Here is a 45,553-nt window from a genome sequence, read left to right on the forward strand (position 1 = left end):
GTCGTTCAACCCGCGGAAGTCCTTGATGCGAGGCGTGGCCAGGTGAATCAGACGATCGAGGAAGTGCCACATGCGTTCGCGACGCAGCGTCACCATGGCTGACGATTCGTACCCTTCGCGAACCTTGAAGTTCGAGACCGACTTCTTCGCATGCCGAATCACAGGCTTCTGGCCCGAGATCGCTGTCAGCGTGTCGATCACCGTGCTCTTGACGTTCGGCGGAAGCTTGGTCCCGTCGAGGTGACGCCCCATGTTGATGTTGATGACGACCTTGTCGATCTTCGGCATGGCCATCGCGTTGGCAACGCCGAACTTCTCCGACACTTTCGGCCGAACCGTCTGGTCGAACAGGGTCTTCATGCGCGGCGGACCCGAGACAACAAGCGCTGCCTTGGCTGACTCGCTGTCTGCTCCGCCCTTCTTGGGTTTGCTCTTTTCCTTGGCCATGTGTTCTCTCGATCTCAGATCGTTTCAGTCTTTGACTTGTCGCCCTTGCGCTTGCGGGCGATGGTTGCGATGGGTTGTCCGCTGCGCACCGCGACGCGGACCTTCGAGCCATCCGAACGTTGTTCAAATCGCACACGCGTCGGCTTGCCGTCCACAACGGGGCTGACGTTGGAAATATGAATCGGTGCTTCCACCTGCACCACCGCGCCCTGCGGGCTGCGTTGTGTCGGGCGGATGTGCTTGGTGCGCAGGTTTACGCCCTTGACGATCACTGTCTCAGCCTTCGGGTTGACGCTCGACACTTCGCCCGTCTTGCCCTTTTCGGACCCCGCGGTGACGATGACCATGTCTCCGGCTCGCACGTGTCTTGCCATGTCAGATCACCTCCGTCGCGAGTGAAACAATCTTCATGTAGTTCCGGTCGCGCAGCTCGCGGGCAACAGCACCGAAAATGCGGGTCCCCTTCGGGTTCCCGTCGTCGTTGATCAGAACCACCGCATTCGAGTCAAAACGCACATACGACCCGTCGGCCCGTCGCGTCGCCTTGTTCGTGCGGACGATCACAGCTTTGGACATGTCGCCAGGCTTGATGTCCGCCCCGGGCAGGGCCTTCTTGATGCTCACGAGCACGCGATCACCGACGCCGGCAATCTTGCGCGTAAACCCGCCGCGACGGGTTGACCCGCCATACACACGGATCACGTAAGCGATTTTCGCTCCGGAGTTATCCGCGACATCACATCTCGATTCTTGCTGCAACATGGCTCGACACGCCTCTTTTCAAGCGAGGATTCACGTCCCCGCGATACAACCATTCATCTCGTGATCTCGATCACTCGCCCGATCGCTTCTCTACAATCCGGACCAGTTTCCAGAACTTGGTCTTGCTCATCGGACGGCACGGTGCCACCTCAACCACATCCCCCGTGTGCGACTCGTTGTTCTCGTCGTGCACATGGAGAACGGTCCGGCGGCTGACGTACTTGCCGTACTTCGGGTGCGGGGCACGAAAGTGAATAACAACTTTGCGCGTCTTGTCACGCGCGTCGGTTTCCACCACGCCCTGCCGGATTCCCTTGACTTGCTCGGCTTGTTTGCTCATCACCACTGTTCCTTAGCCGGGGGGCGTCTGCACACCCCGCCGCTTGACTTACTTGCTCTGGCCCGCCAACTCCCGCGAACGAATCTCAGTCAGAAGCCTCGCGACATCGCGACGAACCTTCCCGATCGACGAGACGTCCTCGACCTTTTCCGTCACGCTCTGCGAACGCAAACGGAACAACTTCTCGCGCGACTTCTTGAGTTCAATCGCGATCTCTTCGTCTTTCAATGCTCGAACCTGCTCGCCATTCATCGCACACTCCCAAAATCATCAGACCGTCAGACGACGCTTCACGAACCGGCAACGGATCGGCATCTTCATCGCCACACGCACCAACGCTTCCTTGGCACGTGGCTCCGAGACCCCCGCGATCTCGAAGAGCACCGTCCCGGGCTTGACACGCGCCGCCCAGTAATCCACTTCAGCCTTGCCCTTGCCCATGCGCGTTTCCAGCGGCTTCTTGCTCACGGGCTTGTCCGGGAACACCCGTATGAACAGCTTGCCCTCACGCTTGAGGAAGTGCTGAGCAGCAATACGCCCCGCCTCGATGCAGTTGCTCTTGAGCCAGCACTGATCGAGCGCCTGGAGGCCATAGTCCCCGAACGCAACGTAGTTGCCCTTCGTCGCCTTGCGCTCACGCACGCGGCGAAACTCTTTGCGGTGTTTGACTCGCTTCGGAATCTTATAGGGAGGCATCGTCTAATTCCCTTTGATACTCGCTTGACTCAACGACGACCGCGTGCCCTGGCCTGAGCCCCGGCAGCACGTGACTGTTCTTCTTCAACCTCGGGTGCATACTCACCCTTGTAAATCCACACCTTCACCCCGATCTGCCCGTACGCAGTCGAAGCCTCGGTAAATCCGTAATCGATGTTCGCCTGAAGCGTGCTCAGAGGCAGCGACCCGAGCCGAATATCCAGGTTGCGGCTCATTTCCGCACCGCCCAGTCGGCCACTGATCAGAATACGAACCCCACGCCCGCCCGCCTGCATCACCGCTTCGCCACGACTCTTGACCACGCGGCGGAAACTCATCCGCTTCGACAACTGCTCGGCCACGCTCTCGGCAACCAGCTTCGCGTTCATGTCCGCATTCTTGATCTCGATAATCGAAATCGAAACCTTGCGGCCCGTCATCAGCTGCAGCTCTTCCGTCATCCGATCGACTTCCGCACCCTTGGGCCCGATCACCAGACCAGGACGCGCCGTCTTGAGAATCACCTTGAGCTCTTCGCGCGTGCGCTCGATGAGAATGTCGCTCACCGCGGCGTTTGGCGGCGTGCGGTTCAGGCGATGATCCAGAAATCGACGGATCTTCTCGTCCTCGATCAGAAGTTCGCCATACAACGCCTTGGGCGCGTACCAGCGGCTGCGGTGCGTTTCCGTCACCCCGAGCCTGAACCCAAATGGATGAGTCTTCTGTCCCATCAGGAACGCTCCTCAACACTCACAGTAATGTGACTTGTTCTCTTGAGAATCTGGTGGGCACGCCCACGATCCTTCGGCCTGAACCGCTTGATGTGCGGCCCTTCATCCACGCGACTCTCCGCAACGATCAACGCATTGGGATCGATCCCCGCCATCTCGGCATCCGAGCGGGCCGCGTCCAGTGCCTTGCGAATGTTCACCGCTGCCCGCTTGGAACTGAACATCAGCATGTTCTGGGCATCGACGAAACTCTTGCCACGAATCATGTCGGCCACCAGTTGGGCCTTGCGCGGGCTCCCACGGTGGTGACGAACCTGGCTGGTGAACCGCGTGATATCGCTCAGATCACACCCGAGCATCGCCGCGATCTTCTCGATGTCTGTCTTCGTGCATTTCGGGTGGTCGCTGCCGCGGACCCAGTTGCGAGCCGCTGCCAGAGCGCGCGGTCCGGAAAGCCCCGGTCGCTCGATGGCCTGGGCCAACTGCTCGATGCTCTGCCCGCTTGCGGCCAGACGTTGCTTGAGTTTTTCGTGTCGAATCTTCACCGATCACTCCCGAAGGATCCCCGCACGCCAATCAGCGCCCGGATTTGATCCCTTCCTTCTTGTTCGTGTGTCCGCGGAACGTGCGCGTCAGCGCGAACTCGCCCAACTTGTGCCCAACCATGTCCTCTGTCACAAACACATCCATGAACACCCGCCCGTTGTGCACCTGAAACGTCTGGCCCACAAACTCCGGCACAATCGTGCACGCGCGGGCCCACGTCTTGATCGGCTCGCGACGACCCTGCTGCCGCTGCCGCTCAACCTTCATGTACAACTTCTCGTCGACGTACGGACCTTTTTTCAGACTGCGTCCCATTGATGCGTCCTCATTCCTTCACGAACTTACCGCTTCTGCCCGTACCGCTTGCTCTTGCGACGACGGATGATCAAATCCTGCGAGTGCTGCTTCCGGTTACGCGTGCCGCCGCCCTTGGCCTCGACACCCGACGGACTCACCGGAGGACGGCCGCTCTTGCTCCGACCCTCACCACCACCCAGCGGGTGAGCATGGTGGCTCATTGCAACGCCGCGAACCTTCGGCCGGCGCCCAAGCTTCCGATTCAAACCCGCCTTGCCCAGGCGACGATTCTGATGGTCTGTATTACCGACCTGCCCGATCACCGCTCGGCAATCGATCGGCACACGACGAATTTCGCCCGAAGGCAGCACCAGAGTCGCGTATCGGCCTTCCTTGTTGGTCAACCTGGCCGATGAACCCGCCGAGCGACAGATCTGCCCGCCACGCCCAGGCTCAAGCTCCACACAGTGAACGCTCAGACCCGTCGGGATATAGCGCAGAGGCATGAAGTTTCCAACCTGAGGCTCCGCAGCTTCGGTCGATGACGAAATCACCTTCATGCCGTCCTTGAGCCCGATCGGTGCGATGATATAGCGCTTGATCCCATCGGCATACTCGATCAGCGCAATGTGGCTCGAACGATTGGGATCGTACTCGATTCCAACCACCGTACCCTCGATCCCGTCGCGATCGCCCCGGCGGAAGTCGATCATGCGATACATGCGCTTCACGCCGCCGCCACGACCACGCACGGTGATCTTGCCGTGATGGTTGCGGCCGCCCTTGCTCGGCTTCGGACGCAAAAGACCCTTCTCGGGCGTCTTCTTCGTCACTTCTTCGTGCATGTTCACCGACGCATTGCGACGGCCAGCACTTGTCGGTTTGTATACGCGAATCGACATCTTCGACCTTCCTTAGAACAACTCGATCACGTCGCCCTCACGAAGCTTGACCGTGGCCTTCTTCGTCGGGGACGGCTTGACATATCCGAACTTCGTTCGACGCAGCGCGCTCTTGCGCACCTGTGTCTGTACCGCTTCAACCTTCACGCCATACAGCGACTCGATCGCCGCCTTGATATCCGTCTTGGATGCACGCCGATCCACCTCAAACGTGTAGTGGTTCTGCTCCATCCCTGCCGTGCTCTTCTCGGTCAGCAGCGGACGCTTGATGTAGTACGAGAGTTCCATCACGCGGCCTCCTCGCCACCAGCAGCCTGGCGGCCCATCGGCTCAACCTTGGCCGACTTGTCAATCTGCGACGACGGACCACTCAGCCACGCCTGAAGATCGCCCTTGTCGATCACCAGGAACCGGTGATTGAGCATCTCGAAGCAGTTCAACTCGTCGGCCCGGCACAGCGAAACGGTTTCGACATTTCGCCCGCTCAGCCTCGCGTTGCGGCTCTTGTCCGCATCCGGAGACAACGCCACCAACGCCTTCTTGTCAATCCCCAGGTTCGCAAGCAGCGACACAAAGTCCTTCGTGCGAGGCGTCGCGAACGACAACCCATCGATCACACGCACTTCGTTGTCGAGCAGCTTCGAGAGCAGCGCATTGCGATTCGCCTTACGCCGCATCTTCTTGGGCATGTCAAGCCGGTAGTCGTCGCGCGCCCGCTTCTTGGCAAAGGCATGGCCACCACCACGGAAGTGCGGGACCTTCTTGTTGCCGTGTCGTGCGCGACCCGTGCCCTTCTGGCGGTACATCTTGCGGTTTGAGCCGCTGACTTCCGCCCGGGTCAGGGTTCGTGCAGACCCCTGCCGCAGGTTCGCGTGATATCGAACATATGCCTGCTTGATCAGCGCCGGATTGACCGTGCCGCCAAGGGCTGACTCATCGATCGACATTGTGCCGACCGAAGTGCCGTTCATGTTGTAGACGGGGACATCAATCATGTCTTTCCTCGCCCAGCGCCTTTGTTCACCCGGCCACAATTGACCGGGAGACTATTGCTTCGCCTATTCGTCCTGAACGCTCTTGTCGGTCTCCCGACCCCAGGCGTTTCGCCCGGTGCGCCAGCCCGAAATCGACTCGGCTGCTCCACGCCCCACAAGGGGGCACACACTTGTCTTCGTCCGGCGGTTTCCTTTCGGACCTTCCGGACAACACGGCGAGAAACCGCTTCTCACCGCGTCTCAAATCACTTCCCAGCCGTCTTGCCCTGCTTGCTTGTATTCAGGCGCACGGCATTGCGAACTTGCACAATACTCTTGTTCGGACCCGGCACCGGCCCCTTGACCAGCAGCAAATTCCGATCCTTGTCAATACGAACCACATCGAGGCTGCGAACCGTGACGCGCTCGTCACCCAAGCGCCCCGACATTCTCTTGCCCTTCTTCAACTTGCCCGAAAAACCGCGGTTGGTCGCGTGCCCGCCGATCGACCCCGGCGAACGGTGCTTGCGCTCCACGCCGTGCGATGCCTGCTGACCCTTGAACCCGTACCGCTTCATCACACCCGCGAAGCCTTTACCCTTGCTGTTGGCAATGACGTCGACGTATCCGATCCCTTCAATCGCCTCGATCCCGAGTGTCTGCCCGAGCTCGAACTTCGAAGCCTCTTCCTCGGTGCAGCGGAACTCCGCATGCCGCCGAAGAGGATCTGCACCCGCCTTGGCATCGTGCCCGATCATCGGGATCGTCGAGTTGCGAGCCTTCATCGCTCCATACCCGATCTGCACAGCCGAATAGCCGTCCTTCTCGTTCGTCCGGATCTGCGTGACGACGCACGGACCAAGTTCGATCACGGTCACCGGCACACTCTTGCCGTCCTCCGTGAACACACGGGTCATTCCCAACTTGGTTCCCATCAGCATCACTGACATCGTCGAATCCTTCGCCTCATCCGAGGCCGCTTCATGCTCGCAGTGCGTTCAAACGCAAAGCCGCAGAGGAAGTCTTGCTGTCGGGGTCAGGACCATCCCGCCCCAAAGAAAAGGCCGCTCCCTTCGAGAGGCAAGCGGCCGAAACATCACGCCTTGATACGCACAAACACACCAGCAGGAACGACGAGGCGATTAAGAGCCTCGACCGTGCGTGCGTTGGGCTCGACAATGTCGATCACCCGCTTGTGTGTGCGAATCTCGAACTGTTCGCGACTCTTCTTGTCGATGAAAGGACCGCGCAACACCGTGTAGCGCTCAATCCGCGTCGGAAGCGGAATCGGGCCCTTCACCTTCGCGTTGGTGCGCTTGGCATGATCCACAATCTCCTTCGCCGAAGCGTCGAGAGCGATGTGGTCATACGCCTCCATCCGAATTCGGATCTTGCCACCGGTCATAAGTGCAACGTGCCTTTTCCTAAATCCCGGAACCAAATCCCGGGCCGAAACAATAGCCCTCACACCGCGTGAGGTCTAGCGAACAACAACCATGCCCAACCGATCCATCGTGAATCGGCGGAGACAACTCGCTCAGTGCCGCTGGCGCAATGCCCGACGGAATCCACCACTGACGACCCCCAAGGCCACCCGTGCCTCGACCAGGTCCACGCCCGGATCGCAGAACCGTCCCGGGACAAGCCCCGAAGAGTAGAACATCAGGCTCATTAGTCAACGCATACCCTCGTTTGAACCGAACATTTTTTCATAGCCTTCCCCGCTCTCGCACACACGACTCATTCACCCCGGGCCCGCGAGCACCGCGTACCCCCGGAAGGAGACCTGACCATGAGCCTTCGTTTGGTTGCCAGTGTCCTGCTCACCCTGACCAGCCCGGTCTGTTTCGCACAGCCTAAGGGCAATCCAAATCCACCCCAACCCCCTCAGAAAGGGGTTGCACTCGCCCCGGATCCCCTCCGCGTCGAGGCTGTCGGTGTCACGATTTCCATGCCCATCGGCTCAGTGGCCGAAAACGCAGTCTACGAAAAAATCGCATCCACCCGCATTCAGCTCCCAAACGACCTTGGCATGGTTGTCGTTCAGGAACGACGCTCCAAAAACCTCCAACTCGACGTCACCACCGTCGCCGACGAAATCATCACCCAACTTCTCGCCATTTCTCCCCGACACGGGTTCATCACCGATCCCGACGACCCCAGGGTCGGACGTGATTCCAAGGGTAACCGCGAACTTCAAGTCGTCGGCACCAGCGCGGCTGTCATGTCCCGCAACAAGTCCTTCACCGTTGGAGGTTTCCAATCAGACCACGCCTACGTCGCAATCCCGCGCGAAGGAAACAGCGATGCCACCCTGCGGGGATCCACCCTCCTCATGACGGGACCAGGACGATTCGTGCTTTTTGAGTTATTCACCTCACTTTCAACCTTCGAGCCCGCTCGGGAGATGTACGAAGTCATGCTCGCCTCTGTCGAAATCGAAGATCCGGCCAACCTCGCTGCCCGCCGAGTGGCCGCAATTTCCGCCGGCATCCACGCCCTTGAACGCCTCACCGAATCCGACTACCGCGAGATCTTTGAAAAGCACGGCGAGCGCTGGGAAAGGCTCTATACCTCCGGCGGCACGGGCTCCGTGCTCGATGACTCCGAAATCGGGTACCGCCGGGTCACCGCCCGCGTCGGGCATCGCGGCGATCTGACCGCCAAAAAACCACGCGACAAATGGACCGCCAACGACCTTCAGGAAGGGTACATCGTGCAGATCGATGCCCGCCTGCTCGAACTCGGAGGCGTGATCGACACCCGCTCAACCTACTTCCTCTCCCTCGATCGACGCGAAGAAGCCTGGGTCGTCAACATGGCAATCCGCCGCGAGAAAGACATCAGCCGCTGGCAGGAAATCGGCGCGCGCAGCGATGACGACCTCACGGTACAGATCATTCCCAAGTCGTCAGCCGCCACCACCATTCGCCCGCAAATCGAGGGCGAAGGCTACCTCTCCGTGGTCGAGAGCCTGATTCTCCCCCAGTTGCTCGTCAAGGTCGGCATCCCCACCGACTACGCGTTCTATACCTATCAGACAACATCCGGCACCATCCGCCTCCGCACCGATTCGCTGCACGAATCGCCGGGGCGGAAAGGTCGATGGAAGCTGCAAACACGTCTGAACACAGATGCAGAACGCCAGACCTTCACGCTCGACGAAACCGGCGCGATCATCGGATCAGAGTTTGACGACGGCCGGCGCTGGGAACCCATCTCCCTCGAACAGCTCCTCCGAATCTGGAAGAACAAGGGGCTTCCGCTCGACTGACCCATCGAAGCCCGAACAGACGATACACTGTTGCACATGGCTACCGATCGCATCATCTCCGCCGAAGCGGTCTCCAACCCCGAAGACGAGCGCCTCAACTGGTCGCTGCGCCCCGAGCGCATGAGCGAATACGTCGGTCAGCCGGAGTTGATCGAGCGCCTGAGCATCGCCATCGAAGCCGTGCGCCAGCGCGATGAACCCCTCGACCACGTCCTGCTGCACGGGCCCCCGGGCCTGGGCAAAACTACTTTGGCCCACGTCATCGCCCGAGAGATGGGGTCAAGGCTGCACACAACTTCCGGCCCCGCTCTGGCCCGAGGCACCGACCTGGTCGCCTGCCTCACCCGCCTCGAACGTGGCGATGTCCTGTTCATCGACGAGATCCACCGTCTCCCCGTCGCGGTCGAAGAGTTCATCTACCCCGCGATGGAAGACTTCCGGATCGACATTTGCCTCGACACCGGCCTCAACGCGCGCACGGTACAGATCAACTGTCAGCCGTTCACCCTCATCGGCGCCACCACGCGCGCCGGGCTGCTCAGTGCCCCCCTGCGCTCGCGCTTCGGCATCGTCCATCACCTGCGCTACTACAACGAGCACGAACTGCTGACGATTCTGGAACGAAGCAGCGACCTTCTGGGTGTTGTGCCCGCAGCCGGTTCCCTCGCCCGCATCGCCAACCGCTCCCGAGGCACGCCCCGCATCGCCAATCGCCTCCTGCGCCGCGTCCGCGATTTTTCACAGGTCCGCGCCGATTGCGTGTTTTCCACACCGGTTGTCGACGCCGCCCTCAAACTCGAAGGCGTCGACCACCTCGGACTTGACGAACTTGACCGTGCCTATATGCGCATCATCGGCACAACCTATCAGGGCGGACCCGTCGGGCTCGAAACCGTCGCCGCAACCATGAACGAGGACGCCGGCACCCTCGAAGACGTGGTCGAGCCATACCTCCTTCAGATCGGGTTCCTGTCGCGCACCAAGCGTGGGCGGGCCCTGACGGCTGCGGGAGCATTGCACATCGGTCGCGGGGTTCGTGCCGCACCAGCCGACTATGGCCACGATGCCTTGTTTGAATGAGAGGGCGCACGCAGTACACACCGCAAACGGCTCAGCCGCCCACAAGCACCCCGATCACTTCTTGGCAGCGCTGGCCGACAAGGACTTGGACATTTCTTCAGTCAGGTACAGGATGCACCCGTCATTCGGGCTGAGCGTCAACTTGCCCGCCATCAGCGACATCGCGGTCTCCATGGGGACCGACATCATCGACGAGCCACAGATGTACTCATGCCGTTTGCGGTCGATCACCTCAAGCGGCGCCATGGCCTCGTCGCCACGCTCTTCAACCAGTTTGGTATAGATATTCAGCGCGTCAACCGGCACATCGGCAACCAGTTGCTCGCGCTCGCGCACCAGTTCGGCCAGACGGTCCTTGATCTCGTCGGACCGCTTGGCGCGATCCTGCTCAGCAACATCGCGGAGTTTCAAGCGCTCGACCTTCGCCGCCTCGAGTTCGATCAGTTGCGCCTCAAGTTGTTCAATCTTTTCCATCTGCTCAAGTTGAGATTCTTCCATCGCGGTCTTGCGTTCCTTGAACGTGTTGACCTCGGTGAGCAGGGCCTTGTATTCCTTGTTCGTCTTGGCCAGATTCATACGGTCGCGCAGTTCAGCCACATGGGCATCAATGCGTTCGACCTCACCTCCGGTGTTCGACGTGCTGGCCTTGAGTTGTCTGAGTTGGCCTGTGATGGAGACGAGTTTCGAATCGATATCCGAGAGTTGCTTGACCTGTTCCCCGAGGAATCGCTCGGCAGTCCGAAGTCGGCTCTGGAGCCCGCGAATCTGCTGATCTACCCGGAACACCCTGAGCAACTTGAGCGTGACGTTCATTCAGTTCTCCCGACCGATCCACCGTCTGCTACGCGCCACGGACCAGATCGAACGGGCAACCCGCGATCGTTCTCGATGTGGATGACGCCCCTCGTGACGCATGCCTGACATTCTAGCACACTTTCCTCACTACACAAGGCGCAGCAGCCAGTACGCAGCCGGAGCCGCCAGCAGCACCGAGTCAATCACATCCAAAACACCCCCGAACCCCGGAAGCGATGACCCGGCATCCTTGATCCCCGCGTCCCGCTTGACCAGACTCATCACCAGATCCCCCACAGGCCCGACAACCCCGAAGACAATCCCAAATATCACGCCCGCCATCGGCGGTATCTCCGCTGCCCCCGAACGGCTCAACAGCCACGCCCCCAAAGCCGCCACCCCCGCCGAGGCAATGACCCCGCCAAAGAAGCCTTCCCATGTCTTGCCCGGGCTCAGCCACGGGATCATCTTGTGCCGCCCGATGCTCCGCCCAACGAAATACGCCCCGATGTCGCTCGCCTTGGTCGAGACCAGCACCCACAACACCACCCACGCACTTTCCTCACGCCGGATCAGCACCAGAAAACCGAACATCATGCCAAGATACACAAACGCAAACAACGCCCCCCCCGCAGCCGTCACCATCCCCTCGACCTGCTTGTGCCGGCTGTAGAACGCGAGCGACCCGATGAGCACCAGCGTCACCGCCGAGTTCATGATCGCAGCCGCCGTCGTGCCATCGAGCGACTTGGGAAGAAACGCAATAATCGAAAGGCCCGAAAGCGCCAGTGTGATCACCACACGCCGCGACACAGCGATCTTCTTCTCGCGATAGATCCGCGACAGTTCCAGCCCCCCACCGACCGCCAGCAGACTCACCACCATAAACACGATCGTTCCGGGCGGCCAGGTCGGACGTTGAAGCAGTTCGGCTGCCCACGCAGGGAGGGCGGTCCGATCGATGGCGTCGTCGAGCCATGAGCCGAGAACGATCAGCAGGATCAGCACAGGCCCCAGAAGCAATCGTTGACGCAGCACGGGCACACAATAGCAATCTCGCCGGTCGCACGTTCTGGTGCGCTCACCGACAATCAGTCACGCCTGCGGAGGTTGCGACTCGATCGCGCCAAAACGACGATCGCGCGAGGCATAGTCGCGAATGGCCGCATGGAGTTCCGAGGCACCAAAGTCGGGCCACAGAGCATCAGAAATGTGCAGTTCGGCATAACTGATCTGCCAGAGAAGATAATTGCTCACCCGCATCTGCCCAGCTGTGCGTATCAGCAGATCCGGATCGGGCAGGTCTTTGGTGTACAGGCGCGAGGCCAGCGCCGCCTCGTCGATCGTGTCGGGGTCGAGCGTGCCATCGCGCGCTTCGCGCGCCAAAGCCCGGGCCGCATCGACAATCTCGCCCCGCGAGCCATAGTTGATCGCAAGGCACAGCGTCGGACCGGTGCACGCACCCGTCACACGCTCGAGTTCGGCGATGGCGTTTCGGACTTCTTCAGGAAGTTCCGCCCGCCTGCCAAGCACGCGGACCCGGATATTCTCCTGCCGCAGCGCATCCTGTTCACCCTGGCAGTACGCAATGCACAGCGACATCAGCGCGTCGATTTCGTCCTTAGGCCTGCGCCAGTTTTCGGAACTGAACGAAAACAGCGTAAGAACTTCGACGCCAATCCTGCCGCACTGCTGAACCGTCTCGCGCACCGCAATCGCGCCGTTGCGGTGCCCGAAAATGCGGGGGAATCCCTGCTTGGCTGCCCAGCGCCCGTTGCCATCCATGATGATGGCGATATGCCGCGGAATGCGAGCCGGGTGAACATCGGGCAGGTGCAACAGCGGGTCGGCATGCGGATTGACATTGCGCATCCGGGAGACAACTTCGAGCGCACCAGCATCCGAAGCCCACGGGCTCTGACTTGCGATCTCCTTGCCGCCTGCAATGCTCATCGATGCTCCACTCTGAGTCTCCGTACGCCCCGAGGTGTTATCCGCTGTTCACCGCCCGCGCGCCCAGTATGCCCGCAGCATCCACGATTTGGCTGCGATCGGGCCCGACGCTGACCAGTCCGATCGGAACCCCAACAAACTCTTCGATTCGCGTCAGATAGTTTCGTGCTTCCTTCGGCAGGTCCGACATCTGTCGCGCTCCCGAGATGTCTCCGAAAAACCCGGGCATGGTTTCATACACCGCTTCCACCCGCGCCAGTTCGCGCCCGTCAGGAAGAAATCGATTCGTCACTCCCCCGCCGGTGCGATAACCGACGCACAGGTGCAGTTCGTCCAGCCCTTCGAGAACGTCAAGAAGCGTGACACCGAGATGGGTGATGCCGTTGATCATCGCAGCGTATCGCAGCGCGACGAGATCAATCCATCCAACACGGCGCGGGCGGCCGGTTGTGGTTCCATACTCGCGCCCACGCTCGCGAATGCGATCGCCCAGCGCGTTGACTTGTTCCGTCGGCATTGCGCCCGCACCAACGCGGGTCGAATACGCCTTGGCGACACCAATGATGGTGGAAACGTGTGACATCGGAACGCCGGTACCGGCCGGGATTCCCAAAGCCGATGCGTTGGACGCGGTCACATAGGGATATGTGCCGTGATCGACATCCAGCAGCGTGGCATTGGCCCCCTCAAAGAGCAGCCTTCGACCTTGCGCGAGCAGATCGTGCAGCAGGTACGTTGTGTCGCAGACGTGCGCGCGCAGCCGCTCAATGATCGGCCCAAGTCGGGCGATCAGCATTTTTGGGTCAAGTTCCTCACCACCACCGGGAAACATGGCAGACTTGATGCGGCAGGCTTCTTCGACACGCTCACGCAGACGCTGGGCATCGAGCAGGTCGATCACGCGGATCGCGCCACGACGCTGGGCCTTGTCGGCGTACGCGGGACCGATGCCGCGGCGGGTGGTGCCGATTGCCTTGCCATCAGCCCCGGCACGCTCCTCGCGAGCCGCATCTTCGAGCTTGTGGTAAGGCATGACAATGTGCGCGCGCGACGAGATCCTCAAGCCCGAGGTATCAATCCCACGTGCTTCGAGGCCCTCGAGTTCGCGGACCAGAGTTTCCGGATCGATGACCACGCCATTGCCGATGACCGCGAGGACTCCCGGGAGGAAGACCCCTACTGGAATGAGGTGGACGGCGAATCGCTCTCCTCCGATGACGATCGAGTGCCCTGCGTTGGCGCCGCCGTTGTAGCGGACAACCGCGTCGTGATCGCGCCCGAGAACGTCAACGAGTTTGCCCTTGCCTTCATCACCCCATTGCAACCCGATGACGGCGGTGCTTGCGTGCTCTCTGTCGGACTTCACCGGCATGTACTCCTCGACTGTGGCTTATCGGTCTGTGATGCGGGCCGAACCCTTGCATTGCAGACCGAGAAGACAATAGGGCGTCGCAGGACGGCAAAGCCGCATGATCGGACGTGCTCGAATCTGGTCTGTGACGCAGGTGGATCAAATGTCTCGAACGAGAGACTTGCATGTGAAGCACGATTGCGAATGAGTCGATAGGTCAATTGCGGAGGAGCAAGCGGCTATGTCGTCACAGAACGTGCGCATCATGTGCCCCAATTTGAACTGTCGGAAGGTGCTGGCGGTGCCGGACTCTGCCCGCGGAAAAACCGTGCGCTGCAAGGCGTGCGGGACTGCGGTGCGGGTGCCCGACATTAAACCTGCGCAACCACCGACAAAGTGACGGGCGCGAAAGTCTCAGCTGTTCAAAGCGGTGGCTGATCGTCGTTGTCGTCGCGGAAGTCGAAGTCGAAATCGATGATCGAGCTCTCGTCGTTGCGCACGCCGTTGGAGGTTTCATCGTCGTCCATGACCGAGGGCCTGGGCGCCGATTTGGGCTGCTTGACAGGCTTGGGTGGCGCATCCTCCCCGCGTGGGCGTCCTTGTTCAAAGAGCAGGACGGGATCGATGTGTTCCGGGTCGCCATCGATGCGCACAACGAGCACGAGTGGCCCGATGGCGATCAGGTCGCCCGAACGCAGCGATGCTCGCTCGACGCGGGTCGTGTTGACCCATGTGCCATTGCGTGATCCCAGATCGCGAAGCGAGATTCCGTCGGAACGGACCTCGAACTCGCAATGCTGGCGTGATACCTGCCCGTCGGGAACGCGCAAGGCGCACTGAGTGTCGCGGCCAAGGACGTAACGGCCCGGCTTGAGGGCCTGCATGGCGAGTTTGCCAGTCGCGCTGACCTGTACGAGTTCAACCTGCACGCTTCGCATATCCTTTCAGGCCGATGGTCCGACAGTGGAGTTTGAACCAGTCCTGGCTGGTCTGCCCGGTCGGTTTCGGGCACTCGCTGATGCCGCACAATACCTCATCCATCTCGCTCAGGCAACGTTCCACAGTGTATGCCTCGTACCCATTTCAAGGGGTGCTGCCAGGCCGCGTTCGGTCGTTGTACCTTCATGTGCCATTCTGCTCGCACAAGTGCCACTACTGTGATTTCTACAGCCTGGTCGATCGGCAGGATCGTCAGGTGCAATTTGTCGAACGTCTGGTGCGAGAAATCCGCGCGATTTCGCCCTGGGGGGGAAATCTGGAGACCATCTTCGTCGGGGGAGGCACCCCAACCCTGCTGGCCCCTGAATTATGGCAGATTTTTCTTAAGGAATTGCATGAGCACTTTGTGCTTTCGAGCCAGTGCGAGTTCACAGTTGAGTGCAATCCGGAGACGGCTTCGGCGGAACTGATGGCGGTGCTCAAGGCTGGCGGAGTCAATCGTCTCAGTCTGGGGGTTCAGTCATTCAACCCCGTACACCTCAAGACCCTCGAGCGCGTGCATCGACTCGAAAGCGTGCCACGGGCGATCGGTCTGGCGCGCGAAGCAGCGATCGACAGAATCTCGATTGATCTGATCTACGCCATTCCGGGCCAGACCCTCGCGGACTGGTCGCACGATCTGGATACAGCCATCAGGCTCGGCACCGATCATGTCTCGTGCTACAACCTGACGTATGAACCTCGGACAGCGATGACCGCCCGGCTCGAACGTGGTGAGTTTGAACCCACGCCCGAAGAGACAGAGATCGAAATGTTTGAACTGACGGGACAAAGATTGCGCGAGTCCGGATTCGAGCGGTACGAAGTGAGCAACTACGCCAGACCCGACCAGGCATGCCGGCACAACCTCGCGTACTGGAGGCAGGACGACTGGCTTGCAGCCGGACCGTCAGCATCGGCGCACGTCGGCGGTCATCGTTGGAAAAACACGCCCCATCTTGAGACCTACTTGAGCGATGATTGCAACGGATTCGCGTCCATCACCGATCACGAACCACCAGATGCGGCGCGTGCCCTGCGCGAGCGCATCATGACGGGGCTTCGCCTGGCGGAGGGGCTTGATGCAGACCGATTGCTTCGAGACTGCGCGAGTGATTGTCCGCAGTTCTGCCAAGCACTGGAGCAGGAGATCGGACGTGTGCGCGACGAAGGGCTGATCCAGCGTGAAGATTCAATCATCACCATCACCGAGCGTGGGATCATCCTGGCCGATGGGATCGCTGCTCGCCTCATGAGCGCGCTCCTGTGATTCGGGCGCGAGATCGGGGCGCATCAGGCGAACACGCGTGAGCGTGCGTTTGAGGTCGCCGGGCCAGCGTGATCGGACATCCACGGGCTGGCCGGTCATGGGATGCACAAATCGCAATCGATGGGCGTGCAGTGCGAGTCTGGGAGCAGCGTCTGCAACGGCGCGCGGCCCGTACCACTCGTCGCCGAGAATCGCGCACCCGATGGCATCAAGATGAACGCGCACCTGATGGAGCCGCCCGGTGACGGGGCGGGCTTCGATAAGTGCTGCAAGATCGTTGTTCTGAAGGACGCGGTACGCTGTGAGCGCCGGCTTGCCCGAGCGCGAGATACGGGCCATTTTGCGAGTGGTGTACTTGTCGACTCGCGTGGAGACTTCCTCAATGGCCAGACGGATGACGCCGCGGTCGGTGCGTGGGGGCTTGTGAACGAGGGCCCAATAGAACTTGGCGATGCTTCGTTGTTTGAACTGCTGGAAGATGTGTTCGTAGGCCTGCTGACGCAGCGCGACGATCACGAGGCCACTGGTTTCGCGGTCGAGGCGGTGCAACAGGCCAAAGGACCGATCGCCCCCGAGTTGGGCAAGTCGGCTGCCGTGCGTGGCGAAAAGGCCGTTGAGCAGTGAATCGTGCTCGTGCCCGATGCCGGGCATGGTGACAACGCGCGATGGCTTCTCGACGACAAGCACATCGTCGTCTTCGTACGCGATGCGGACTGAGACGCGGGCGTTGGGCTGAATCTGGGTCATGACTCAGACCCATCGGCCAGGATGTTGCGATCGATATACCAGCACTGAATCCCGTCGATGAGCGACACGCCCGGAGCGTCGTGCGAACTGGCATAGCGCTGGGTGAGGCTGGCGATGCGATCGCGGCACTCGGCACCTCCGGCGAGCAGCGCCACAAAGCGGGCGGCACTGACAAACCACGGCGTCATGGCGGCGTGTTCGAGCCCTTGCGCTGAGCGAAAACGCGAGACCACGGTTCCCTGTTCGATTGAATCGACCGGTTCGAGGCCGCTGTAGAGCGTGTCCTGGTCGAGGCTCAGAGCAATAAAGTCGAGGCGATCGTGCCCGCGCTCGCGCCATTCGAGATGCTCGCAGACTTCGCGCTGGTAGTCTTCGAGGCTCAATGCGCAATCCACAGGAAAGACGTGAGTCTGGCTGCGCGGAATGCCCGCGTGGTCGAGCAGGATCTCTCGAACAATCCGGGTCGCAGTGAGGGCAGGCTCGCCCAGATCAAGCGGATCGGATGCGATCCAGAGTTGAGTGCGCGACCAGGGCATGCTGCGAAACTTGGGATCGACCATGAGGCGCATACAGACCTTCTCGATCATCGAACCGCCAGAGATTGCCAGATGAAAGTCGCCAAATGAGCGGACACAGGTTGAAGCCTGGACAAAAAGGTCAGATGCGACAGCATCGATGAGTTCGTCCTCGCCGGGAAAGACCCCGACCTTGCCCGGCAGACGCGGGGACTCGGGCTGGGGGACGAGGTCGTACGGTTGGGCCATAACCTATTCTGGGCCTGTCAAGCCTTGCGGACCACTACAGATGGGAAACGGATTGTATGTTGCGGATGATTGATGCGAATTTCAATCGAGCCCGAGAGGGGCTGCGGGTTCTGGAAGATCTGGCACGATTCGAAGCCCAGGATGCGGGGCTTGCGCGCGAGGGGAAGGAACTGCGACACGCCTTGACCGCTGCGGTCGAAGGGCTGGGGTTCAGCGGGCTCGAGCGGGTCGCATCGCGCGACACGCCGGGCGATGTCGGAACCACGATCTCGACCGAGGGTGAGCGATCGCGTGCGTCGCTCGATGCGGTGGCTGCGGCGGCTGCAGCACGGGTCAGCGAGGCGCTGCGCGTGATTGAGGAATTGGCCAAGACACGCGAGCAAGGCGGAACATTCGAAGGCTTGCGATATCGCGTGTACACGCTTGAGCGGGAGGTACGACTCTGCCTGGCACGAAAGGGGCGGCAGTGGGCATTGTGCGTGCTGTTGACCGAGTCGCTGTGTGACCATTGGTCGTGGCGCGATATTGTGGCTCAGGCGCTGATTGGCGGGGCCGATTGTGTGCAACTGCGTGAAAAGGGGATGACGGATCGGGCACTTGTCGCGCGGGCGCGCGAGCTTGTCGAACTTATCGCGGGCCGGGCCGATGTGATCATCAATGATCGGGTCGATGTGGCGCTCGCGGCTGGAGCAACGGGCGTGCATGTCGGGCAGACGGATCTTCCGGTTCGAATAGTGCGCGAAGTTTCGCGCGGGCGGCTCATCGTTGGCATCTCGGCAAGCACGCTGAGCGAAGTCGATCAGGAAGCCGACTATGTCGGACTGGGGCCGATGTTTGCAACGACGACCAAGCACAAGCCGACCATCGCGGGTCCGAATCTGATTCGCGAGTTTGTCGCGGCACCCGGGGTGTGTAACCTGCCGCACGTTGCAATCGGTGGGATTTCGCCCGAGAATGTCGGGGAGTTGGTGTCGAGCGGGTGCTGTGGCGTTGCGGTGAGTAGTGCGGTGTGCGGTGCACAAGAACCGGCCGAGGTAAGTCAGGCACTGGTCGCGGCTCTCGAAAGCAATCGGAAGGCAAGAACCGGGCGTGGATGGTCAGCGTAAGGTCATAAATCATGAGAACAGGTGCAATCGTCCTGATGTTGGTGTGTGCAAGTGTCGCGGTACTGGCTGGGCCGCCGTCGCAGTCGGAGTTACCGCGACAGGCGTTGTCGAGGCTTCCGGCCGAAGCGAGGACGGAACTCGAAAGCCGCATCGGCGTCGGGTTTGACGGCTTTGGCGAGCACGGGGTGCTGCTGAGCGGGTCGCGTGACGCGATCGCGTCGTTTGGTGGTCGCGTGGCGGTGATTCAGTACTGGACCCTGCGTGATGCAAATGCTCAGCGTGCCGTCACGCTGATCGGCGAAGCGCTCGATGGCGTCGAGGGCGTAGTCATCGTCGCGCTGCATCCGAAGGAAGAGCAGGAGAGAGTTCAGCGGGTGCTCGATCGACGGGCGATGCCGGGGCATGTGCTCATTGACGATGGTTCGTCGCTGTGCGCTGCCTTCGGGTTCGGGGATCGAGGCGGGAACGTGGTTGTCGATCGGCATGGCGCGATTCGGTATGTGGGGATCGAGCCGGGTGCGATGCGCGATCTGATTGTGCAGTTGAGCGAAGAAGTGCCGGATCCTGCGCTGCAGCCAAAGGTACCACTGGGAGAGTTCGCGACTCGCCGTGCGTCGGCATCGGGGTCGATCGGCGAAATCGAGCGGGCGCTGGCCAATGGGAACGTGCGCGAGGCTGAGCAACTGGTAGATGCGATGTGGGGGCTTCATGAAGGCACGGCTGCGGAGTTCTGCCGAGGTCTGATCGTTTCGGGGAACCCCATGCTCCGGCCGCTCGGGCTCGAATCGATGATGAAAAAAGGCAGCGCCCAGCGTGTACTCGAGACCATCGGCGGGCTTGACGCTCGCGCGAACAGCGCTGAGGTGGCGTTTCTAGTTCGATCACTCGGAACCAAACCATTCGAAAACGCAGAGGCTGTGCTCAAGCCATTTCTGGACTCGCGCACCGCCATGATCCGACAGGCAGCCATCTATGTGCTCGCCGATCGGGGCGAGCCTCAGGCGCTCGGGCTTTTCGTCAAGGAGTTACGCACCGCGCCGGCAGCCAAGGACAACTGGGGCATCAAGGAAGCCGATCGCCTGATGAGCGCGATGTTCGGTGCTGCATACACGCTCAGCGGCATGCGAGCGGATCAGGGCCGTGAGTATGAACAATGGTTGACCGAGTTCTCGCGTGACCCGGCGCGGGCAGCCGAGATTGCGAAGTTGTCGCTGGCCGATGCTGGCGGTGCGCCGCGCTCAATCCGTTTCGGCAGTGACACGTTCTACACCTATCCAATGTTCGATGCCACGGTGCGTGCATCGGACACGTCTGGGACCGGTGCCGAGGTGATCGAGATTCTGTCGCGTGCAGCCGAGCAGGCCAGGGATGGTGCCGCCAGTGTGCTGGGCAAGGTACACATGGCACCGATTCGCCTGTACCTTGCGGATCACCGCGCGTTCTCGTCACTGGCGAGCAACTCGTACATGGGTGGACAGGCCGAGGTCAATCGCATCATTCTGCGCATCGCTCAGACATCGCAGATGCGGCAGGTGATGACCCACGAATACGTCCATATCGTTCACTCAGCGATGTTCGAGCGCCAACCCCGGTGGCTGAGCGAAGGGTTTGCCGAATCGGTCGCGGCTGGGAGCAGACCCGAGCCCTGGAACCATGAACGGGTGCGTGCCTTGGGGGTTGAGAAGGGCGTGTCGGATGGAGTGTTCAGCAGGCTGACGGGGTGGAGCGCGTCGGCCTCAAACGACGCCCGCGAAGGTGAAAACTACCGACTCTCGCATCTGGCCGTGGACTTTCTGCGGCGGGGACCATTCCCAGCTGGCGACACACGCCTCGGGCTTCTCATGGCCAGTTACTCAAGCGGACGCAACGACCGCGACGCTCTGACATCGGCCTACGGAATGGACGCCCGGCAGCTCGATGCTGCACTCCGTGCCTGGCTCGGGCAATAGCACGATTCGCCCCGTACACTGTCCGCATGCCGATCACCTTTCAACAGCACCAACTGGCCAATGGACTGCGGATCATCGCTGAGGTCGACCCCGACGCGCACTCCTCGGCTGTCGGTTTCTTCGTCAACACCGGCGCACGCGATGAGGCGCCCGCAATCATGGGAGTCAGCCACTTTCTCGAACACATGATGTTCAAGGGAAGCGACGATCTCTCGGCCGACGACATCAACCGCCTCTTCGACGAGATCGGCGCTCGCAACAACGCATACACGTCCAATGAACTGACGTGCTTTCACGCCCAGGTCCTTCCGGAGTATCTGCCAAACGCCACGCAGCTGCTCGCTCGCATGCTCCGGCCTGCCCTTCGCACAGAGGATTTCGACCTCGAAAAGAACGTGATTCTCGAAGAAATCGCGATGTACAAGGATAATCCGTTCTGGGTGCTCTATGAAGCCTGCGTTGCAAAGCACTATGCCGACCATCCGCTCGGACACCGTGTGCTTGGCACCACTGAATCGGTCTCGGCACTATCGCGCGATCAGATGATGCAGTACTTCGCGCAGCGCTACTCGGCTGACAATACGGTCTTGAGTCTGGCCGGACGCGTGGACTTTGACGCGACGGTCAAAATGATCGAAGACTTGTGCGGCTCGTGGGTCAGAACCGGCGCGACACGCAACGACGCTCGCCCGCAAACACACTCCGATAGCCTCACCATGCGCGATGAACGAGTCAATCGCGCGTATGTCATTTCGATCATGCCCGCGCCCGCGGTGCAGGATGATCGACGTTATGCCGCGTCACTTCTGATGCAGGTTCTTGGTGGCTCGGACAACAGCCGCCTGCACTGGGCGCTGATCGAAACCGGCATCGCCGAAGAAGCCCAGTCGGCGTACGACGCGCATCAGGGCACGGGTGACTACTTCGTCTACGCCAGTGGCGACCCGGATCGGCTCGACGAAATCGAAGCCATCATCGACCAGCAGTTGCTCTCGCTCGTCGATTCACTTACCCCGGCCGACCTCGAGAAGATGCGCATGAAGATTGCAACGAGTGCGACGCTCAGCGGCGAACGCCCCAACGATCGCATGCAGCGCATCGGCCGCCAGTGGCTGGCGCACGGGCGGCACCGCTCGCTCGAAGAGGAACTCGAACGCATCGAAAGCGTCACCATCGACGACCTGCGCGAAGTGGCGAGCCTGTATCCATTCACGCAGCGCACGACAGGGCGGCTGATTCCGGCTTGATCGGCTTGATCTCGCACGGGGGGCGTACTTCGGCTTGATCGTGTCAAACCTCAACGCTCAGGCTGCTTGCCGCGGCGCATGCACAAGCACACAGTTGCCCCCGGCCGACCGCGCCGCCTTGACCGCGTCCGACGAAGCCTTGATCACCTGATCGCTCGAAGAGAAGATATTCTGCGTTTCCCTGTTCAGAACAGCAATACCGCCCGAGATGGTGATCGGCAGTGGCTCGTTGTTCGAGTCCGGCGTCCAGTGCTTCGAGAATGACAGCAACTGCTCCTGCACTTCTCGCATGGCTCGTTTCGCAGCCGGCTCATCAGTCCCGGGCGCAACAACCCCAAGCACACTCGCCGCAAGCCTGCACACCAGTCCGCCCATAGGTTCGAAAATCTTGTTTACGAGCGTCACGACACCAATCACGGTTTCATCACGCGCAACTTGCCCAAACTGAGTCTCGACGACATCAAGACTCTCGATCGCGATGGTCACGAGCGTGAGTGGCTCGTGACGCTGAATCGCAAGTTCAAATCCGCGCCGGCAGCCTTGAATGAACCCTTCACGCGTCACCGCACCAGTGAGCGGGTCGCGCACCGCGCCCGGTAAAAAACCGTTGGTTTCGGCTCCATGCTGTATCGCGCTGCTCGTTCCGCCTTCACTCCGCGTGATGAAGTGCAGGCGTTCATCGGCAGCGGCAAGAATCCGCTCGGCATCGATCGGTGGCCCGATCCGCACGCCAAAGACGCTCGCAAGATCCTTGGCCTTGGCGCCCACCCGCCGGACCACTGCATCGATCTGCCCGGGCGCAAGGTCCAACCAGTCCGCTGCGCGTTCGTACAGCCTGCGCAGCGCCGGCCTCGGGTCGGTATCGGTCACCACATCATGCGCAATCGAACCGAGATGAACAAGACGCGTCAGCATGGCTTCTTCGGTTGGGGCTGCGGTCGGACGCTCATGAAAGCGAATGGGTATCGAGAGTTGACGCGGCAGACGCCAGCGTTCGGCCAAATGCGCGCCCACATCCGGGTGCCCGATCTCGAAAACGTTGACTTCTGTTTGTGTAAGCAGGCTGTGGTCGCCACCGGTCAGTGCGACAACCTTGTCATAGCGCGTACCGAGTGCCTGATGCATCGCAACCATACCGATGTCCTGCATCAAGGCACCAAGATACGCTTCGTCAGCCAGCCCCGCACACCCGCCTTCCTCGGCCAGTTCACGGGCCGCAATGGCAGAGATCAGCGCTCGCCGCCAATATCGTTCCCAATCGAATCCAGGTGTCTGGCACTTCTCGAGGCTTGCCGCGAGCGAAAACCCCAGCGCGAGCGAACGGACCGGGCCGATGCCCAGCAGCACGAGCGCGCGGTCGATCGTCGGGCAGGGCTGACGCAGGCCGAAGAAGCTGGAATTCACAGTCCGAAGCATCCGGGCCGCCAGACCCTGATCGCGCGAGATCAGCGGCGCAAGGTCGCCGATAACGACGTTGGGGTTGCTCGTGCGGTGGAGGATCTCGACCGCAACGCTCGGCAACGTCGGCAAACTCTGGCACGACAGAATTTCAGCCAGCAGGTCGGGATTCATGCCCTGCACCTTTATCACAAGCGGATTTGCCATGGGGCAGACGAAAAACCCCGGATCGAAAGTTCAACTCCGGGATTCATCGGCCAGAACCGTGCCTGAATTGATTAAAACCCAACCTGTGCCTCAACTCAGGTGGCCAAACAGGGTTGCGGTCGAGGATAATTCTTCACCAATCAGATGATGGATGTATGACGCGAGCAATCGGGCAGCCCGCAGGACTGACTCGCCATCGAACTCGCCATCGCTCCCAGAGCGGATCCGTCCCAGAACCGCGTGAGTCTCGCTTCGAACCTTCCACACCGTGCTTGATGCCGATTGTGCCAGAAACCCCCCTAATCCGGGAGAAAATCCAAAAATGGGAGCCGAAGCGAGGGCTTGCCCACTCTGCACATCACGATCAAGTTCGGGACGAGATCCAATGGCATCGAGAAGCGACCACTGGAACCGAAGCACGCCCAAAGCCCTATCGCCCGGCGAGGCGTGTGGGTTGTCAGACAAGTCATGCAGGTGGCTGGCCAAGGCGTCGAAGAGGTCCGGATGCGGATCGTCGTCAAGCACGAGGTGACCGACGAGATCGGCAACGTGAGTCCCGGAATAATAAGCCCCCAGCGAATCGCGGATGCCACGGAATGGTTCGATCAAGTCCCAACTGGTGATCGTTGCCAGCGTGCTGCGAGGCTTGGCGAGCGCTTGAACCTGTCCAAGCGTGAGCAGTTCGATCCCGCCCGAGAAAGCGCTGTTCTCGCGTCGAGACCCCTTGGCCAATCCGCGCAGCAGCCCGTGCTCGCGCGTGAGAATGGAAACGGTCTGGCTGGTTTCGGACCAGTCCCAATGTCTGACACAGATTCCGTCATCGCGTATGCTGCCCACGGGCACAGGTTATCCGTTTCGGGGTGGTCAAGCATCGGTCGGAGTCATACTCTGGCTCATGCACTTTTCGCTGATTGACAGCGTCCTTGAACAGACATCCGACCGGATCACCGCCATCAAGCACGTTTCGGCAGCTGAGGAATACTTGCAGGATCATTTCCCGGGGTTTCCCGTGCTTCCGGGCGTCCTGATGCTCGAAGCGATGGTGCAGGCTGCAAGGATCCTGGCTCGGAGCGAAGAACGTCTGGTGCTGGGCAAGGTGACCGCCCTTAAGTATGGGTCATTCGTTCAGCCGGGCGATACGTTGGTGGTGTATGCCTCGTTGACGAGTCGTCATCCCGATGGCTCGATCGACGCACGAGTTGAAGCTCGTAAAGTTGGCCCGGGGATGCCCGCCAATGATCCACAGGCCCCGCGAGCAGCCAGTGGCAGGGTGACGCTGCGACCGATCCGTATGGACCCAGAGGGAACCAACTCCCAAGCCGATCGCGCCTAGACTTGCCCCCTCTGGGCGGGGTCGCTCGCCACGTATGGAAGCCGCAATGAACCGAGATGAGATCTTCGAGAAAGTTCAAGGCGTGCTCGTCGAGGCCCTGGCCGTCGACGAGGACGAAGTGACCCCCGACGCAAGCCTGTTCAAGGATCTGGGAGCCGAGTCGATCGACATTCTCGACATCAGTTTCCAGCTCGAACGGACGTTCGGCATCAAGATCGGGCAAGGGGAACTCTTTCCCGAAGGCGTCGCTCAGGATCCTGCCTACGTCGAGGACGGAAAGATCACTGACAAAGGCCTGGCAGCCTTGCGCGAGCGACTGCCTCACTTTGATTTTACCGAACTGGAGCGAAGCCGAAGCGTGGAGCGCGTGCTCGATATCTTCACGGTCGGAACGCTGGTCAACTTCGTCGAGCACAAACTCGGGCATCAGGGCGACTGAGCCTCCGGGACGCGCCCATGCGATGGATGTGGATCGACAGGATCGTCGAACTCGTGCCGCGAGAAAAACTCGTGGCCATCAAGAACGTCTCGCTCGCTGAGGAACATCTGCACGATCACTTTGCCCAGACCGAGCGCCATGCGGCGTTTGCCGTCATGCCGGCATCATTGATCATCGAAGGCATGGCCCAGTCCGCGGGGATTCTGGTCGGGCACGCCGAAGGGTTCCGCGAGAAAGTAATCCTCGCCAAAGTGACTCGGGCCGAACTCGAGTGCGACGCGGTTCCCGGTGATGCGCTGCGCTATTGCGCGCAGATCGAGCAACTGACCACACAGGGCGCATCAACGCGAGGCGTGGTGGAACTGCTCAAGCCGACGACCGTCGGAGAGGAACGCTCCGCACGCACGATCGGGCGCATCGATCTGATGTTCAGTCACATTGACCACAACATGGCCGGGACGAACTTCCCCGAACACAACTTCGTGTTCAGTTCGTCGCTCATGACGCTGCTGCGTACAAGCGGTCTCTCAGACTGATCCCCTCCGGCCGGTCGTAGAAAAGGCCGGGTCAAACACTTACTTGGCAGCGGCCTTCATGTCGCTCATGCGGACACGAGTCAGTTCGGCATCGCTGACCTGCAAGCCCGCCTGGGCAGCGATGCGAGCCAGCGCGACGCGATCGGTCTGACGCAACTTACGCCCGATCGACGCGCGATGGTTGTCGACCGTCTTGAACGAACGATGCAGCTTGGCTGCAATTTCCTTGAGCGAGAGCCCTTGACCGACAAGCGCCATAACCACAAGTTCGCGTGGCGTCAGGACATGAAGCTCGCCCAATTCGATAAACTCGCTCTCGACCAGATCGTGCTCGACGTCTCCGGGATTTTGCGAGGGCGTCAACTGTGACAGTCCGAGCAGCATGTTGATATCGCCATTCTCATCGATGATCGGTCGCAACGTCGTGCGCAGCTGCCGTCCGTTCCAGACTTCGCGAATCGTCAAAGGCTGGCGTGACTCGACTACGCGGCGGTAGTACGACTTGCGTTCCTCTGCCCACCCTTGAGGGAAGATATCCCCGATATTCATGCCAACGACGTTGGGATTGGTCTCCCCGAGGTAGATCCGCTGGCACTCCTCACTGGCAAAGAGCACCCCACCTTCGGGGGTGACCACGCAGACGCCAACGCCGGGAGTCTTGGCGAAGGCATTCCACAGTGCCTGTGCTCCGATTTCTTCTTCGACCTGGAACGTTGTGGAATGATTATTATGCGTCATGATGCATATTCCTTTTGTAACCCGCATTGCCGATCGTGAACGTAGTGTATCGCCTCATTCGCTGAACGCTATTGAGATGATCCACTTTCGGTAAAGTTCCCGATGCAATCTGCTAATTTTGACCTTGCCCACCTGATTTCGGGCATTCTCACCCATACATAAACTTTTGATGGCACTCTATTTATTCCCATTACCCGGTAAAAGACTCAGAACAATCGGCGCGCACAGCAACCGCCAAATCAATCCGCTTTTCAGGGCGAGAATGCCACTTCCTCCGTTATGTATATTCAATCTCGCGAATGAGCAACGGTTTCTTCCATCATCTCACGACCGGTTCCTCCCGCGACGCCACGCCCGGTCCCTTCAAAGTGCGGAACGTGCCGAATGTCGGGTTTGCGACCCATGCCTCGAGATGGTGTGGGGGTCTTTTCAGGAATGATGAACAGGCTGTCGGGAAGGGTCTGGCTGAAGGCAAGAGCCTTGTCGGCAGCAGTACGCATCGAATCGTCCGCGTTCTCGTACTGGGCCCGGAAGGCATTGACTATTCCGAGTTCGGCCAGGTCGAAGAAGTGCAAGGCTGCGGCTTTGTCGCGTTCGAAGGCGGGCCCGTTCTGCCCCTGCCTGATCTGTCGATCGAGTTTCGAGAGCGTGCAGGTCCAGGCATGGATCCACATCGCCGCGTCGGCAAAGCGCGCCTGAACCGCCTGCCTCTCGATGATGGCTGAGTCGTGCATCTTGCTGACCTTCTTGAACTGGTACGTCAGTTCGGAGATGTGGCTGCACAATCGCTTGCCATGCGGGATGAGCGACTGGTGCAGTTTGCTCAGAACGGGCTTTTTCGGGCGCACGCCGAGATAGACCTCCATGCCCACGGGCAGCGCCGCCTTGATGAGCCCCATCGAGAACTGCCGCTTATCGACCGCATCCTTGATGCCCAGGAGTTTCTCGGCGTGCTGCTTGCCGCCATAGGCGAAGATGAATGACTGCATCACTTCATTGGCACCTTCGACGATGGTGTTGATGCGGCTGTCGCGGAAGATGCGCTCAACTTCATTTTCAGTCATCATGCCTTCACCGCCCATGATCTGGACAGCGTCGTTGACGCTGCGCCACCCCATCTCGGAACAGAAGACCTTGCATACAGCCGTTTCGAGCATGATGTCTTCATCGTGCCGGTCGAGCATGCCCGTGGTCATGTAGAGCACCGCGTCCATCGCATAGCACATCGCGCTCATGTGCGCGATCTTCTGGCGCACGAGTTCGAAGTCGGCCAAGGCCCGTCCGAACTGGTAGCGAGTCTGCGCCCAACGAATGGCCTGATCCTTGGCGCGCACGGCTCCCCCGAGCATTCCTGCAGAGAGGGTGCAGCGGCCGTAGTTGAGACACGTCAGGGCAACATTGAGCCCTTTGCCTTCCTTGTGGAGCAGGTGCCAGCGTGGAACCTTGACGTTGTTGAACCTGATTCGTGCCTGCCACGTTCCGCGGATGCCGCACTTGCTGCGGTTCTTCTGGAAGATGTCGATGCCGTCCATGTCGGGCGTGCAGACGACCGCACTGACTTTGACCGAACCATCGGGCATCTTCTGCTTGCCCATGACGGTGAACAGGCCACAAATCGCGCCGCTGGTGGCCCACTTCTTTTCGCCGTTGATGATGTAGTGCTCGCCGTCCTCGCTGACATCGATCGTGGTTTCCTGCCCGCCAGCATCGCAGCCGACGTTGGGCTCACTGAGGCAGAATGCGCTGAGCCAGTCGCGGGCAAGTTTGGGCAACCATGCCCGCTTCTGTTCATCGGTGCCGAAGAGCATGACAGCCTTGCAACCGATCGACTGGTGTGCACTGACAACCACGGCCGTCGAGCCGCAGTACCTGCCGATGAGTTCAAGCACACGGTTGTAACTGGTGATGCCCATGCTCAGGCCGCCGAACTCTTTGGAGATCGTCATGCCCAGCACGCCGAGCTTGAAGAGTCGCTGAATGGCCCACTCGGGGATGAACTGTTCCTGATCGATCTGAATGCTCGGGTGTTCGGTGCGCAGATACTCTTCGAGCCTTGCCAGAAGTTCATCGCATTCGCGTGCTTCATCGGGGTGTGCCTGCGCGACATCTGGGTATGGCAGCACAAGTTCCTCGCGGACGCGGCCCCAGAAGAGATTCTTGACAAAGCCCATCGAGTCCGGTTCGGGCCCCAGCAGCGTCTCGGCTTCGGCGATCATCTTCTTGTCACGCTCCGAAACGCCCTTCATCTCCTTCAGATCGGCCATCGACAATCTCCTGCTGCGGGGCGACCGGCCCCGATCGGTTTCCTGTCCTGCTTGTTCATCTTACTTTCGATTCCGCTCGAAGAACGCTTCGATCGCGGACTTGGCTTCGGGGGTGTGTCGCAGCTGCACAAGGTGCGCCCGTTCGGCTGCGCAGGCCTTGTCCCACCCGCGATCAAGCCCAACACGAACGGCATCGTGCACGGCAGCAGCAGCCTGCGTCGCACAGGTGATGTCGGCCGCCCGTTCGCTGGCCGCACGAACCGCTTCGAGCGTTCCGTGCCTGCCGATCCAGCGACTCGGCGCGCCGTCGCGCATCACAGGGGGCTGCTCGGCGACCAGCGCGACCGCGACTTCGACCACGTTCTCGGCACTTTCGGCCCATGCGTCAAAGAGACCGGCGTCCTTCGCCTGGGTTTCGTTCATGGTTGTACCACTGGCGGTCATTTCGATCGCTCGGGCCGGGTCAATGCGAGCCGGGAGCAAGTTCGTCCCGCCCCAGCCTGGGCAGATCGCCAGCCCCGCTTCGGGCAGTCCGACCGGGTATGGCTTGCCACTGGCCGACGGAGCACCGACGAGGAGATCGCAGTGCATCGCCAGTTCGAGTCCGCCACCAAGCACTGCTCCGGCGATCGCGGCCGCGGTCGGGAAGGGCAACTGCGACAACTGCGCAAACACTGCGGCTGCCTCTTCGAGATAGGCGTGCAGATCGGCGTCGTTCTTCTCGACAATAGTCTTGAGGTCTGCCCCTGCGACAAACGACCGCGGCGAGCCTGAGGCCAGCACCAACCCGGCAAGATTGGCCGGCAAGGCGTCGAGCGTCGCAGCGAGGCGAGCGATGAGGTCGGCGTCGAGCACCACAACCGGTCGCTCGCCCGCATCGAGCGTGACGACGGCGATCGAGGAGCCGGTGGGCGATTCGACCAGATCCAATGGCAGCCTGTCCATCGCGCGTTCCTCCGCTCCCGGCCCCACGCCAGCGCTGCAATGCGCTGCGGCCACCGCATCGAAGCCTTCCGGGTGCGGCTGGCGCGTGCCGTGGCCCGATTCTAGCGTGCAGGGCCGCTGTCGGGCGGGATATGGGGGTCATTGAGGCGCTTGCTCGCCCCTGGTTCCGCCGAAAATGCACTGTTGCTGAGAGATTCCGTCCTCTGCCCCAGAAGGCTTGTGAAGGCGGGCACAGGGCTCGCCGGAAACTAAACCTTGGACCGGCACACACCGGACCACGCCTCGACTCGACGCCCGCAATCGCAAGGAGAATCACAATGAAGACGCTCAGCACAACCAATCGTCGCCCTCGTTACACGTCGCCGTTCATGCTCGCGCTGGCTGCGCTCGCTGTGCCGGCTGTCGCCGACATCACCTTCACGCAGACCGTCGATGACTGGTGGTACAACAAGTACGAGTGGAGCGAGCAGACTGAGACCGTCAGCACCGCCCGCACGCTCGATCCGGTGGGCACCGTCAAGCGCGTGTGCGCCCGCGTCGTGCAGAAGAACGGCTCGCAGGTCGGAACCGAGATCTTTGAAACAACGATGACCAAGGTCGAAGGCGGCGGCGGACTGGTGGACCGGTGGGAAGTCGCCGTCCCGGCTGGTTCCATCGAAGACACTGACTTCTGGGATGCCTCGCGCCTTGGAGTCGAGATCGTTGAATGCCCGCCGAACATGCAATCCCACAGCGCATCACTCCCCTCGCCTTATGGCACGCTCCGCCTTGCGGACTATGTCGCTGGCGATCTCGAAGATGACCCCAACAACCGCCGAGTGACCATCAGCGCCGCCAATTGGGACGATGCACTCGTGCGCTCCCATGGTTTCGATTTCGCTGTGTACGCCTATCAGGTCGGACCGGGCGCGCCGAGGGTGCTCAACCACCTCGATGAACTCGGCCTGACGACATTCGCCTACAACGACGCCGACGCCTTCGGCTCGGGACAGCCCTACGACCTGGCGCGCCTGCGCATCATCGGTATCAACCTCGACCCATCGTGGGATGTGGTCGCGCAATCCTCGAACGGGCTGCACACGTTCCAGTGGAACCTTCAGATAGGCGGCGGGCAACTCTTTACCGATCAGGGTGTGTTTCAGATCCTCCAGGCGCAGCCGCTCATCAATGGCTGGCGAACCTACTGCACCGCCGATCTCAACCACGACGGCGTGCTCGACTTCTTTGATGTTCAACTCTTCCTCAGCCTCTTCTCGGCCCAGAGCATGTTGGCCGACTATAACGCCGACGGCACACTCGACTTCTTCGACGTGCAGGCTTTCCTCGCCGAGTTCTCGGCAGGTTGCCCATGAGCCAGATCGTCGATTTCTCAGGCAACGAGAGCGCGAAGGCCCGGAGTTCTGACCGGTGATTGCCCAGACAGGTTGGGGCTCCCGGTCAACTCCGGGCTTCGCATTTAGAGCCATAAATCATCAGCAAATCGAACGCCAGGCATCGGATCTCCTCATCGACTAGCCACCATGCAATTCTGCTTGATACGGCGAACGGGAAAATTTGCAAAATTGCAATCGGCCCCCGTGTCCCCCACGGCTGTGCCGTTTCGCTTTACACTCATCAGAACCCTACAGGAGATCACATGCCGCGCACGAACCACAGAATCCTCATCGCCTCATTGCTTCTCGCAGCAGGCACCATCGCCGGCTGCAACCGCCCCCACCTCTATGAGGGATTCGGCAACTACCAGCGCCTCGCCACCACCGACTCGGCTGCAGCACAGACCTACTTCAACCAGGGGATGCAGCTTCTCTATGGCTTCAACCACGACGAAGCGATCCGCTCGTTTCAGCGCGCCGCCTCGATCGACCGCGATCTGGCCATTGCGTGGTGGGGCATCGGCTACGCTCGCGGCCTGCACATCAACAACCCCGCGATGAGCGCTGAGCAATCACAACTCGCATACGAAGCGACGCAGGAAGCACTCCGGCGCATCGATTCTGCGTCACTGGTCGAAGCCGCCCTGATCCGCGCGCTGGCTGCGCGGTATGCCATGCCTGTCCCCGAAGATCGCAGCCATCTCGACGAGGCCTACGCCGAGGCGATGGGCCGCGTGTGGGAAGCATTCCCGAACGACCCCGATGTCGGTGCGCTCTACGCCGAATCGCTGATGAATCTTCAGCCTTGGGATCTATGGACCAAATCTGGCGAGCCCAAGGGGCGCACGCTCGAAATCGTCGCGGTGCTCGAACGTGTCATGGAACTCGACCCCCATCACCCCGGTGCCAACCACTTCTACATACACACGGTCGAAGCTTCGAACGATCCCGGCCGCGCCGAAGCAGCTGCCGATCGTCTTCGCACGCTTGTGCCCGGATCGGGGCATCTTGTCCATATGCCAGCACACATCTATGCACGCATCGGTCGCTGGGCGGATGCATCGGATACCAATGTCGATGCCATCGCCGCCGATCGCGCGTATTTCGCCAAGGCGCCCAAGCCCGACTTCTACGCGCTCTATTTCATCCACAACATCCACTTCCTCGCGTGGTCGGCGATGATGGAAGGCCGCTATGAAACCGCCATGGCAGCCGCACGCGAACTCGAACGCGATATACCGCGCGAGTTTCTGCGCAACTGGACCTTCATCGCCGACGGGTTCATGCCCGTGACCTACCACACCATGATCCGCTTCGGCAAATGGAGCGACATTCTCTCGGAGCCGAAGCCAGACGACTGGCGGCACATCAGCCTCGCATCATGGCACTACGCCCGAGGCGTCGCGCTCGCAGCAACCGATCACACCGTCGAGGCACGCTCCGAACTCGAAGCCTTCGAGCGTGAAGCCGCCCGTATTCCTAAGGACTGGGTGGTCGGCAACAGCGCCGCCAGCGATGTGATGGCCGTCGCACGCCACATGCTTCGAGGCGAACTCGCTTTCCGCGAAGCGCGACTCGATGAAGCGTTCGATCTCCTGCGCGAAGGTGCACGCCTCGAAGATGGACTCAACTACGACGAACCGCCAGACTGGATGCAGCCGGTGCGGCACGCGCTTGGCGCGCTCCTGCTCGCTGCTGGACGCCCCGCCGAGGCCGAAGTCGTCTACCGCGAAGACCTGGCAAAGTATCCGAACAACGGCTGGGCCTTGCTCGGCCTGAGTCAGGCGCTCGATGCCCTCGACCGCCCCGTCGAGGCTTCTCTCGTCGAGCAGGATCTGACAATCGCATGGGCCCGCGCCGACGTCGAGCCGGTCGCGTCGTGCTATTGCCATCCTGATGCGCCGTAAAGGCAGGTGCGACAAACAAGACCCGCGCAACAACCGCCGAGTTCGCTCGCGCGGTTGTATCATCTCCCCCATGAACACCGTTCGACTCGACTCGCTCAATCCGGCGACCGGCGAAATCGTCGGCTCCGTCCCGCTCGTGCCACTCGACGCGATCCCTGCCATCGTCGCCCGCGCCCGCGCCGCTTCGCCCGCATGGGCAGCACTGAGCGCCCGCCAGCGTGCCGACATCCTCCGCCCCGCTGCCGATGTCTTTGCTGCCCGCGCTGAAGAACTCGGCACGCTCCTGTCCCGCGAGCAAGGCAAGCCCATCCGCGACGGCATTGGCGAAGTGGCCGCGTGCGGATCACGACTCAGCGAAGAACTCGACGAGATCGCTGCCGCGGTCGAGCCTCAACTGCTCACCGGCGAAGGCGTCGAGACGCGCGTGCACTTCGACCCATTCGGGGTGTGTGCCGCCATCACGCCATGGAACTTCCCGATCCTGATGCCGCACTGGATGGTCCTGCCCGCGCTTATCACCGGCAACGCGGTCATCCTCAAGCCGAGCGAAGAAACGCCGCTCATCGCGCAGGCCTATGCCGACATTCTCAATCAGTTCCTGCCTGAAGGCGTTCTTCAAGTCATCCATGGCCGCGAACAAGGCGCCGCACTTGTCGCTGCCGATGTCGATCTCATCGCCTTCACCGGCTCGAAGGCAACCGGACAGGCGATCATGCGCGAGGCTGCCAGCGGGCTCAAACGCCTGATCCTCGAACTTGGGAGCAAGGATCCGCTGCTCGTGCTCGAAGGCGCTGATCTCGACAAGGCTGCCGAGTTCGCAGCACGCAACTCCTACCGCAACTGCGGCCAGGTCTGCGTCTCGACCGAACGCATCTATGTCGACCGCCGCCTGCACGACGCCTTTGTCAGCAAACTCACCGAAGAAACGAAGAAGTACACCGTCGGCCCGTGCGACGATGAATCCGCTGTCATCGGCCCCATGATCCACGACCGGCAGAAGGCGCACGTGTTGGCACAACTTGCCGATGCGCAGCGGCAAGGCGCGATCCTTGCCGCCGGCGGCGAAACACGCGAAGGCAACTTCATCAGCCCCGCTGTCCTCACCAGCGTCTCGCACGACATGGACATCATGCGTACCGAAACTTTCGGCCCCATCGCGTGCGTCATGGCTGTCGACTCCGTCGATGACGCGGTCAAGTTCGCCAACGACAGCGAATATGGGCTCGGTGCTGTTGTCTTTGGTGAAGAGTCACTCGCGCGCTCCGCTGCACGCCGGCTCACCGCTGGCATGATCGGCGTCAATCGAGGTCTGGGGGGCGCGCCCGGCATGCCATGGGTCGGTGCCCGCCAGAGCGGCTTCGGCTTTCACGCCGGACCCATGGGCCACCGCCAGTTCTGCCAGGTGCGCGTCGTCAGCACATGCACATGACTCTCACCCAACTTCTCACGAATTCTCACGCAAGCAGGTCTCGCAGCGCCGCCTCAAGTTCGCCAAACCGGAACTCGAACCCCTCATTCAACAACCGCCGCGGCGCGAGATAGCGCCCATACAACGCCAACTCCGGATCTGTTCTCAACACAACCGCCGCACCAAGCCGCACCATCAACGCCGTCGCCGGCAGCCCGATCGGCATGTTCATCACCCGCCGCAGAGTCCGCATGAACTCAGCCTGCGCTGTCGGGTTCGGCCCTGAAGCGATATACATGCCCTGCATCGAGTCGTCATCGAGCGCACGCTCGAACACGCGGTTCATGTCCAGTTCATGAATCCAGCTCATGCCCTGCGTCCCGCTGCCCACGCGCCCGCCGAGCCCCAGCCTTGCAACACCCCTCAGCCGCGCGAGCGCACCACCTCCCGCACCCCGATCGCGCCCGAGCACGAAACCCGTTCGCAAAACCACCGCTCGCTGCTCGGGCAGTCTCGCCTGTTCAAACGCTGCCTCCCACGCACCTCCCACGAACGGCGCAAGCCCATAACCCGGCGCAGAATCTTCATCACACACCGCTGTGGGCGGGTCGCCATAGATGTGCGCCGTGCTCATCTGCACCCACACGCGAGGCGGAACCTCCACCCGCCGGCATGCTTCGCCGAGCGCTTGCGTGCTCATCACCCGCGAACGCAGAATCTCATCGACATGATCCGGGGTCTTCACGCAATCGACTGATCGGCCAGCAAGGTTCACAAGCCCCGCCGCTCCATCAAGCACTCGCGCCCACGACCCAACCGTCGCCCCGTCCCAGGATTCGTGCGCGAACGCGCCTGCCGGACGCGACCGCGACACGATCACCACCTCGCGCCCCATCGCCCGCAGATGCGTCGCCAGCGAGACCCCGAGAAACCCGCTCCCGCCCGCGATGACGATGTGTCTGTTGCTCATTGCTGCCAGTATAGAGAGATGGCCTCTAACTTCCCCGGATCAGGTACCGTGGTCGTCCCTGCACCTGATTCAGGGGAAAATCAATCGCGGCTCACCCCGCATGCGGCATATCTACCGTCCGCGCGCGCTTTCTCGGATATTCCTTGCAGCCGAGAATCCCGCTGCTGTACAGTATGCCTGTTCAAACAATGAGATTCTCGTGAGTTGGAACCTCGCGAGTCTCAAACCAGGTCACGCGGCCATCGATCCACACTGGGAGAAGGAGACACACATGTTCGCTCGTCAAACCACCTCGTCATTCAATAAGGCTCGTTTCGCTCCGTCCGCTACGCTCGCGTTGGTGTGCGGGCTGGCGTCATTCGCAGCCGCAGGTGATTGTCCAGGCGCAGGAACGATCCTCACTGAACAACGCATCAGCAACACGAGTGGTGGTTTCGGGGGCACAATCGCTGCCGACAGCTTCTTCGGACGCGCAGCCGTCGCCATTGGCGATGTTGACGGCGACGGTGTCACCGACCTGGCAATCGGTTCCTACGGCGACGCAGACGGCGGACTCGCACGCGGCGCAGTCTGGATTGTCTTCATGAATGCCGACGGCACCGTCAAGGGTCAGCAGAAAATCTCCAGCACCACCGGCGGACTCGTCGGGCCGCCAAACAACAACGCCGGGTTCGGCTACGCCATCGCGCCGCTCGGTGACATGGATAACGATGGCGTGCCCGATATCGCTGTCGGCGCATACCGCGAAAACGACGGCGGTGCAAACCGCGGAGCCGTCTACATCATCCGCCTCAACGCCAATGGCACTGTCAAGAGTCAGCAGAAAATCTCCAGCACTCAAGGCGGCTTCACAGGGCCTCTGCTCAACGCCGACTGGTTCGGAACCGGTGTCGCTGCTATCGGTGACCTCGACGGCGACGGCATCATCGATATCGCTGTCGGCACCGAACTCGACAAGGACGGCGGCACCAACCGTGGGGCTGTCTACATCCTCATGCTCAACGCCAATGGCACCGTCAAAGCTGAACAGAAAATCTCCAGCACCCAGGGCGGGCTCACCGGACCACTCCTCGACAACGACCGCTTCGGCAACGCTGTCGCTGGCATCGGCGACATCGATGGCGACGGCATTCCCGACATCATTGTCGGTGCCTACCGCGACTCTGACGGCGGAACCGCACGCGGTGCCGCATATGTGCTCATGCTCAACGCCGATGGCACCGTCAAGGACGAGCAAAAAATCTCCAGCACTCAGGGCGGGCTCACCGGGCCGATTGCCAATACCGACTGGTTCGGCAGTTCCGTCGCTGCCATCGGAGACATCGACGGCGATGGCGTGGTCGATATCGCGGTCGGCGCGCAGCAGAACGACGACGGCGGGATGAACCACGGAGCCGTTTATGTCCTCCGAATGAACTCCGACGGAACCGTCAAGAGCGAACAACGACTCAGCTCCACCACCGGCGGACTCACCGGACCGCTCGCTGTCGGCGATGTCTTCGGCTCGGCGGTTGGAGCAATCGGCGACTTCGACGGCGACGGCATTCCCGACCTGATCGTCGGCGCCATGCAGGCCGACGACGGCGCCACCGACGCCGGAGCGGTCTTCCTCCTCACACTCGATGGCTGCGAGAGCAGCGGCTCAGGACCCGTGGTCATCACAACTCAACCCGCCAGCCTCATCTCCGGCCCGGCACCCAGCGCGGTGCAGTTCTCGGTAGTCGCTGAAGGCGCGCCCACCATTTCGTACCAGTGGCGGCGCGACACAGTGCCCCTCAGCAACGGCGGAGGCATCAGCGGCGCTACAACCGCCACGCTCACCGTCACTGCGAACTCCGCAGCCATCGGTGTCTATGACTGTGTGGTCACCAACTCGTTCGGCAGCGAGACCAGCGACGGCGCGATTCTCGCCGTTCGGCCCTGGCCGTGCTTGGCCGACCTGAATCAGGACGGCAACCTCGACTTCTTCGACGTGCAGATCTTCCTTCAGGCCTTCGCGGCAGGATGTCCATAAGCAGGAGCACACCAGGCCTTGCACACGACGTTCAGCCGTCGATGCGTTTGAGCAGGTCGGCGACGGCTGCCTCGAGTTGGCGATCGATACCTTCGGCCTCTTCGGCTGCGCGCTGTGGCACAATGATGTCGGGCACGGCGCCGTTGTTCTCCATGTCTGTTCCGTCGGGCAGGTACCACCCGCGGAACGGCTGGCGCACGGTGGTGCCATCGACGAGCGAGAATGCGCCGGTCGAGATCACGCCGCCATAAGTCTGCTGTCCGACCAGTGTGCCACGCTTGAGAGTCTTGAAGGCGTGACTGACAATCTCGGCGTTGGAAAAACTCTTCTGGTTGCACAGCATGTTGACCGGTCCGGTGTAGCGCTGGATGAAGAGGCGATCGCGCGGATAGCCACGGCCCGCCTCCGGGTCGGCGCCGCGCGGAATGGTGTATGCGTGTTCTGTATACGTCAGTGCGGCCATGACGCGATCAGCGGTCCATCCGCCGCCGTTGGAGCGCACGTCGATGATAAGTCCTTCCTTGCCATAGCCCGCCGCGAAGAGGTCGCGCTCGAACTCGACGAGATCGGGCGCGCCCATCGCGCGGATGTGGAGGTAACCAAGACGACCAGCGGAAAGTTCTTCGACCTTCGCTGCCCCGCGGAGTTGCCAGTCGTCGTAGCGCATAGCGCGCTCTTCGGAGAGGTTCACCGGGGTGACGAGCAGATTGAGACTGTCCACGACGCCCGTGCGCAAAACGGTGATGATGGTCTCGACACCGGCGCGGCCGGCGAGGCGCGCGTCGAGTGTGTCGGTCGGCTTGAGCGGTTCGAGTTCGATCGCGGTGATGAGGTCGCCGGCAATGAGTCGCATATCGCCCGCGTTTGTGCGCACGCGAGGCAGCACATGATCGACGCGGTATGCCCCGCTGCCGTCGTCGAGTGTGAGGGGTGAGGCATCAATTCCGAGTTTGCCTGCGGGGCGGAAGTCGGGATTGCTGTAGCCTCCGCCGCCCATGATGCCCAGATGCGAGGCGTTGAGTTCGCCCAACAGACGATTGCCGATTTCGTTGAACTCGTCGGAGGTTGCAGCCCGGCGAGCGAGATCTGCATAGTCGCGTGTCAGCGTTTCCCAGTCCAGGTCCTTCATGGTCGGGTGGTAGAACGTGCGCCCGAGTGTGCGGGCCATCTCGTGGAACTTCTGGAGACTCAGGGCTTCATTGTCGAGGTCGATGCTGGCAACGATGTTGATGCGTTCTTCGCTGCCACCGGCGGGCGGGACGGTGCTGGCGCGGCCCGAGGAGATCAGCACGACCTTGCTGCCATTGGCGGCCACGTGCTGGACCGAACCGGCGGTCGAGAGGCGTTTTTCGTCGGTGCCGTCGTGCTTGACCGAGTAAATGCCGGTTGTACCGCCCGCGCCACCCGTGGCGCGGAAGATGATCCTGTCGCCTGCGGGAGTCATTTCGAGATTGCTGGTGCTGCCGGGGTAGCGCGTGATGCGACGCAGGCGGCGGTAGGCATCGGCGAGATCTTCGTGTGTGAATGGTTCGGTGACAGGCTTGATCTCTGGTTTTGGCTCTGATTCTGGCGCGGTGGGGTCGGCTGTCCAGTCGATCGGATCGATGACGCCGAGTTTCTTGCTTGCTTCGACGCGCTCCTTGAAGTATGCATCGCGCTCCTGATTGGTCATGGCTTCGAGCGCACGATCGAGCGTGATGGTGTAGACGTCGTAGGAGTCGCCCTCGCGCTCGGAGAGGAATGCGAGGATCTTTCCATCGCTCGACCATCGTGGCGAAGTGTCGTTGTCGGGGTGGCGTGTGATATTGACTGGTGCCCACGAACCATCGACCGGCGCGATGAAGATGTCGGTGTTGAAATCTGAATCGTTGACAGCGATGGCAAAGTAGCGCCCGCACGGCGAATAGCGCGGCTCGACGCTCCAGTCCCATGATTCGAGCAGGACTTGCTGCTCGCCGGTGCGGAGGTCAAGACGCACAAGATCGCCGCGTGTACGTTTGAAGATCATGGAGAGGCCATCGGGCGCGATGGTGGGCGAGCGGTCGTCGGTGGGTTCGGTGACAATCGGGTGGAGATCAAAACGAATGGCATCATGCCAGCGTTCGGCGACTTTTGGCTTGGCGGGTTTATCGGTTTTCTTCGCTGCTTTGGTTTCAGTATTCTCGGGCTCGGGTTCAACAGCCGGATCCTGCGCGGGCTCGCTGGCTTGCGGGTCGGCGGGCTCTGTGTGTTCGGCGGAAGGATCGGTTTGTGTGGTTTCAGGCAAAGCAGGCTCGACGGGCGGTGCTGGTTTGGTTGCATCAGCGAAGCGCTCGCGGATTTCGGCTCGCGTAAGCGCAACCGTGGCGGCATAGATCGAATCGCTGCCATCACGATCGGAGACGAAGTAGAGGCGGGACATATCGGGCGACCATGCGATGTCACGTTCGCGGGCCATACTTTGCGTGACCTGGCGCGTCGGGCTGCCTTCCTCGATGGCGCGGACGTACACATCGCCGAACGCGACGAACGCCATGACTTTGCCATCTGGGCTGAGAATCGCTTCGCTGACATCGCCCGAGACATCGCGTGTCTCGCGGCGTGGCGTAGCGTCGGCGGGCGCCTTGACGCGGATGCGCGTCGGCTGGTCCAGGATTTCGCCGGCAAACATCGCGACGTAAAGCCCGTCCCACTTTGTGAAGACGACGGTCCGGCCGTCGCGTGAGACGTCGAAAGCAGTGATATCGCGATCGGTGTAGGCGGTGAGTGGGCGTGCTCCGGGTTCTCGCGTGGCAAGGTCGAAAGCCCAGAGGTTGACGAAACCATGCTCGCCGCTGCCGAGATCTGACATATAGATGATGGTGTCGGCGTCTTTCCAGACGGGCTGACCATCGTTGCCTCGCCAGTTGGTGAGGCGTGCGAATGAGCCATCGGTCGAGTTGTAGAGGTAGAGGTTGCGGTCGTCGGGACCGCGATAGTGTCGGCGCATCCAGCTGGATCCGCCGCGTTCGAAGATGTAGCGCACTCCGTCGGGGTGAGCGGCTGCAGCTTGACCGAATGCGCCGTGGAGTCGCTCGATGGGCCCGCCGTGGATACTGGCGCGGTAGGGTCTTTCGGAGCGGTAGACATCGCCCTCGATCGATCCGGAAACGAGGACGAACTTGCCATCTGCGGTGAAGCCCGAGAGGGTGAGGCTGGCATCTTCGGTTGTGATCTGCTGAACGTCGGATCCGTCGGGCTTCATGGTGTGAATGGCCCGGCGCCCACTTCGGTTGGATTCGAATGCGATGAGTGATCCGTCGGGGCTCCATGCCGAGCGGGTTTCGTCGGCGGGGTGTGCGGTGAGGCGGAATGCTTCGCCGCCGCTAGCGCTGGTCCTCCACAGATCGCCGCGCCATGAGAACACGATGGTGCTGCCGTCGGGGCTGATGGAGGGGAACCGGGGGAGATCGACCTCGCCAGCGCGGGTCGAGAGTGAACAGGAGACCAGGACGAACCACGCGGCGAGCAGCCGCACACAGATGCGATTGAACATGTTTGGACTCCGTGCATGGGTGCAACCGGGTTGGAAGCCGGCAGCAGCAAGGTCCACTATACAGCACCTGCTGGCGAGTGTCCCAAGTGCAGCGGGCGAATGTCGGGTACGCTGATGGCATGCTGATATCACCTTGGGCCATTGTTCTGCCACCGAGTTTGTGGATTCTGGTTGTGACGCTTGTGGCACTGCTGGCGGGGGCTGCGGCGTTGCATGCTTTGGGGCGTATCGGGCTTTCGGGCTTGAGTGCCTGGCTTTGCCGTGCGCCGGGGCTGGATCTGGTGATTTTGTACTTCACGGTCCTGCCGCTGATTGTGGGGCCGATCGTGGGCGTGCGAAGCGCGCGGGCCGACCCGGATGGCTCGGCACCGGACTGGTTGGCAGCGGGAATGGGCTTGCTCGCGGCGGTTGTGGCGCAGATTCTCACGGTCATGTTGTGGACGGTTGCGCACGAACTGGCGCACCGCGAGGCAAGGCGCGGCCCGCGGATTGTGCATCAACTGAACCGCACTGTGGGGCGGTTTCGGAATCACACGGCTGTGTGGTGGACGGCGTGGGCGGTGCCGTTGTTTGCGCTGGTGCGACTCGCGGAGTATTTTGTGTATCCGCCGCTTGTGTGGCTTGTGCGGTTTCCTCGATACAACCAGGGGGAATGGGTGAACGTCAGCCGGCACAAGTTTCGCGGGCTGGTGGGGCATGATCTGATATGGTGCCTGTACTGCGACTGGATGACGGGGGTGTGGAGCCTTGGGACGGAGATGCTGCGCAATGTTGAGAGTTTCTGGTGTCCGATTCGGTTCGACTCGACCAAGAAATGCGAGAACTGCCGTGTCGATTTCCCGGATCTTGATGGAGGCTGGGTGGCGGCGAGCGGCGAGATGAGTGACGTTGTGGCCACGCTCGATGCGCACTACACGCCCACGAGCACCAATGCCTGGTTCGGGCATCCGGCGAGGCTGACGGTCGAGGGCAAGCCTACAGGCGAAAGCCGCGCAGACTGATGGATTCAGCCGAGTGCCTGGCTGAAAGCCGCGAGAAACCGCTGGACATCGAAGAAGTCGATCACGCCGTCGTTGTTGACATCGGCCGAGGGGTGATTGGCGGCAAAAGCAGCCAGAAATGCCTGGACATCGAAGAAGTCGAACATGCCGTCGCTGTTGAAATCGGCGATGAGCGCGTCGGCCGCTGCTGTGCGCAGCACGCCATAGATGTACTGCCCGAACCACGCGCCGCCGGCGTTGCTGAGATGGACAACGCCGTTCATGAAGCCGAGCGCGTTCATCTCGTCGTATCCGCTGAAGAGGTCGAAGAGGTTGATGTAGCCTGTGCCGCGGGCGCGCGCGACGCGGAGAATCGCGTCGGCCTGCGGGCCGATAAGCGGGCGGAAGGGATGGTGCGTCATCAGGATGATTTTCGTCGAAGGGAGCTGGGCTTGATAGAACGCTACGAGTTGATCGAGATTCGACTCGTAAAAGGCGACGTTGTTGAGTTCGGCTCCGCTGGCATCGAGCATGATGATGAGCAGTTGCATGTCGAGGCTGCGCAGGCAGTCGGCTACGGCGTCGGTGCGCGAGGCGAGGAACTGCAAGGGCCCCGCGCCGCCGCGCGCCAGCCGGTGATAACGCAAGCCCGGAGAGGCATCGCGCATTTCGAAGGCGTTGACCTGCACCGGCTGCACGCCTTCGTTGCGGATGCGGATGGATGTCAGAACGTCGGGGCCGCTGGCACCGGTGTCGATGACGAGTCTGGCGTGCTGAGGCTGGCCTGCGGGAATTGCGGTATCAATCGTGGCGAACAAGGTGTCAGCGACTTCTATCTCCATGACACCGCCGCCGACTTGACGGATGTAGTGGACGATCACCTCACGGCCGAAGGCCTGAAATGTGGTGTACCCGGGCGCGATGATGCGTTCGATTTGGAACCACATTCCATCGGGTGCCGACTCGCCAGCCGCATCGAACGGGCCGGTGTCTTCGGAGAAGGTGGAACCGGGGCCGTAGATCAGACCAAGCCCGCAACGAGGGCCGACGCTGTTTGCTCCACAATCGCCCGCGAACTTTGCCAGTGCGAGGTAGCCATCGCCGGAACTGCCGTAGTCGGCCCAGAAGCGTCCGCGGAGGTGCCAGTTGTATGAGCGGTTGAGGAGACTGACCGAGTCGCCGACGATGCCGAGAGAACCTACCTGGCCGCTTTCGAGTTCGCGGAACAGGGGAAGGACTTGTCGGGGGAGGTCTTCGACCAGAGGCCTGGTCTGGGCAAAGGCGTCGCTGCCAATGTTGCAAACGACCGATAACACACAACTTATCGCCAACTTTGTGCGTGCGTTCATAGGTACTAGTGATAGCCGATCGGGGCGGTCGGTACAAGACGATCTGGGCCTGGGGCGGAGGGATTGGGTGGTGCGTGGTCGCCCGAACAGCACCTCTGGCCTATTATCGAGGCCCCGTTGCGGGCCGGGAATGGAAGTCGGACCTCGGGTCCGCCCCGAAGCTTCGCGCGGCTGAGAACGGAACGCAGACATGTACGCCATCATCGAAGAATCGGGCGGCCAGCGCAAGGTCACACAGGGCGACGAAGTCTTCATCGACCTCTATCAGCACGGCGGAGCCAGCATCGGCGACAAGATCACCTTTGACAAGGTGCTGGTTGTCGGGCCTGAAGGCGGCACCGCGAAAATCGGTACGCCGTATGTCGCGGGCGCGAGCGTCTCGGCTGAAGTCCTTGAACCCGTGGCCAAGGGTGACAAGATCTACATCCACAAGTTCCGCGCCAAGAAGGGCTATCGTCGCAAGACCGGCCACCGCCAGCGCTTCACGCGCGTCAAGATTACCGCGATCGCGGGCTGACGACTACTCCAGATTGCCCGTGCCACCGCTCGCCGGTTCCTCCGGCGAGCAGTGCAACGCATCACCTGCCGTGATACACTGCCGCGATGGATGCCTCTGGCCCCACCTCGATCCGCAAGCGGATGGTGCCACCTGCCGCGTGATCGGTGCCACCCGCCATGTTAGAGGCACGCCATGACGGCAGATTTTGACTATCTGAATCCGCAGCACCTCGACAATGACCAACTCTACCGACTACTGGGCAGAGGTTTGGTATGTCCTTGGTGTGGCACTTCAAGCGTGCGAAAGCGAAAGTATCGCAAGGATCGAGTGGGCCAAGATGTTTGGTATGAGACGCCGCTTCGACGTGAGGAACCGCATTGGGTATGCATCAGCTGTTTCTACCTTGTTTACAACTACTGCAGTTGGGGACCAGAAGACACTCCTGACCGCCGATCAGTTGAGCTGATCGCCGCAAGCGAGGGCTTGTCACTCGTCGACTTCGTACGGATGGCCTGGAACCACCAACTTTTTTTGATTTCAGAGATGGAGAAGGCTGGACATCCAGACTCGACCCTTGCGCACTTGAAGCACCGCTACTTGTCACTTTTGAGTAAGTACGCGTCAAGCGAATGACGCACCGACGCATCGCCGTACCGTTTGTCATAGAAAGGCTGGTGGCACTGATCACGCGCATGTGTATCGAGCCGTGCCACCGCTCGCCGGTTCCTCCGGCCGGGTGCCATGGCCATGGCTCTGCATGGCCATGATGAAGCCGGGCGCCGTGGCCATGGCCCTGCATGACCACGAACAGTGACAAGCCGAGGCACGGACACCAGAGCCCACTCGCTACACTCCACCGATGTCTCCCCGCGCTCACCGCACACGCTTTGAGAACCTCAACCACGCTCGCTTTATCACCTGCTCTTGTTTCCAGCGGCAAAGGTTTCTCGATCGCGACCGCTCGCGACGATGGTTCGTCGAGGCACTCGAGCGTGCCCGCACGCTCCACGGCTTCGACCTGTGGGCCTGGGTCATCATGCCCGAGCATTTTCATCTGCTTCTCTTCCCTCGCCCCGGCGGCCCGCCCATGGGGTCCATCCTGCTGTCGATCAAACAGTCAACAGCCAGACGGGCGCTCAAGTGGACAAGAACGAACCGCCCGGACGCCCTTCATGTCGTCGAAGATCGCAGGCCGGACGGATCGGTCGCCCACCGATTCTGGCAACGCGGCGGCGGCTACGACCGCAATGTGTGGTCGGATAGAGACATCTGGGAGAAGATCAACTACATCCACACGAACCCGGTCGCACGCGGGCTCTGTGCGCGGCCCGAAGACTGGCCCTGGTCGAGCGCCCGGTCGTTCCGCGATCCTGAGGCGGGCCCGATCCGCATGGATCGGGTGCGGATCCTATCGCGGCCGTAGGGATGTCCGTCATGGCCATGCAGAGCCATGGCCATGGCACCCGGCTC

General features: G+C 61.3%; 45 protein-coding genes (1 of these 45 only partly in view). 16 read left to right on the plus strand and 29 right to left on the minus strand.

All coding sequences use genetic code 11. The features are described 5' to 3' along the window. From rplE to rpsJ, 14 genes are all read right to left on the minus strand, one after another. Positions 1 to 447: the 5' portion of a 50S ribosomal protein L5 gene (rplE, locus tag KF757_14515; protein ID MBX3324188.1), read on the minus strand. The gene continues 204 nt to the left of window position 1, outside the view; the window shows 447 of its 651 coding nt (coding positions 1-447); the start codon lies at positions 445 to 447; its stop codon lies beyond the left edge, outside the window. A gap of 14 nt (positions 448 to 461) precedes the next feature. Then, entirely contained in the window at positions 462 to 821 is a 360-nt protein-coding gene (gene rplX / locus KF757_14520) for a 50S ribosomal protein L24 (GenBank protein ID MBX3324189.1), read from the minus strand. Position 822: 1 nt separating this feature from the next. Next, positions 823 to 1,209, minus strand: coding sequence for a 50S ribosomal protein L14 (gene rplN / locus KF757_14525; GenBank protein ID MBX3324190.1), 387 nt, complete (start codon positions 1,207 to 1,209; stop codon positions 823 to 825). Positions 1,210 to 1,279: 70 nt separating this feature from the next. After that, positions 1,280 to 1,549 carry a 30S ribosomal protein S17 gene (gene rpsQ, locus KF757_14530; protein MBX3324191.1) on the minus strand — a complete coding sequence of 90 codons (270 nt, stop codon included), beginning with the start codon at positions 1,547 to 1,549 and terminating at the stop codon, positions 1,280 to 1,282. Positions 1,550 to 1,597: 48 nt separating this feature from the next. Beyond that, positions 1,598 to 1,801, minus strand: coding sequence for a 50S ribosomal protein L29 (gene rpmC / locus KF757_14535; protein MBX3324192.1), 204 nt, complete (start codon positions 1,799 to 1,801; stop codon positions 1,598 to 1,600). Positions 1,802 to 1,819: 18 nt separating this feature from the next. Then, positions 1,820 to 2,245: a 50S ribosomal protein L16 gene (gene rplP, locus KF757_14540; GenBank protein MBX3324193.1), complete on the minus strand. Its 426-nt coding sequence runs from the start codon at positions 2,243 to 2,245 to the stop codon at positions 1,820 to 1,822. 29 nt (positions 2,246 to 2,274) lie between these two features. Beyond that, positions 2,275 to 2,976 (minus strand): 30S ribosomal protein S3, encoded by a 702-nt coding sequence (rpsC, locus tag KF757_14545; protein ID MBX3324194.1) that lies wholly within the window; start codon positions 2,974 to 2,976, stop codon positions 2,275 to 2,277. Continuing rightward, positions 2,976 to 3,335, minus strand: coding sequence for a 50S ribosomal protein L22 (gene rplV / locus KF757_14550; GenBank protein ID MBX3324195.1), 360 nt, complete (start codon positions 3,333 to 3,335; stop codon positions 2,976 to 2,978). The genes rpsC and rplV overlap by 1 nt, the downstream gene beginning before the upstream one ends. Positions 3,336 to 3,552: 217 nt before the next feature. Continuing rightward, entirely contained in the window at positions 3,553 to 3,837 is a 285-nt protein-coding gene (gene rpsS, locus KF757_14555; GenBank protein ID MBX3324196.1) for a 30S ribosomal protein S19, read from the minus strand. A gap of 26 nt (positions 3,838 to 3,863) precedes the next feature. Next, the gene (rplB, locus tag KF757_14560; GenBank protein ID MBX3324197.1) at positions 3,864 to 4,721 is read right to left on the minus strand and encodes a 50S ribosomal protein L2; all 858 of its coding nucleotides are present in this window, start codon (positions 4,719 to 4,721) and stop codon (positions 3,864 to 3,866) included. 12 nt (positions 4,722 to 4,733) lie between these two features. Continuing rightward, positions 4,734 to 5,009 carry a 50S ribosomal protein L23 gene (gene rplW / locus KF757_14565; GenBank protein MBX3324198.1) on the minus strand — a complete coding sequence of 92 codons (276 nt, stop codon included), beginning with the start codon at positions 5,007 to 5,009 and terminating at the stop codon, positions 4,734 to 4,736. Continuing rightward, complete coding sequence (gene rplD, locus KF757_14570; protein MBX3324199.1) at positions 5,009 to 5,716, minus strand: 50S ribosomal protein L4; 708 nt, start codon at positions 5,714 to 5,716, stop codon at positions 5,009 to 5,011. Before rplD ends, rplW begins: the two co-directional genes overlap by 1 nt. A gap of 245 nt (positions 5,717 to 5,961) precedes the next feature. Continuing rightward, complete coding sequence (rplC, locus tag KF757_14575) at positions 5,962 to 6,645, minus strand: 50S ribosomal protein L3 (GenBank protein ID MBX3324200.1); 684 nt, start codon at positions 6,643 to 6,645, stop codon at positions 5,962 to 5,964. A 146-nt stretch (positions 6,646 to 6,791) separates the two neighbouring features. Further along, positions 6,792 to 7,100 (minus strand): 30S ribosomal protein S10, encoded by a 309-nt coding sequence (gene rpsJ / locus KF757_14580; protein ID MBX3324201.1) that lies wholly within the window; start codon positions 7,098 to 7,100, stop codon positions 6,792 to 6,794. A 387-nt stretch (positions 7,101 to 7,487) separates the two neighbouring features. On the opposite strand from rpsJ, the gene KF757_14585 reads away from it, so the two are divergent. Both KF757_14585 and ruvB read left to right on the plus strand, forming a co-directional pair. Next, on the plus strand, positions 7,488 to 8,969 hold the full coding sequence (locus KF757_14585; protein MBX3324202.1) for a hypothetical protein: 1,482 nt from the start codon (positions 7,488 to 7,490) through the stop codon (positions 8,967 to 8,969). A 27-nt stretch (positions 8,970 to 8,996) separates the two neighbouring features. Continuing rightward, positions 8,997 to 10,049, plus strand: coding sequence for a Holliday junction branch migration DNA helicase RuvB (gene ruvB / locus KF757_14590; protein ID MBX3324203.1), 1,053 nt, complete (start codon positions 8,997 to 8,999; stop codon positions 10,047 to 10,049). 54 nt (positions 10,050 to 10,103) lie between these two features. Here ruvB and KF757_14595 read toward each other — a convergent pair whose 3' ends face one another. The 5 genes from KF757_14595 to KF757_14615 form a co-directional block, all read right to left on the minus strand. After that, a complete protein-coding gene (locus KF757_14595; GenBank protein ID MBX3324204.1) occupies positions 10,104 to 10,862 on the minus strand; it encodes a hypothetical protein in 759 nt (252 codons plus the stop codon). Between the two features lie 129 nt (positions 10,863 to 10,991). Beyond that, positions 10,992 to 11,882 (minus strand): phosphatidate cytidylyltransferase, encoded by an 891-nt coding sequence (locus KF757_14600; GenBank protein MBX3324205.1) that lies wholly within the window; start codon positions 11,880 to 11,882, stop codon positions 10,992 to 10,994. Between the two features lie 57 nt (positions 11,883 to 11,939). Beyond that, on the minus strand, positions 11,940 to 12,797 hold the full coding sequence (locus KF757_14605; protein MBX3324206.1) for an isoprenyl transferase: 858 nt from the start codon (positions 12,795 to 12,797) through the stop codon (positions 11,940 to 11,942). Between the two features lie 37 nt (positions 12,798 to 12,834). After that, positions 12,835 to 14,163, minus strand: a complete 1,329-nt coding sequence (locus KF757_14610) for an adenylosuccinate synthase (protein ID MBX3324207.1) — start codon at positions 14,161 to 14,163, stop codon at positions 12,835 to 12,837. 407 nt (positions 14,164 to 14,570) lie between these two features. Beyond that, positions 14,571 to 15,077, minus strand: a complete 507-nt coding sequence (locus tag KF757_14615; protein MBX3324208.1) for an FHA domain-containing protein — start codon at positions 15,075 to 15,077, stop codon at positions 14,571 to 14,573. Between the two features lie 161 nt (positions 15,078 to 15,238). On the opposite strand from KF757_14615, the gene hemW reads away from it, so the two are divergent. After that, the gene (gene hemW / locus KF757_14620) at positions 15,239 to 16,396 is read left to right on the plus strand and encodes a radical SAM family heme chaperone HemW (GenBank protein ID MBX3324209.1); all 1,158 of its coding nucleotides are present in this window, start codon (positions 15,239 to 15,241) and stop codon (positions 16,394 to 16,396) included. Here the strand turns inward: hemW and KF757_14625 are convergent. Then, complete coding sequence (locus KF757_14625) at positions 16,319 to 17,143, minus strand: RluA family pseudouridine synthase (protein ID MBX3324210.1); 825 nt, start codon at positions 17,141 to 17,143, stop codon at positions 16,319 to 16,321. The two genes, hemW and KF757_14625, sit on opposite strands and share 78 nt — an antisense overlap. Then, complete coding sequence (locus KF757_14630; GenBank protein MBX3324211.1) at positions 17,140 to 17,907, minus strand: 6-phosphogluconolactonase; 768 nt, start codon at positions 17,905 to 17,907, stop codon at positions 17,140 to 17,142. Before KF757_14630 ends, KF757_14625 begins: the two co-directional genes overlap by 4 nt. A 65-nt stretch (positions 17,908 to 17,972) precedes the next feature. Here KF757_14630 and thiE point away from each other — a divergent pair, with 65 nt between their 5' ends. The 3 genes from thiE to KF757_14645 are packed head-to-tail and all read left to right on the plus strand — an operon-like array spanning position 17,973 to position 22,209. Beyond that, a complete protein-coding gene (thiE, locus tag KF757_14635; protein MBX3324212.1) occupies positions 17,973 to 19,013 on the plus strand; it encodes a thiamine phosphate synthase in 1,041 nt (346 codons plus the stop codon). Between the two features lie 11 nt (positions 19,014 to 19,024). Further along, entirely contained in the window at positions 19,025 to 20,962 is a 1,938-nt protein-coding gene (locus KF757_14640; GenBank protein MBX3324213.1) for a HEAT repeat domain-containing protein, read from the plus strand. Positions 20,963 to 20,988: 26 nt separating this feature from the next. Next, positions 20,989 to 22,209, plus strand: a complete 1,221-nt coding sequence (locus tag KF757_14645; protein ID MBX3324214.1) for an insulinase family protein — start codon at positions 20,989 to 20,991, stop codon at positions 22,207 to 22,209. Positions 22,210 to 22,266: 57 nt separating this feature from the next. On the opposite strand, the gene KF757_14650 is transcribed toward KF757_14645, so the two are convergent. Both KF757_14650 and recO read right to left on the minus strand, forming a co-directional pair. Further along, positions 22,267 to 23,781, minus strand: coding sequence for an HDOD domain-containing protein (locus KF757_14650; GenBank protein MBX3324215.1), 1,515 nt, complete (start codon positions 23,779 to 23,781; stop codon positions 22,267 to 22,269). A gap of 123 nt (positions 23,782 to 23,904) precedes the next feature. Continuing rightward, complete coding sequence (recO, locus tag KF757_14655; protein ID MBX3324216.1) at positions 23,905 to 24,657, minus strand: DNA repair protein RecO; 753 nt, start codon at positions 24,655 to 24,657, stop codon at positions 23,905 to 23,907. 52 nt (positions 24,658 to 24,709) lie between these two features. Here recO and KF757_14660 point away from each other — a divergent pair, with 52 nt between their 5' ends. Genes KF757_14660 through KF757_14670 form a run of 3 tightly spaced genes read left to right on the plus strand, consistent with a single transcriptional unit; the run spans position 24,710 to position 26,122 of the window. Beyond that, positions 24,710 to 25,147, plus strand: coding sequence for a polyketide synthase dehydratase domain-containing protein (locus KF757_14660; GenBank protein MBX3324217.1), 438 nt, complete (start codon positions 24,710 to 24,712; stop codon positions 25,145 to 25,147). 34 nt (positions 25,148 to 25,181) lie between these two features. Next, the gene (locus tag KF757_14665) at positions 25,182 to 25,586 is read left to right on the plus strand and encodes an acyl carrier protein (protein MBX3324218.1); all 405 of its coding nucleotides are present in this window, start codon (positions 25,182 to 25,184) and stop codon (positions 25,584 to 25,586) included. A 17-nt stretch (positions 25,587 to 25,603) separates the two neighbouring features. Beyond that, the gene (locus KF757_14670; GenBank protein MBX3324219.1) at positions 25,604 to 26,122 is read left to right on the plus strand and encodes a hypothetical protein; all 519 of its coding nucleotides are present in this window, start codon (positions 25,604 to 25,606) and stop codon (positions 26,120 to 26,122) included. A 39-nt stretch (positions 26,123 to 26,161) separates the two neighbouring features. On the opposite strand, the gene KF757_14675 is transcribed toward KF757_14670, so the two are convergent. From KF757_14675 to KF757_14685, 3 genes are all read right to left on the minus strand, one after another. Beyond that, positions 26,162 to 26,860 (minus strand): PAS domain-containing protein, encoded by a 699-nt coding sequence (locus KF757_14675; GenBank protein ID MBX3324220.1) that lies wholly within the window; start codon positions 26,858 to 26,860, stop codon positions 26,162 to 26,164. A 287-nt stretch (positions 26,861 to 27,147) separates the two neighbouring features. Then, positions 27,148 to 29,124, minus strand: coding sequence for an acyl-CoA dehydrogenase family protein (locus tag KF757_14680; protein ID MBX3324221.1), 1,977 nt, complete (start codon positions 29,122 to 29,124; stop codon positions 27,148 to 27,150). 60 nt (positions 29,125 to 29,184) lie between these two features. Continuing rightward, positions 29,185 to 30,069: an enoyl-CoA hydratase/isomerase family protein gene (locus tag KF757_14685; protein ID MBX3324222.1), complete on the minus strand. Its 885-nt coding sequence runs from the start codon at positions 30,067 to 30,069 to the stop codon at positions 29,185 to 29,187. A 317-nt stretch (positions 30,070 to 30,386) separates the two neighbouring features. Between KF757_14685 and KF757_14690 the strand changes: the two genes are divergently transcribed. The 3 genes from KF757_14690 (at position 30,387) to KF757_14700 (ending at position 34,778) form a co-directional block, all read left to right on the plus strand. Next, on the plus strand, positions 30,387 to 31,421 hold the full coding sequence (locus tag KF757_14690) for a hypothetical protein (protein ID MBX3324223.1): 1,035 nt from the start codon (positions 30,387 to 30,389) through the stop codon (positions 31,419 to 31,421). A 284-nt stretch (positions 31,422 to 31,705) separates the two neighbouring features. Further along, positions 31,706 to 33,349 carry a hypothetical protein gene (locus tag KF757_14695; protein MBX3324224.1) on the plus strand — a complete coding sequence of 548 codons (1,644 nt, stop codon included), beginning with the start codon at positions 31,706 to 31,708 and terminating at the stop codon, positions 33,347 to 33,349. A gap of 70 nt (positions 33,350 to 33,419) precedes the next feature. Then, the gene (locus KF757_14700; GenBank protein MBX3324225.1) at positions 33,420 to 34,778 is read left to right on the plus strand and encodes an aldehyde dehydrogenase; all 1,359 of its coding nucleotides are present in this window, start codon (positions 33,420 to 33,422) and stop codon (positions 34,776 to 34,778) included. A 25-nt stretch (positions 34,779 to 34,803) separates the two neighbouring features. On the opposite strand, the gene KF757_14705 is transcribed toward KF757_14700, so the two are convergent. Further along, on the minus strand, positions 34,804 to 35,727 hold the full coding sequence (locus KF757_14705) for a DUF1731 domain-containing protein (protein ID MBX3324226.1): 924 nt from the start codon (positions 35,725 to 35,727) through the stop codon (positions 34,804 to 34,806). Between the two features lie 271 nt (positions 35,728 to 35,998). Between KF757_14705 and KF757_14710 the strand changes: the two genes are divergently transcribed. Further along, entirely contained in the window at positions 35,999 to 37,741 is a 1,743-nt protein-coding gene (locus KF757_14710) for an FG-GAP repeat protein (GenBank protein MBX3324227.1), read from the plus strand. Positions 37,742 to 37,772: 31 nt separating this feature from the next. Here KF757_14710 and KF757_14715 read toward each other — a convergent pair whose 3' ends face one another. Continuing rightward, entirely contained in the window at positions 37,773 to 41,255 is a 3,483-nt protein-coding gene (locus KF757_14715; protein MBX3324228.1) for a PD40 domain-containing protein, read from the minus strand. 119 nt (positions 41,256 to 41,374) lie between these two features. On the opposite strand from KF757_14715, the gene KF757_14720 reads away from it, so the two are divergent. Beyond that, complete coding sequence (locus tag KF757_14720; GenBank protein MBX3324229.1) at positions 41,375 to 42,256, plus strand: hypothetical protein; 882 nt, start codon at positions 41,375 to 41,377, stop codon at positions 42,254 to 42,256. Between the two features lie 5 nt (positions 42,257 to 42,261). Here the strand turns inward: KF757_14720 and KF757_14725 are convergent, their stop codons facing one another. Next, positions 42,262 to 43,551 carry a hypothetical protein gene (locus KF757_14725; protein ID MBX3324230.1) on the minus strand — a complete coding sequence of 430 codons (1,290 nt, stop codon included), beginning with the start codon at positions 43,549 to 43,551 and terminating at the stop codon, positions 42,262 to 42,264. A gap of 223 nt (positions 43,552 to 43,774) precedes the next feature. Between KF757_14725 and rplU the strand changes: the two genes are divergently transcribed. Both rplU and KF757_14735 read left to right on the plus strand, forming a co-directional pair. Continuing rightward, complete coding sequence (gene rplU, locus KF757_14730; protein MBX3324231.1) at positions 43,775 to 44,101, plus strand: 50S ribosomal protein L21; 327 nt, start codon at positions 43,775 to 43,777, stop codon at positions 44,099 to 44,101. 841 nt (positions 44,102 to 44,942) lie between these two features. Beyond that, a complete protein-coding gene (locus tag KF757_14735; GenBank protein ID MBX3324232.1) occupies positions 44,943 to 45,506 on the plus strand; it encodes a transposase in 564 nt (187 codons plus the stop codon). The last annotated feature ends 47 nt before the right edge of the window (positions 45,507 to 45,553 follow it).

This window comes from Phycisphaeraceae bacterium (genome assembly GCA_019636795.1).
Classification (GTDB): domain Bacteria; phylum Planctomycetota; class Phycisphaerae; order Phycisphaerales; family UBA1924; genus JAHBWW01.

Bases quoted from the DNA above. Each gene is read 5' to 3' on its own strand.
- KF757_14695 (MBX3324224.1), top strand. From the start codon at position 31,706: ATGCCGCGCACGAACCACAGAATCCTCATCGCCTCATTGCTTCTCGCA.
- rpsS (MBX3324196.1), bottom strand. From the start codon at position 3,837: ATGGGACGCAGTCTGAAAAAAGGTCCGTACGTCGACGAGAAGTTGTAC.
- rplD (MBX3324199.1), bottom strand. From the start codon at position 5,716: ATGATTGATGTCCCCGTCTACAACATGAACGGCACTTCGGTCGGCACA.
- KF757_14735 (MBX3324232.1), top strand. From the start codon at position 44,943: ATGTCTCCCCGCGCTCACCGCACACGCTTTGAGAACCTCAACCACGCT.
- rplP (MBX3324193.1), bottom strand. From the start codon at position 2,245: ATGCCTCCCTATAAGATTCCGAAGCGAGTCAAACACCGCAAAGAGTTT.
- KF757_14690 (MBX3324223.1), top strand. From the start codon at position 30,387: ATGAAGACGCTCAGCACAACCAATCGTCGCCCTCGTTACACGTCGCCG.
- rplV (MBX3324195.1), bottom strand. From the start codon at position 3,335: ATGCTCGGGTGTGATCTGAGCGATATCACGCGGTTCACCAGCCAGGTT.
- rpmC (MBX3324192.1), bottom strand. From the start codon at position 1,801: ATGAATGGCGAGCAGGTTCGAGCATTGAAAGACGAAGAGATCGCGATT.
- KF757_14630 (MBX3324211.1), bottom strand. From the start codon at position 17,907: ATGGCCCAACCGTACGACCTCGTCCCCCAGCCCGAGTCCCCGCGTCTG.
- KF757_14710 (MBX3324227.1), top strand. From the start codon at position 35,999: ATGTTCGCTCGTCAAACCACCTCGTCATTCAATAAGGCTCGTTTCGCT.
- KF757_14705 (MBX3324226.1), bottom strand. From the start codon at position 35,727: ATGAGCAACAGACACATCGTCATCGCGGGCGGGAGCGGGTTTCTCGGG.
- rplN (MBX3324190.1), bottom strand. From the start codon at position 1,209: ATGTTGCAGCAAGAATCGAGATGTGATGTCGCGGATAACTCCGGAGCG.
- KF757_14650 (MBX3324215.1), bottom strand. From the start codon at position 23,781: ATGAATCCCGACCTGCTGGCTGAAATTCTGTCGTGCCAGAGTTTGCCG.
- KF757_14645 (MBX3324214.1), top strand. From the start codon at position 20,989: ATGCCGATCACCTTTCAACAGCACCAACTGGCCAATGGACTGCGGATC.
- KF757_14670 (MBX3324219.1), top strand. From the start codon at position 25,604: ATGCGATGGATGTGGATCGACAGGATCGTCGAACTCGTGCCGCGAGAA.
- rpsQ (MBX3324191.1), bottom strand. From the start codon at position 1,549: ATGAGCAAACAAGCCGAGCAAGTCAAGGGAATCCGGCAGGGCGTGGTG.
- KF757_14625 (MBX3324210.1), bottom strand. From the start codon at position 17,143: ATGACCCAGATTCAGCCCAACGCCCGCGTCTCAGTCCGCATCGCGTAC.
- KF757_14640 (MBX3324213.1), top strand. From the start codon at position 19,025: ATGAGAACAGGTGCAATCGTCCTGATGTTGGTGTGTGCAAGTGTCGCG.
- KF757_14720 (MBX3324229.1), top strand. From the start codon at position 41,375: ATGCTGATATCACCTTGGGCCATTGTTCTGCCACCGAGTTTGTGGATT.
- KF757_14660 (MBX3324217.1), top strand. From the start codon at position 24,710: ATGCACTTTTCGCTGATTGACAGCGTCCTTGAACAGACATCCGACCGG.
- KF757_14665 (MBX3324218.1), top strand. From the start codon at position 25,182: ATGGAAGCCGCAATGAACCGAGATGAGATCTTCGAGAAAGTTCAAGGC.
- rplC (MBX3324200.1), bottom strand. From the start codon at position 6,645: ATGTCAGTGATGCTGATGGGAACCAAGTTGGGAATGACCCGTGTGTTC.
- KF757_14605 (MBX3324206.1), bottom strand. From the start codon at position 12,797: ATGAGCATTGCAGGCGGCAAGGAGATCGCAAGTCAGAGCCCGTGGGCT.
- KF757_14585 (MBX3324202.1), top strand. From the start codon at position 7,488: ATGAGCCTTCGTTTGGTTGCCAGTGTCCTGCTCACCCTGACCAGCCCG.
- thiE (MBX3324212.1), top strand. From the start codon at position 17,973: ATGATTGATGCGAATTTCAATCGAGCCCGAGAGGGGCTGCGGGTTCTG.
- rplX (MBX3324189.1), bottom strand. From the start codon at position 821: ATGGCAAGACACGTGCGAGCCGGAGACATGGTCATCGTCACCGCGGGG.
- KF757_14700 (MBX3324225.1), top strand. From the start codon at position 33,420: ATGAACACCGTTCGACTCGACTCGCTCAATCCGGCGACCGGCGAAATC.
- KF757_14675 (MBX3324220.1), bottom strand. From the start codon at position 26,860: ATGACGCATAATAATCATTCCACAACGTTCCAGGTCGAAGAAGAAATC.
- rpsC (MBX3324194.1), bottom strand. From the start codon at position 2,976: ATGGGACAGAAGACTCATCCATTTGGGTTCAGGCTCGGGGTGACGGAA.
- KF757_14680 (MBX3324221.1), bottom strand. From the start codon at position 29,124: ATGGCCGATCTGAAGGAGATGAAGGGCGTTTCGGAGCGTGACAAGAAG.
- rplB (MBX3324197.1), bottom strand. From the start codon at position 4,721: ATGTCGATTCGCGTATACAAACCGACAAGTGCTGGCCGTCGCAATGCG.
- rplU (MBX3324231.1), top strand. From the start codon at position 43,775: ATGTACGCCATCATCGAAGAATCGGGCGGCCAGCGCAAGGTCACACAG.
- KF757_14595 (MBX3324204.1), bottom strand. From the start codon at position 10,862: ATGAACGTCACGCTCAAGTTGCTCAGGGTGTTCCGGGTAGATCAGCAG.
- KF757_14715 (MBX3324228.1), bottom strand. From the start codon at position 41,255: ATGTTCAATCGCATCTGTGTGCGGCTGCTCGCCGCGTGGTTCGTCCTG.
- rplW (MBX3324198.1), bottom strand. From the start codon at position 5,009: ATGGAACTCTCGTACTACATCAAGCGTCCGCTGCTGACCGAGAAGAGC.
- KF757_14685 (MBX3324222.1), bottom strand. From the start codon at position 30,069: ATGGACAGGCTGCCATTGGATCTGGTCGAATCGCCCACCGGCTCCTCG.
- rpsJ (MBX3324201.1), bottom strand. From the start codon at position 7,100: ATGACCGGTGGCAAGATCCGAATTCGGATGGAGGCGTATGACCACATC.